The sequence below is a fragment of the Sulfitobacter sp. G5_S2_6_S6 genome, from assembly GCF_054968505.1.
Genome location: NZ_JBQKUI010000011.1, coordinates 1 through 57362 on the forward strand (window position 1 = coordinate 1; position 57362 = coordinate 57362).

Genomic DNA, 57362 nt, shown 5'->3' on the forward strand with positions numbered 1-57362 from the left:
AATAAAACAAAATACGATATAAATAACCCCGCATGCGGCGTATCGCCCAAGCGGGCGCTGGTCCCGGCTGGATGAAAGTTCAGTGGCGGGTCAAGATGTCTTCAATGTGCATCTTTTGTTCCGTCTTGTATGATCTGAACCATGGCCCACTTCGAATCTCACTTTCCGCTCAAGAATACCCGCACCCATGAGGTTTGCGGGGCGTCTGCCTATGCTTTTGCATATGCACTGGCCGGTCAGGTCTGTGGCGCGAATGGCGGGGCCGCGCTTTGGGTGCGTGAGGCATGGCACGGCACGCAGATCAATCCGGTGGGGGGCGCGGCTTATCTTGATCCGTCGCAACTGCTGATCGCGCAGGCACCGCGTCATATCGATGTGCTCGCCTCGACCGAGGAGGCGTTGCGGTCGGGGCATGTGGCAGTGGTGATCGCAGAACTCACACAGCCCATTGGGTTGACGGAAGGGCGGCGTTTGCAACTGGCTGCGCAAGAAGGCAACGCCACAGGGCTTTGCATTTTGCCCGAAGGGATGGGGAACAATGCCGCGCAGACCAGATGGCACTGCACCCCTGTTTTTGATGAGGGCAACACAGCCGAGGACTCGACTCTGCAAAATTGGAAACTTATAAAGAACAAATCAGGAACATTAGCGGCTTGGACTGTGAAGTGGAATGCGCAAACGCGTCGCATCAGTGTGGTTTCCCCGACTGCCCAGCGATAGGGTGCTGCGCGCGCGGACGCTTGAGGCCGCCAATAGCGATCGCCCTTTCGCGCTGGTCCAAAACGCGAAAAATACCGACCGCATCTACTGTTTGAACCAAGCGGCAGAGGCGCAGGGGTTGCATCGTGGCATGGGGTTGTCAGATGCCCGTGCCTATTGCCCCGAGCTTTACAGCGCAGCAGCCAATCCCCAAGAGGACGCGCGGTTTTTGCAATCACTTGCCCGGTGGAGCAAACGATACTGCCCTTGGGTGGGGGTGGATGGGAGGGATGGTTTGGTCCTGAACATCACCGGGTCAGTGCATCTGTTTGGCGGTGAGGCGGAAATGCTGGATGATATGCGTCACCGTCTTGCGCGTGCGGGGCTGAACGGGCGTATCGCGGCGGCCGATACCCGCGGGGCAGCTTGGGCGCGCACGCATTATGCCCGCAAGCCCGATGCGGATATCACTGCATTGCCCGTTGCTGCGCTGCGTCTTGACGAGAAAACTGACACGGCGTTGCAGCGGCTTGGCTTGCGAAAAATCTCGGACCTATTGGCTTTGCCCCGCATGACAATCGCGCGCCGTTTCGGGCCGAATGTCATGTTGCGCCTGGATCAGGCAATGGGCGCCCAGGACGAGACGATCACACCGATTGGCGAGGCACCACACTATGCTGTGCGTATGACATTGCCCGAGCCGATCGGGCTGAGCGCTGATGTGATGGCGGGCACGAAAAGGTTGCTGGATCAGCTTTGCGACAAGTTGAAACGTCAGGCCATGGGGGCACGGCGATTGCAGTTAACGATGCGGCGGGTGGATCAGGGCGCGCAGCAAATCGAACTGCGTCTCGCGGCACCAATGCGTGATGCAATGCGTATTTTGCCCCTATTTGACCGGGGGATCCGGACTGCGGATGCGGGCTTTGGCATCGACCAGTTACGGCTTGAAGCGACGCAGGTCGAAAACCTTGCCGACGCACAAATCACCGCGGCCACGGCTGCGCGCCCTGACGGGCTGGAGGATCTGATCACCCGTCTTGGTAACCGGATCGGGCTTGAAAACATTCAACGTTTTCTACCGGCAGACAGTCATATCCCCGAGCGGAGCTTTCAAATCGTACCAGCGGCCTACAGTACCGCCACGGGATCATGGTCCACTCTGCGGCCGCGCCCTTTGTGCCTGTTCCCGCCGGAACCTATCGCAGCCAGCGGGACACGGCCGCCCGCACAGTTTCGCTGGCGCCGGATGTCGCTGACCACGGGGCGGGCGACAGGGCCTGAACGTATCGCGCCTGAATGGTGGTTGCCAGATGACAACTGGCGGTCAGGTGTGCGGGATTATTGGAAAGTGGACACAACGCAGGGCCGGCGATTGTGGTTGTTTTATACGCCGCAAAACCCGAACTGGTTTGTGCAGGGTGAATTTCCATGAAGGCGCGAAACCCGTCTCTGGATCCCGGCTATGCGGAACTGTGTTGCACGTCTAACTTTACGTTCCTGCGGGGGGCATCCCACCCAGAGGAATTGGTCTCTCGGGCGGCCGAGTTGGGGCTGAACGCCTTGGCCATCACAGACCATAATTCACTGGCCGGGGTCGTTCGGGCCTATTCCGCTCTGAAAGAGCTTCGGCGCGAGTTGGGGGCTGATGCGCCCTTGCCAAGGCTTGTTATCGGGGCGCGGCTGATCTTGCGCGATAGCGATACCCATTGGGTCGCATTGCCCCACGATCGTGAAGCCTATGCGCGGTTGACGCGGTTATTGACCCTTGGCAAACGACGCGCCCCCAAAGGGGCCTGCTATCTGGACTTGCCTGATCTGGTTCAAGGCTGTGCGGGCATGAGCTTGATTGCCGTGCCGCAAGCGTCCCTAAAAGCCAGCCAGCCCGATATCGCGACGCTGAAAAAGCACTTTCCTGCGGATGTCTTTATCGGTGTGGCGCCGCGCTATGATGGCAGTGATCAACGCTATTTTGATGCCTGCGCCACCCTCGCGCATCGCACCGCAGCGCCGATGGTGGCCGTGGGGGATGTGTTGATGCACCACGGTGCGCGACGGCAGTTGGCTGATGTTCTGACCTGCCTGCGCCACAATATTACGATCGATCAAATCGGCACGCGTGCCTTACCCAACGCTGAAAAACGCCTAAAGCCCGAAGCTGACATGAAGCGCCTGTTCGCCCGTCACCCAGCGGCCTTGCGCCGCACGACACAGATCGCGGCCAGGTCCAGCTTTTGCCTGTCCGAACTCAGCTATGATTACCCGGACGAGATCGCAGACAATGAAACGCCCCAGGACCGTTTGGCGCGGTTGGCGTCCGAGGGGCTGAAGGTCCGCTATCCCAAGGGGGCACCTGCGCGGGCCATTGCGCAAATGGAAAAAGAACTGGCGTTGGTCAAGACGCTCGATTTTCCGGCCTATTTCCTCACGGTGCATGACATCGTTCAATTCGCGCGCTCCAAGGGGATCTTGTGCCAAGGGCGGGGGTCCGCGGCCAATTCGATCTTGTGCTATCTGTTGGGCATCACCGACGTCAGCCCCGAAACGATTACCATGGTGGTGGAACGCTTTGTGTCAGAACATCGCGGAGAGCCGCCGGATATCGACGTCGATTTCGAACATGAACGCCGCGAAGAGGTCATCCAGCATATCTACGCCAAATACGGCCGGCACCGCGCCGGGCTTTGCGCCACGGTGATCCATTTCCGCTCGCGCGCGGCGATCTCCGAGGTGGGCAAAGTTATGGGCTTGTCCAAGGATGTCACGGCCAATCTCTCCGGGCAAATCTGGGGCACCAGCAATGGCGGGCCGGACCCCGAGCGCGTTAAACAACTGGGGCTTGATCTATCGGACCCGCGTCTGGCGCTGACCATCAAGCTGATTGGTGAAATCATCGGGTTTCCGCGGCATCTGAGCCAGCATGTCGGCGGGTTTGTCATCACCAAGGGGCGATTGGATGAGCTTTGCCCTATTGAAAACGCCGCGATGGATGACCGCACGATCATCGAATGGGACAAGGATGATATCGACGCTCTGAATATCCTGAAGGTCGATATTCTGTCGCTTGGGATGCTCACCTGTATCCGCAAAAGCTTTGATCTGATTGCACAACATGGGGGCAAAAAATACAGCATCGCCAGCATACCCCAAGATGATGCGCACACCTATGACATGCTGTGCGTTGCGGATGCCATTGGTGTGTTTCAGGTGGAAAGCCGCGCGCAGATGAACTTTCTGCCGCGGATGAAGCCCCGTGAATTATATGATTTGGTGATCGAGGTGGCGATTGTGCGCCCCGGCCCCATCCAGGGCGGCATGGTACACCCCTATATCAATCGCAGGCAGGGGAACGAAGCCGTGGTTTTCCCCTCGAAAGAGCTGGAAGACGTGCTGGGCAAAACGCTTGGCGTGCCATTGTTCCAGGAACAAGCCATGCAGATCGCTGTGGTCGCAGCCGGGTTCCTGCCAAGCGAGGCAGACCAGCTGCGCCGGTCTATGGCGACCTTCAGGCGGATGGGGACGATTGGCCAACTTCGCGATAAATTCATCAATGGCATGTTGGCGCGGGGCTATGAAAAAGCTTTCGCCGAGAATTGCTTTTCCCAGATCGAGGGCTTTGGCGAATACGGTTTCCCTGAAAGCCATGCCGCTGCTTTTGCAATGCTTGCCTATGTATCGGCCTGGCTGAAATGCCACCATCCGGCAGCCTTTGCCTGCGGGTTGCTGAATGCGCAGCCTATGGGGTTTTATGCGCCGGCCCAGATCGTGCGCGATGCCCGCGAGCATCACATCGAAGTGCGCCCCGTCTGCGTCAACACAAGCGAATGGGACAACACGCTTGAAAAGCGCAGCGACGGGGCGCTGGCTTTGCGATTGGGGTTTCGCCAGATCAAAGGCTTTCGTGAAGAGGATGCAGGGTGGATCGTTGCCGCGCGTGGCAATGGCTACCCCGATCCCGAAGCTTTGTGGTTAAGGGCAGGGCTTTCGCCCGCGGTTCTGGAACGTTTGGCCGAAGCCGACGCCTATGCAGGGCTTGGCTTGGGACGACGCGACGCCTTGTGGGCGGTAAAAGCGATCAAAGGCAACGCGCCCTTGCCGTTGTTCAATGATAAGATCGAGGGCGAGGGCATTGCCGAACAGCCCGTCACCTTGCCCGCCATGCATTTAGGGCAGGAAGTGGTCGAGGATTACGTGGCCATGCGCCTGTCGCTGAAAGCCCACCCGATGGAACTGTTGCGCCCGGCCATGACGGGGCTGACAGCTCATGACGCGCTGCCCGAGGTGCCTTTGGGGCCTATGGCACAAAGGCCCATTTCTGTCTGCGGTCTGGTGATCACGCGGCAACGGCCCGGTACGGCGTCGGGTGTCGTTTTCCTGACGCTTGAGGATGAAACAGGTGTGTCAAATGTGGTGGTCTGGAAAAAGGTCTATGCACAATTCCGCCGCGCGGTGATGACGGGGCGCTTGCTGCGCATCACCGGCCATGTACAACGCGAAGGTATCGTGGTGCATGTGATTGCGCATAGCATCGAAGACGTGTCGCACTATCTCAGCCGTCTCGGCCACCCGATGGATGATGCGGTAGGCATCACGCAACCCCAAGCCGACGACGCACCAAGATCCCGCACCCAACCCCGTGCCATGCACCCCCGCGATCAGGCCAAGCGCTTGTTTCCAAGCAGGGATTTCCACTAATCGTACGCTCAGCAGGGCGACCCATGAGCGGGTGCGCATGATGTGTGCAAGCCTTCACGCCGCGCGAAAGTGCAGCCCTGTGGTCAGACCGTTGAGCATTCAAGAAAGCTTTTTCAATTATAGGCCCAGCCTATTTGCGTAGAAACGGCGATCCGTATTTCTTCTGTTCCAAATAATGCACAACAGGAGAGTCCAAAATGAAATCCCCCACCACATTGATCAAAGGCGGCCTGCTGGCGGCCAGCCTTATGGCCTTTGCGCCGCTTGCGGCCCTGGCTGATGACGTGTCGATCCGTCTGGGCCACGTTCTGCCGGAAAGCCACAGCTGGCACGTTGCCGCCACTGGTTTCGCCGAAGAGGTCAACAGCCGCACAGAAGGTCGCGTTTCGATCAAGGTCTTCCCCTCCGGCCAGCTTGGCAGCGAAAAGGAAGTGATCGAGGGGCTGCAATTTGGGTCGGTGCAGGCCGGTCTGATCGGTTCCGGGTCGTTCCAGGGGATTGAGCCGCGCATGGGCATCATCGAGATGCCCTATGCCTGGGGCGCGCGGGATCAGGCCTTTGCCGCGCTTGATGGCGATCTGGGCGTTGCGCTGGCCGATATGCTTGATGGCAAGGGGATCAAGGTTCTGGGCTGGTGGGAAAACGGTTTCCGCAACATCACCAACAACGTCCGCCCCGTTGAAAAGCCCGAAGACCTCGCCGGTCTGAAAATCCGTGTCACGCCCGACAAAGTGCGCTTGGCAACATTCGAAGGTCTGGGGGCAGAACCGGCCCCCCTTTCGTTTGGTGAGCTATACTCCGCGCTGCAACAGGGGCTGTTTGATGCGCAGGAAAACCCACTGGCGATCATCTATTCCGCGTCCTTCTTCGAAGTGCAGAAATACGTCTCGCTGTCTGAACACATCTGGGGCGCTGCCACGCTGACCATGTCGAAATCTGTTTGGGACAAGATCTCTCCCGAGGATCAGACCATCGTCATGGAAGCCGCCACATCCTGGGGCCTGAAACAGCGCGACATGGTTGCCGCCGCCAATGACAAGCTGATCGCCCAACTGGAAGCAGAAGGCATGCAGTTCAACGAGGTCGACAAAGCCGCCTTTATCGAAGCGGTCGAACCGATTTGGGAAAGCCAGAAGGACGTATATGGCGAAGAGCTTCTGACCATCCTGGACCAGTACCGCAAATGACTTTGCGGCCTGAAATGACACAAGTTGCATCGGTCGAGCCGGTGCAACTTTACGACTTCACACAAAAGGTGCTGTTTTCCCCCGCTCAACGCGGCGAGGGCTTTATCAAGCTTTCGGTGACCACCGGTAAGAAAGGCGCGAAGTCTACCGCGCACAGCCATCCCCGCGACGAGGTGACGCTGACGCTGAAGGGCGAGGCGATCCTGCGGGCAGGGGGCGAGGAATACCACATGACCGAAGGCACCGCCATGCGCCTGCCACCGGGGCTTGACCACACGGTCGAGGTAATTTCGGACGAATGGGTCGTCGTCGCGGCCTATTGTGACGAATGCATGCTCTGCCGCGGCCCAGAAGGATTTTTGAAACCATGACTTTCGGTAACGGGTCGCTGCGGGCGGCCATTCTTATCGACCGCGCGGCCCGCTGGGTTGGTGCGGCGCTGGTGGCGGGGTTTGCGGCGATGGTCGTCTATGTCGTGATCTCGCGCTACCTGTTCTCCTCCACCCCTCGCTGGGCCGAGGAATTACCCCGCATGGCGCTGGTCTGGCTGACCTTTGTGGGGGCCATTTCGGGCTTTGTACGTGGCACGCATTTCCGTGCGGGGTTGCTTGACCTGGTGACCATGCCCGCACCGCTGCGCCGGGTTTTTGCCGTTCTGGCATGGCTGGCGAGCTTTGTTTTTCTTGCGGTGTTCATCTGGACCGGCTGGAAACTGACCCAGATCACATGGGCGCATCAGACCACCGCGCTGTCGTTGCCGGTGGGGCTTTTTTACCTTTCACTCCCCGTTTGCTGCGGCGTGGCACTGCTGGGCCTGATCCTGAAAGGGGGCCGCACATGAGCCTCGCGCTTGCTTTGCTTCTTGTCGTCTTCGTCCTCTTGGTGCTGCTGGATGCGCCCATTGCCGTGGCGCTTGGTCTGTCGTCGATGTTCTATTTGCTGATCGCCGACGCCGCGCCCCTGATCGTTGTGGCGCAGCGCGCGGTGGCGGGGATCAACAGTTTCACACTGCTGGCGATTCCGCTGTTCCTGCTGGCGGGTCTGCTGATGGTCCACGGCGGGCTTGCACCGCGGATCATCGCGCTGTGTTCGGCCCTTATCGGGCGGCGCACCGGCGGGTTGGCGATGGTGATGATCATCGCCTGTATGATGTTCGGGTCGCTTTCCGGCTCCGGCGTGGCAGACGTGGTGGCCATTGGCACGATGATGCTGCCCGCGATGAAAGATCAGGGCTATGCCCCCGGATTTTCGGCCTCTGCCTTGGGCTGTGCTGGTTCGCTTGGTACCGTCATCCCGCCCTCGATCGTGCTGATTGTCTACGGCACCGCCACCAACAGTTCGATCGGCCAGCTTTTCGTGGCTGCGATCATCCCCGGCATCCTGCTGGGTCTCGGCCTCATGCTGGTGGCGTGGTGGATTTCGCGCCGCAACGGATGGCAAGGCGGAGAGCCGTTTTCCTGGGGTGAGCTGGGACGTGCCGCCAAGGGCTCGATCCTGGCGATGCTGGCACCGATCATCATTGTGGGTGGTATTCGCCTTGGCATCTTCACCCCGACCGAAGCTGCGGGCATCGGCGTGGCCTACGCGCTTTTCATCGGCATTTTCGTCTATCGCGCGCTGTCACTTTCCACCCTGATGCGACTGTTGCGGGAAACCACCGAGATGACAGGGGTGATCCTGCTGGTGATCGCTTCGGCCTCGGTCTTTGGCTGGATTCTCGCGGCCGAGCAAGTGCCGCAGATGGCGGTCAACGGTATCACGCAGGCCACGCAAAGCGGCACTGTCGCCTTGTTGATGATGATGGCGGTCCTGTTGATCCTTGGCACTTTCATGGAAAGCATCGCGATCATTCTGATCCTTGCGCCGGTGTTCCTGCCGATCCTTGGCCACTACGGCATCGATCCGGTTTACTTCGGCATCCTGTTGACCATCAACCTCGCCATTGGGGCCAATACGCCCCCGTTGGGGATCGACCTCATGGCCGCCTGTCGGGTTGGTGAAATCCCGCTTAGCGCGTCGTTCAAATACTTGATCCCGTTCCTTGGCGTGATGGTCGGCGTGCTGCTGCTTCTCGTCCTCTTCCCCGCACTGATTACCGAACTTCCGGGCATCCTGTTTTGATCCCGGCCCTCGAAAGAAAGAAGGTTTCCATGTCGATTACCCCCGATACCCGTGTCGATCTTGACCGTTTCTGGTCCACCATCGAAGCCTCCGGCGAGATCGGTAAAGGCCGCCCCGGCGGGCTGTCGCGCCTGACGCTTGGCGATGCCGACCGGGACATGCGCGATCTGTTCCGGTACTGGTGTGAAGAGGCCGGTTTGACTGTTGAAGTGGATGCCGCCGGCAATATCTTTGGCCGTCGCGACGGCAGCGACAACGATCTGCCGCCGATCCTGATTGGCAGTCACCTTGACACCCAGATCAATGGCGGGCGGTTCGATGGGATCGCCGGCGTGCTGGCCGGGCTCGAGGTGATCCGCTGCCTGAACGATGCGGGCCATGTCACGAAACGCCCCGTCGTCGTCGTCGACTGGACCAACGAGGAAGGCGCGCGGTTCTCTCCTCCGATGGTCGCCTCGGGCTGTTTCGTTGGGAAATATGACATCGACTGGGTGCATGATCTGATCGGCGATGATGGCGCGCGCTTCGGTGATGAGCTTGAGCGGATCGGCTATAACGGCGAACGCGTTTGCAAGGCCGGCGAGATCGACGCTTATTTCGAGCTGCATATTGAACAAGGGCCGATCCTTGACGCCGAGAAGCGGCAGGTCGGCATTGTCACCGGCGGCTATCCGGTGCGCGGGATGCGGGCGTCGTTCAAGGGGCAGACCTCGCACACCGGACCAACGCCGATGGACCTGCGCAAGAACGCGCTGGCGGCGGGGGCGCGCTGGCTGACCGCGGTGGATGACATCGGCTGGGATTTTGCAGTGCATGACGGCAAGGCCACCGCCGCGCGGTTGACTGCTTGGCCCAACAAGCCGGGGATCCTGTCCGACACAGCCGAAGCCGTTTGTGACGTGCGCCACCCCGATCCCATCACCACCCGCGCCATGGCCGAAAAGATGCGCCGGGCCCTGTTCGAATCCGCCGCACGGTGTGGGTGTGAGGCCGTGATCGAGGATGAATGGGAATGGGGCGGCGACATCTTTGACCACGAGATGATCGACGGCATCCGCGACGAGGCTATCCGCATGGGCTTCAACTGGCGTGATATCGAAAGCCAGGCAGGTCACGACGCCTATTTCCTTGCCACCCATTGCCCGACAGCGATGATCTTTACCCCTTGTGAAAACGGCATCACCCACAACAACGAAGAAAACTGCACACCAGAGGATTTCGTCGCCGGGCTAAATATTCTGCTGCATGCCGTCGTCAAACGGGCGGATCGATGAGCGCATTGATCGGACACGAGGCGCTTGAAACCGCGCTGGATTGGCCCGATCTGATCGGCCAGTTGCGCGAGTGGTATCGCGGCAAGGCGGTGCAGGCACCGGACCGGCAGGTTCTGACGATTGAGCAGCCGGACGGCACCGAGGCATCTTTGCTGATCATGCCCGCCTGGGTTCCCGGTGAAAGCATTGGCGTCAAGGTGGTGACCTTCTTTCCCGAAAACGCTGCCAAGGGCCGCCCGACGATCAATGCAGGCTACCTGCTGTTCGATGGGGAAACCGGGCAAATGCAGGCCGCGCTGGATGGTGATACACTGACCGCGCGGCGCACGGCGGCGGCGTCGGCACTGGCGGCGGATCTACTGGCGCGCAAGGATGCGCGTGATTTATTGATCGTCGGTACGGGGCAGCTTTCCCTCGCCGTCGCAGCGGCACATTGCGCGGTGCGGGGCTACACCTCGGTTTCAATCTGGGGGCGCAGCGGTGACAAGGCTGCGGCGATTGCCACAGCGCTTGCGGAGCAGGGCCTGCCCGCTCGGGCCGTAGACGACCTTGAAACAGCGTGTCGCGCGGCGGATGTGATCAGCACGGTCACGGCCTCGACCAGGCCCATCATTCAGGGGGACTGGCTCAAACACGGCAGCCACCTTGACCTGATTGGCGCATTTAAGGGCGACATGCGAGAAAGCGACGATCAGGCGATCCTGCAGGCCGAGGTTTTTGTCGATCTGCGGGCAGGGGCATCGCTTGCGGGGGATCTGTCGCAGCCATTGGAAGCGGGGCAGATCACGCCAGAGCATATTCGCGCCGACCTAGCGGAATTGTGTCAGGGTGGCCATCCCGGCCGCAGCGATGACGGTGCCCGCACCGTTTTCAAATCCGCGGGCATGGCGCTTCAGGATCTGGCAGCGGCGACGATGGCAAGCGATCACACCATATTGGGGTAAATCGCCAGCAGCTCCTGCGCGATATCCACAAATTTCTGCTCCGAGGGAGATAGCTTTTCTCTCGGGGCGTGCACCAGATAGACGTCGGCCCCAATCGTTTCATCTGTGATCTTGATGGGCCACAGGTCGCCGCGCCTGATGTCGTCCTGCGCGGCCATGAGGGGCAGGATGCCAATGCCCATGCCGGCCACGATCATTCTTCGGACCTCTTCGATGTTGGTGCTTAGCCCGTTGATGCGATTGCCAAGCCGTGTGCCTTCGCGCAGGACCGACATCGGCTCCAGCCCCATGCCTTCGGTGGCGCAGGCAAAGCTGATAAAGGGCTCGCGCTGAAGATCGCGGAGCGCGACGCTTTCCTGCCCGAACAGCGGATGCTCGGCCCCACAGAAGACACAGAACTCTTCGCGAAACAGACGAATCGAGGGCAGGTTGACCAAGGGTGCGGCCAATAGGCAGAACCCGATCGTGCCACGCCCCTGCTGGATCGAGCGCACGATCGCCTGACTGTTCTGGACCTCACTTTGGAAGGCCACGGAAGGGTATCGCTGATGATAAAGCCGCAGCAATTCGTCCATCATCGGTGACATCAGATTGCTGATAATCTGATAGCGGACCTGCCCGCGTTCCTCTTCTTCGGCGTCGCGGACCAAAAGATTGATCCGTTCGGCACTGTGGAAAATTTCGCGGCATTCCTGAAAAATCTTGTCGCCACGCGTTGTCAGTTCGAAGTGGCGGCTGTCGCGAAAGACAAGCTGGCACCCCAGTTGCGCTTCGAGCTTTTGCAACGCATTGCTCACCGAAGGCTGGCTTAGGCCTAGCCGTTTTGCGGCCTTCGTGATGCTTTCCTCCTTCGCAATCATGTAAAACATGCGCAGAAGGTTCCAGTTCAGATCGGATTGCGGCAAAGCGTTCATGCGGATGATTCGTTTCTTGCTTGGGTCTGAGTAGAGTTTCCTATTTTTCATCCCCTATCACATAGTCAACGCGAATGCCTAAAATTGACTGTGACTATGGTGTGCAACTGTGCGCCTGGGGCAGGTTCGGCTAAGCTTGCCACTCATTTCATCAGAAAGCACAAAACATGACCATCACTCGTTTGCACCCCGGCCCCCGCATGAGCCAGGCCGTCGTTCACAACAACACCGTTTACCTTGCCGGTCAGGTCGGCACCGCGGGCGCCGATGTCGCGACCCAGACCCAAGATTGTCTGGACGCGATCGACCGCCTGCTGGCAGAGGCAGGCAGCGATAAATCCAAGCTGCTGCAGGTCACCATCTGGCTTGCTGACATGGCCGATTTCCAGGATATGAACGCCGTCTATGATGCGTGGATTGATCCTGCCAACCCGGCGGCGCGCGCTTGTGGTGAGGCCAAGTTGGCGACACCGGACTACAAGGTAGAATTTATCGTGACCGCCGCGATCTAATCGCCGCTTTCTAGCCGGAGATTATGCGAGCCATAATCTCCGGCTATTTGACCCTGCCGCTCTCCCGTCGCCATCCTTTCTTACACATCAGGCGACAGGACAGGGCATGACATTTCAAATCGACCTTTCGGACATCGAAACAGCGACGCTGGGGCATTTTCTTGAATCCGGTTTCATGTCCCCCGCGCTGCAGGGGCTGTTGCCGCAACGAACTGTTTTTGGCCCCGCGCTGACCGTGCGCATGCTTGGCGATGATGGCGCGATGCTGACCGAGGCGCTGTCCGCTGCACAACCCGGACAGGTCATCGTTATCGACCGTTGTGGTGATCTGCGCCATGCCTGTTGGGGGGCAGTCACGACCGCTGCTGCCAAGGCACGCGGCGTGGTGGGGGCGGTGATCGACGGCTTTGTCACCGACCGCTCCGCCATAGAGCAAGAAGACTTTCCAGTCTGGTGCCGTGGACGGTCCCCCATCACGACCAAGCCGCGTGGGCTTGGCGGCGACTTCAACGTGACCGTGGGGTGCGGCGGCGTCTCAGTCCGGCCCGGCGACATTATTCTGGCCGACGAAAACGGGGTTGCCGTGCTGGACAAAGATCAGGCTGAAACCCACGCCGCGCGCGCCCGAAAAATGCAGGCGGACGAGATTACAATCCTCGAACGGCTACGTGCTGGCGAAACACTGGCTGACATAACGCGGGGCGCAAAGCTGCCCGCATAGAACCGGATAACCGGCGCAAAACACCTTTCCTTCACTCAACCGACAGAGAGATCCATGACACAGACATTCTCCATAAAGGGCCTCACTACATTGGCCGTCCTTGCTGCCAGCACAGCGCTGACACTGGGCACACCCGCAGTCGCCGACAAGGCGTCCAATACGCTCAACGTCGCTTTCGCCGCCGAGCCAGAGCCGCTGGATACCTATAAAATCGCCGGTCGTCAGGGCCTGATCCTCGCGCGGCACATCTATGATGGGTTGCTCTACAAGAACCTCGACACCGGAGAGATCGTCCCCGCGCTGGCGGAATCCTGGGAATTTACCGGCCCGCTGACGATGGAGTTCACCCTGCGCCAAGGGGTCAAATTCCACAACGGCGCCGATTTCACCGCTGATGACGTGGTTGAAACGCTCAACACCGTGATCACCCCGGAATACGGCACCCGCTATTCGATCTCGGTCGACTGGATCGACAGTGTCGAGAAGCTGGATGACTATAAAGTCCGCATTAATATGTCCAAGCCCTTTGCCGGTGCGGTAGAGATGCTGGCGGATGCACTGCCGATCTATCCGCACGCCTTCTTTGCGGAAAACGGCTCTGCGGGTATGGCAGCGACCCCGATCGGCACCGGCCCCTACAAGCTGGTGAGCCAGGAGCCGGGCATCCGCTACGAGATGGAGCGCTTTGAGGATCACTATGAAGGCAGCCCTAAATCCGGTGCCACCATCGACAAGATCTCTGTGCGCACCATACCCGAGATGAACACACAATACGCCGAACTGATGTCGGGGTCGCTGGACTGGATCTGGCGTATTCCGCCGGATCAGGCGTCGCGTCTTGAAGGCCGTGTGCAGATCATCAGCGCGCCGATCATGCGCATCGGCTATGTCGGTTTCGCCCCCGAGGCGATGGATGGCGACACGCCGATTGCAGACAAACGTGTGCGTCAGGCGCTTATCCACGCCACAAACCGCGGCGCGATTGTCGACGCTTTCGCAGGCGGCGCGTCCGAGGTTCTCAACACCCCATGCAACCCGGCGCAATTCGGCTGTGAACAGGATGTCACCGCCTATGAATACGACCCGGAGAAAGCCAAGGCGCTGCTGGCGGAAGCCGGATATGAGGACGGTTTCAAGATGGAGATGGTCTTTGCCGCCATGCCGCGCCCGACTGCCGAAGCCGTGGCCGCCGATCTTGCCAATGTCGGCGTGACGCTTGAACTGAACGAACAACAGTACGCGTCGGGCATCGGCAAGTGGCGCGCCAAGGAGCTGCCGGCGTTCTTCTCGAACTGGGGCAGCTATGGCATCGGCGACACCGCATTCATCCTGTCGAATTTCTTTGGCGGCGGCGCGGATGACCTTGTGCAAGACGCCGAACTGGCAACCTGGCTGACCGAGGCTGATACGTCATCGGACCGCGATGTGCGCGCCAAGAACTACTCTATGGCCGTCAAGAAGATTGCAGAGGAAGCCTATTGGATGCCGATGTATAACTTCAACGTTAACTATGGCCTGTCCAACGACCTGAATTTCACGCCGCACCCGGATGAGTTCGCCCGTTGGTGGGGTGCCAGCTGGAAGTAAGCTGACCCTGTCAACGTCACGGGCCGGACAGTCCTCTCCCCGCTGTCCGGCCCCCATAACGGAAAGACCTATGCTCTCTTTCATCTCTAAACGTCTGCTTGTGGCGCTCTTGGTCTGTCTGACCGTGTCCGCGCTGAGCTTTGGCTTGATGTTCGTGTCGGGCGACCCTGCGATTGCCATCGCGGGCGCGGGTGGCCGTGCCGAGGATGCCGAAGCGATCCGGCAGGCCTATGGCTTTGACCGACCCTTGGTTGTGCAATACCTGGACTGGATCGGCAGCGCCTTGACCGGAAATCTGGGGCAGAGCATCTATTTCAATGTGCCGGTGACAGAGATCATCGGCAACCGTGCCGGCGTCACACTGGCGCTCGGCTTCATCTCGTTCCTCGTCGCTTTGGTGGTCGCCGTGCCTTTGGGAGTCGCCGCGGCGCTCAGACCGAACGGCTGGATCGACCGCCTTGCGCTGGTGATCGCCGTGTCCGGACAGGCAATCCCGAGCTTCTGGTTGGGGTTGATGGCTATCGTGGTCTTTGGGGTCTGGCATGGCTGGGTCCCCATTTCAGGCGCTGACACATGGCAGGGATACATCCTGCCCGTGATCGTGCTGAGCTACTACGCTATCCCCGAACTCATGCGCATCACACGCTCGGGCATGATCGACGTGCTGGCCACGGATTACGTCCGGGCGGCCAAGGCCAAGGGCCTGCCGATGCATCTTGTGATTTCGCGCCATGCCTTGCGCAATGCGGTGCTGCCGCTTGTATCACTGGCAGCGGTTCAACTGGGCCAGCTTCTATCCGGCTCCATCGTGATCGAAAGCGTCTTTGCGCTGAACGGTCTGGGACGGCTGGCGTGGGAATCTCTTCTGCGCAGCGACCTGCCGGTGGTGCAGGCGATCATCCTGATCCTGTCGCTGCTTTACGTGCTGCTGACCATGCTGGCCGATATTCTGAACGCGGTGCTGGATCCGCGCCTAAGGGGGGGCTCCTGATGTCCGACGTCACTATCGAAACGGCCCGCCCGTCTGTCTGGCGAAAGATGCGCGGCAATACCGGTGCGTTGATCGGGGGCACGCTTTTGGCAGTTATCATCCTGATCGCTTTGCTTGCGCCGCTGCTGGCCCCGCATGACCCAATCGCGCAGGATTTGAGCCGCCGACTGCTGCCGCCCTTCTGGCATGATCGCGCGGTGCCGGAACACCTGCTCGGGACCGATCACCTTGGGCGCGATTACCTATCTCGGATGATCTACGGCGCGCGGGTGTCGCTGGGGGTCGGGCTTGGGGTGATCCTTGTGTCCGGTGCCATCGGGATCACGCTTGGCCTGATCGCGGGCTATTTCGGGGGCTGGATCGATATGGTTATCAGCTTCGCCATCACGACACGGCTATCACTGCCCATCGTGCTGGTCGCACTGGCGGCGGTGGCACTGGGCGGCGCGTCGCTGACCACGCTGATCACCGTTCTGGGGCTGCTTCTGTGGGACCGGTTCGCGGTGGTAACGCGCGCCGCCGCTCAAAGCTTGCGACATCAGGAATTCATCATGGGCCTGCGATCCATCGGCGCGAGCCGCATGCGCATCCTGTTTCTCGAAATCTTACCCAATATGCGCGCCACGATCCTTGTCGTCGTCTCGCTTGAGGTCGCAAACGTCATCCTGCTCGAGGCGGCACTGTCCTTCCTTGGGTTGGGGGTGCGCCCGCCGACGCCAAGCTGGGGGCTGATGATCTCGGAAGGACGCGACAATATCCTCTTTGATCCATGGTTGATCGCACTGCCCGGATCGGCGCTCTGCCTGCTGGTGCTGGCGGTGAACCTGTTCGGCGATGGTATGCGCGATATAACAGGGCCTGCACGAAAGTGACTGAAATGATGCTTGATATTCGAAACCTGAAGGTGTCGATCCCCACCGACCGAGGCATGTTGAACGCGGTTCGGGGTGTCGACCTGCAAATCGCTGAAGGAGAGACCCTCTGCCTTGTCGGCGAGTCGGGTTGTGGCAAGTCGCTCACCGCGACGTCTATCATGGGGCTGCTGCCGCGCTACGCTAAGGTCACGAGTGACCGGTTCGACATGGCAGGGCAGGATCTGACGACCAAGACCGATGCCAAGCTGGCGAAGCTGCGCGGCCGCGATGTGGCGATGATCTTTCAAGACCCGACCAGCGCGCTAAATCCGACGCTTACCATCGGACGGCAGTTGACCGAGGGCGTCATGCGCCACGAAAACTTGACCCGAAAAGAGGCTGACGCCCGCGCAATCGAGATGCTTGACCGGGTGGGGATCGCCAATCCGGCGGCACGGCTGACGCAATATCCGCACGGGTTCTCTGGTGGGCAACGCCAGCGCATCATGATCGCCTCGGCGCTGATGGGACGACCCAAGCTTTTGATCGCGGACGAGCCGACGACGGCGCTGGATGTGACCATTCAGGCGCAGATCCTGACGCTTCTGGGGCAATTGCAGGCCGATCTTGGTCTGTCACTCTTGCTGATTACCCATGATCTGGGCGTGGTGGCGGCTATCGCGAACGATGTTGCGGTGATGTATGCAGGGCGCATTGTCGAACGCGCGCCCGCCGCCGATCTTTTTGCTACGCCGCGCCACCCCTATACCAAAGGGCTGCTTGCCGCGATCCCGGTGCCGGGTGTCACCGAACGGGGCAGCGCATTGCCCGCCATTCCGGGGCGCGTCCCGGGGTTGATCGGCACGATGGCGGGCTGCGCCTTTCGCGACCGCTGCGCCATTGCCGGACCTGAATGCGCTGTCGATCCAGTGCCGCGCATAAGCGCCGGGGGGGCGCAGTTCATTGAATGCGCCAAGGCATCACAGGTGGCCGCATGACCGCAGCGACGCCGATGATCCGCATGACCGATATCCGCAAAACCTACCGCCTGCGCCGTGGCATGTTCGCCCCGACCGAAGAATTGGTGGCCGTGAATGACCTGTCGCTCGAGGTCGCCGAAGGCGAAACGCTTGGCCTTGTCGGTGAATCCGGTTGCGGCAAGAGCACAGCGGTCAGCATCATGCTGGGCTTGTTGCAGCCCGATCGCGGTGAGGTCGAGATCGCGGGCCAGAAGATCGACACCATGCCCGTGGCGGACCGTGTGCGGTTGATCCAGCCCGTGTTTCAGAACCCCAATGCCGCGCTTAACCCGGTTAAACGTATCCAGACGCTGGTTGGCCAGCCGCTGCGACTGCATGGCGGCACGCATGTCGATGCAGAGGTCAAGCGGATGCTTGATCTGGTCGGGCTGCCATCACGGCTCGCCGATGCCTATCCCGGGGAGCTTTCTGGCGGGCAAAGGCAGCGGGTCGCCATCGGGCGTGCGCTGATCCTCGCACCGCGTGTCTTGATCTGTGACGAGCCGACCTCGGCGCTTGATGTCTCGGTGCAGGCGCAGATCATTAACCTGTTGCTATCGCTGAAGAAAGAACTGGGCCTTACCATGGTTTTTGTCAGCCACAATCTTGCGGTGGTCGAACATTTGGCCGACCACGTGGCTGTTATGTACCTCGGGCAGAAGATTGAAGAAGCCGCGACAGATGCGCTCTTCGAGGATGCCAGCCACCCCTACACCCGGGCACTGCTTGCCGCGACCCTGCTGCCAGACCCAGAGACGGGACTGCCTGAACAAAAGCTTGGCGCAGCAGCGGCGGACCCCTTTGCAGCGCGTCAGGGCTGTCATTTTGCGCCGCGCTGCCCTGAGATGAGGCAGAGCTGTACCGAGGGCCCGCAAAAGCTACGGAAACTGCGCGAAAGCTTGGTCAGATGCGAAAGAGCGGTGTGACCACCGCCTTTTCTCAAAGCTGCAAGACGCGGTACGTAGCCAAAAGTCGTTGCGCCTTTGCTTCTAAGGGCGCGACGATATTGAATAGCTCCTAGATTTGTAGACGCTTTCTTCCCTAACTTTGAGGCAAGGAGGCCGTTATGGGGAAGCCAAATTTCAGTGAAGATTTCAAGCGCGATGCCGTCCATCAGATACCAGTGCGGGGGTATGCCGTTCGCGAGGTTTCGGAGCGGTTGGGCGTCAGTACATATTCGCTCTACAAATGGATGAAGCTCTACGCAAAAGCTGCGTCACAGACATCATCTGTTGACCATGAAGCTGAGAACCGCAGGCTCAAGCGTGAGTTGGCGCGGATGACGGAGGAGCGTGACATCCTAAAAAACCGTTCAGGGTTGGGGCCCGCCTGCGCGCGGTAGAAACAGCCTGTGCTATCGTTGCTCTATGAAGGGCAGCGGCCGTTCGCTTATTGGTGGTCTGTCTTGGGTCAGAACCCCGTTAAAAAACGTGGTCCATGGGTTGATGCGAACTTGAGAGTGGTGACGCTGTTTTGCAGTGATCCCGGTTAGGAAGATGACAGATCTGCATAGCCCACGCCCTTCTGTAGCCAACAGGAGGATAGATGATGGCAAAGCAAAAGACCTGCAAGGCCCCAGCAATTGAGACTGTGAACGTCGGAGCTGCGGCAGTTGATATCGGTTCGCGTGAACACATGGCGGCCGTCAATCCGGATGTGACAGATACGGCAGTGCGTGCCTTCGGCACCTTCACCCATGACCTGCATGACCTTGCGGATTGGTTTAAGTCGCACGGGGTGACCAGCGTCGCGATGGAATCCACGGGCGTGTATTGGATCCCAGCCTACGAGATACTCGAACAGCATAGCTTCGAGGTTATACTGGTCAACGCCCGCTGCGCCAAGAACGTCCCAGGTCGGAAGACGGACGTCAGCGACGCAAGTTGGCTGCGGCAGTTGCATTCATATGGGCTCCTGCGGGGCAGCTTTCGACCAACGGCTGAGATTGCGACGTTACGCGCGTATCTGCGCCAACGAGAACGGCTGGTGGAATATGCAGCCGCGCACATCCATTGACCGGCAGGGTATCGCATAGCGATGTCCCGAGAGGGGAGCACATGCAGAAGGCTCTGATGGAGATGAACTTGCAGCTGCATCATGTGGTCTCTGATATCGCCGGCGTTACGGGGATGAAGATCATCCGTGCGATTGTTGGGTAATCCCCCATTAAAAATGGGGGGATTACCGTCCGAGGCGTCGCGCAACGTACTGTTCGACCAGATGGCATACTATCTTGCGCAGCACCGGGTCGAGTTCGACAAGGATGTTGAAAAAGCGGTTTCCGCGCCAAAGAAGGCGGCATGAAGATTTTCGAACCTGATCAGGCTCTGACGGAAGCGCTGGCGGAATCTGTGACCGCGGACGAGGCCGTGCTGATCGAGAACGCCAAGAGCCGCGGTATTGAGAACCCCGAAGCGCTGCTGGCAGAATACAAGCGCATCGTTGATCGCTGGGCCGAGCTGCTGGCGGATGTGGACCACGGCGATACCGATGCATTGGCAGCATTGGCCAAAGCAGAGATCTACGACAAGTTGGACCGCGCAAACTACGGTATGAACTAACCCACATATACTATGTACAGTCCCAGGGTGCTGCCAAAGCGCCTCGGGGTTCCTACCGCCCTGCGACCTCATAGCGTTTTGATCAAAACGCTACCAGCAATGTAGACTGTCATTCGACAGCGCGCAAATGATCAGAAGACTGTTTGCAGCACATGATGCAGACGCAGGTGGGGTTACCCGGCAGCGGCTTTGAGCACCTCGGTCATTTCCCCCAACTCACGCGGGCGACCAGAAACGCTCAACTGCAGCAAATATCGAAAAGCGCCGTCGAAACGCAGATATAGAAGTTCCTTGGTTTTGCGCTCAGAGGCTATCGGATTCATCATCTCGATCAGCTGTTCTTCAATCTCGTCAACGACGGGAACGAAAGCTTGGTCAAATAGCGCTTGGTTTCGAATGTCGTACCAAAGCCGATGAAGCTCGGCTTCGGTACTGATCGTTTCTGCCAAAGCAGTACAGAACGCTGTCTTGATGCGATCTGGGTTGGAAATACCACTGACAGATGCAGAAATTGTTCTAGCAAACTCGCTTTTGTACTGTCGCACACAGTAGATCAGAAGCTCGTCCTTATCCTCAAAATAGTAGTGCAGACTGCCAAGCGACATTTCTGATTGCGACGCAATATCACGCAGGGTCGTACGGGCATAACCATAAAGCTTAAGCGCGCTGATCGCACTTTGCGCAATCTCGCGTTTGCGGTTCTCACGCTTGCGGGCCTTATTCGCTTTTCGGTCCGCAAGCCTACCTGTTTGGGTCATGTCGTTCATCGGGCACTCACATTTGTCCCTGCCGACCTAGCCCAAAAGGGCGTGAAAGAAAATACGCGGCAGCTTGAACCAGCTGGGTTTGTGCTGAAACCGGGTCAGCAAACGACCGATATGATGCTGACGCTTGTTTGACACAAACCAGGGCGGACGGGGCAGCAGGCTCATCCCGCCGGATAGCAGATTGCGCGGGAAGGGGCGGAACGGGGCCTCGATCACCGTGCGTTCAACGTTTTCAAGCATGAAGGTATTGTGGACGGTGCCCACACCAGACTGGACGTTTTGCAAGGTTGCGCCAGCAAAGCCGCCCCAGGGACAGGCAGTCACCAGAAAGGCAAGGCCGGACCATGCATTGATCGCAATCGCGCCATAGCGGAATTCGGCGATGATCTCTTCGAACCGTTTACGGCCCATGGCGCGGATCGTGGCAGGGTGGATGATGATATTGCCGCCCAATGTGCCATAGAGCGTGTCATTCGCCCATTTAATCGCTTCGATCAGATAGGTTTCGGCATCTTGTGCCTCGATGTGCATGACACCAAGCGCAGATGTGAAGACTTCGGTCTGGGCCAGCCAATCGCTATCACCCTCGGCCATATCGGCAAGATAAAGCGGAGCCACATCCGCCCCGCGATCCAGCATTTGCGGGTTTTCGGCGTGATCGACAAAAGCCTGTTGGCGATCTTCGGCACCGGGGTAGTAAGCGGCCCGTTTGGTGTATTTGGCCATCACATCGGCGACATTCCCCATCAACTCGGCTGTCTTATCCCAGCCTTTGGGCAAAATAAGGCTCTGCACCGCGACACAGTTAAAGCCACCGTTATGCAGTTTCATGGTGGCGATGTTCTCCGCTTGAAAGCGCAAGTCCGCCTTGGTCCACGGGCCTGGTACGACGATAGTGGGGCAAACGGCACCAAGCTCGGATGTCATGTGTCGGGTGTTTTTCGGCGTGTTGGCGGCCTTGTTCTTCTCGCCTTCCTCGCCTGGCCCCCAGACGATCAGATCATGGGTGGCGCGCGCACCGGTGATGTGGATTTCCTCCACCAGCGGATGCGTCGTAAGATAGGCCCCCGCCAGACCATCGCCACGATGGATACGTAGTGCGTCGCGGTCGATCAGCGGCTTCAGGGCGGCCTGCAAAGGTTCGGTCAGGTAGTCGTTGACGGGGTTCATTTTAAGCAAGACCACCTGGTTTTCCAGAAAGAGCTTCTGGAAAGCATCCAGCGGCGTGATCGCGGCGATATTGCCGGCGCCCAGAACCAGCGCGACCTTGCCAAGGCGTTGGTCTGCCGGAATATCATAGGCTGATGCAGCGTTGTTCTTGAGGTTGGCCGGAGTCACGCCTTTTTGCATCCAGACATCCGCACGCACGCCTGAAATCAGCAGCCGATCCCAGATCGAATGTGGCACAACGCGCACGGCGGTTTGGCCGCTTGGCAGGCTGCGTTTCTTTAGCCCGTCCAGAAAGGTTTTGCCTTCCATCTGCGACAGCGTATCGATCAGACCGTTGCAGCAGGACATGACGGCATAGGGGCCCGATGTCCATTCCTCCCCCAAGAGAGGGGAGCCTTGCGGGATGCCCTTGGCCTTACCCGCCGCATCGACCCATTCGTCGGCGACGCGCATCAGATTGTCTTTGACTGCCTGCAGAACCGCGATGCGGTCGTCCAGCGAGGTGCGCGCCCAACGGTCTTTCGCCGCGTCTAGGGCTTTTAGGTCGGCGTCATAGGCTGCTTGCAGATCGGGGGTGAAGTTACTTTGATGTTTCATGCGGCTCCCTCCAGAAGGACGTTCGCGTAGGTCTCGCGTAGTTTGAGTTTCACCACTTTGCCCGTGGCACCTAGGGGCAGTTCATCGACAAAGATCACCCGATCCGGCACCTGCCAGCTGGCGACTTTGCCGTCGTAGATTTTCAGAAGCTCCGCTTCGGAGACGTCACCGGATTTGACCGCGATCAGGATCGGACGCTCGTCCCATTTAGGGTGATGGGCAGCGATGGCGGCGGCATTTGCGATCGCCGGGTGACCGATTGCGATGTTTTCAAGCTCGACCGTAGAGATCCATTCGCCGCCGGATTTGATGATGTCTTTTGAACGGTCTCGGATCACCATGAAACCATCCGCGTCAATCGTGGCGACATCGCCAGTGTCGAACCACCCATCGGGGGTCAGCGCCGAGTCTTCTTTGTTAAAATAGCTGTGGACTACCCAAGGACCGCGCACCTGCAGGTCGCCCTGTGTTGCCCCGTCTTCGGGCAGTACATTACCGGACTCATCTACCAGCCGGATTTCTATCCCGTAAACAGAGCGGCCCTGGCCCACGCGAATGTTGGTTTGCGCTTCGGTCGACAGACCCTCGTGGCGCTGCAGCAGACGGTTGACCGTCGCGAGGGGGCTGGTCTCTGTCATGCCCCACGCTTGAATCAATTCAACATCATATTTGTCACGGAACGCCGTATACATCGACGGTGGCATCGGTGCGCCACCGACAATGGTGCGGGTCAGGCTTGGCAGTTTAGAGCCGGATTTCTCCAACGCTGCTAATAGCCCCATCCAAATTGTGGGCACGCCAAAGGCAGCAGTCACGTGTTGGGTGTCGATCAGGTTGGTCAGGCTGTCCCCATCCAGCCCCGGACCCGGCAGCACCAGTTTTGCACCAGCCGACGCCGCAGTATAGGGCACGCCCCACGCATTGACGTGGAACATTGGCACAACCGGCATCACCGTATCACAGGCCGAGATCGCAAGCCCGTCGGGCTGGTTGCCCACGAGCGCATGAAGCAAGGTCGACCGATGGGAATAAAGCACGCCTTTCGGGTTTCCCGTGGTTCCGGATGTGTAGCAAAGCGAAGAGGGCTGGCGTTCATCGAGTTCGGGCCAGACAAAATCCGGGTCTCCGTCTGCGATCAATTCATCATAGAATTGCAGCCCGTCAAGCATCTGGGCCGCCTCGTCGTCCCGTGGTCCCAGCAGAACGTAGTGCTCGACCGTATCAAACCGGTCCTTCAAGTTTGCCACAGCGGGCAGGAAGGTTCGGTCAAAGAACATCACCCGATCTTGCGCGTCATTGGCAATATAAACCATCTGGTCGGGATGCAGACGCGGATTGAGGGTATGGCAGACGAAGCCTGCACCCGAACTGCCAAAGTAAATCTCGAGGTGCCGCCGGTTATTCCATGCGATGGTGCCGCACCGGGTTTGCTGCGGCAGGCCCAGTTTGGTCAGTACCGAACCCAAGCGCCGCGCATTATTGCCAACCTCTTGCCAGCTTGTGACGTCTACTGCGCCTGAAGTTTCAACCGAGACAATTTCGGTGCGCCCGTGGCAGCGGGCTGCGTGATCGATAAGGGAAGAGATCAGCAACTGCTGGTCCATCATTTTGCCAAGCATAAAGTGGCTCCGTAATTTTAAGACGATATGGGGGCTCGCGACCTCGGTTGCCCGAGGTCGCGAGGGGTAAGCCAAGTTAGGCCCGGATTAGATCAGAGCACTTTTCGCCAATCATGATGGCGGCGGCGTTCGTGTTGCCATTGACGATCGTCGGCATGATAGACGCATCCGCGACGCGCAGCGCGTCGATCCCATGAACCTTTAGATCGGCACCGACCACAGCCATGTCATCGGACCCCATTTTACAGGTGCCCACAGGGTGATAGATCGTCTGGATATTGGCCCGCAAATAGGCTCGAATTTCGTCATCGGTTTGGACATCCACCCCCGGAAAGCGCTCTTCGCCACGGAAATCATCCAGCGCAGGGGAGCTCATGATCTTACGCGCGATCTTGACCCCCTCGACCAGAATTTCCAGATCTTGAGCTTCGGCAAGCGCATTCGGGTTGATCAGCGGCGCATCCTCTGGGTTGGCTGACGCGAGCGTGATTTCACCCACTGACTTCGTACCAACGAGGCTTGGCATGATGGTAAAGCCTTCGCTGTCCGTTGGATTGCCAGCACCGTCCGAGATGAACCAGGTCGGGGCAAAATGAAACTGTAGATCAGGGGCAGGGGCGTCCGGCATAACCGTCAGATATCCGCCTGCTTCGCCAATATTCGACGTGAGCATTCCCATGCCCTTGGCGAGCAGTTCGGCCTGCTCAGGCTCAGTCGCATGGGCGAGGGTTACGGGTTGCGTGCAGACATGGGCAACCGGTGCCATCAGGTGTTCCTGAAGGTTCTGACCAACACCGGGGAGGTCATGAACCACCTCGATCCCCAGCTCTGTCAGGGCGCTGCGTGATCCAATGCCCGACAGCATCAAAATCTGGGGTGAGCCGATCGATCCTGCCGACAGGATGACTTCAGCCTCCGCCATGACCTCATGCATCTCGTCACCTGCTTTAAAGCGCACACCGACGCAGCGGCCATTTTCGACAAGGAGCTTGTGCACATGGGCTTCGGCCTGAATCGCGAGATTGTCGCGCGTAAGGGCAGGGTGCAAGAAAGCGACGGCCGTCGAATTTCGCATCCCGTCTTTTTGCGTGACCTGATACAGGCCGAACCCTTCCTGCTCTGTGCCCGCATTGAAATCGGGCTGCGCTGGATAGCCCGCCTCTACAGCGGCATCGACCATCGCGAGCGTCACTGGGTTAGGGTCGCGCAGGTCCGCTACGTTCAGCGGGCCACCTGTGCCGTGATGATCATCGGCACCGCGTTCGTTATTTTCCGACCGCTTGAACAGCGGCAAGACATCTGCGTGGCTCCAGCCGGGGTTTTCTGCCCCCCAAGCATCATAGCAGACCGGATTGCCCCGCTTGTAGATCATCGCATTGATCGAGCTTGACCCTCCAAAAACTTTTCCTCGGGGCATATACAGCTGAATATCGGCGGAATGCTTTTGTGGCGTGCTGCGGTAAGCCCAGTCTAGCGGGGTCTGAAATAGATTGGGAAAGGCAGCAGGAATGTGGATAAACTGGTTTTCATCCGCAGGCCCTGCTTCAAGCACGAGCACGTTCTTGTCCGGGTCCTCCGACAGGCGCGCCGCAAGGGCACAACCCGCAGAGCCGGCACCGATAATGATGTAATCATATTTTTCGGCTGCTTGCGCCTTGGCATGGCTGGCCCCTAGTGCAAGAGGTGCCGCAGCGGCCACCCCGAGTGCTGCGCTCTTGCGCATAAAGTCACGCCGCGAAATACGGCCTGCGTCAAATTCCTGTGCAACGGCTGCGTATCTTGTCTGGTTCTTTTCGCTGTTCATGATCGACTCCTCCCAAGTCATTTTTATCAAGGACTGCCCCTCCACTGGCGACCCTTGATGCTATTCGACATCTGAACAGACGAACTGGTCAGTTGTCCAGTATTTTATGATTTGCATCTCTGAGCGGGTAATTAGTTAACATTAACATACAGTTGCGCTATCTAAGGCTGATGAGGTCATACCCCGTCAACTCTGCGATGTCGCGGATCTCTTAGAATTTCACACAACGAAATCCACAATTTCCGGCTTCGCGCATTATGCCGGTACGTTGCAAATCCGGTGTGCAACTTCAGGGGTTAGTGTCCCTAGGCTTGGTGTAGTTCCGAGGGTAGCGCGGGCTGAGTGGAGCCACGCGTAGCTTAGGCGAAGCCCACGCGGTTTGCTGGACGACCGAGGACGTTCTCCGGTAGGGTTTGGGTGGCACACCTAACCTACCAATCAAAAAGAACCCCATGACCAAGGACATGATATCAGAAACAGCAGCGTTGAAAGCGCTTCTTTCGGAGACTGCGGACCACCAAGTTCTGGCCGAGATGCTGGGTTTCGGTGCCGACCGGTTAATGGCCCTCAATGTCGACCCTCTGCGAAAATAACATCATGGACCCGGCAAAAATCGCCGGCCTTTAAACCGGCTCAACATCCAGCCGGAGAACAAATTAGACCACCTGCTGGGACACTATCCGCATATACGCATCAGTTAGCACTTCGTTGCGCCAGGAAGCCCCAGCAGAACGGATTCATTGAAAGCATCAAACTTCAGCACTCGGCGCTAAGGTCGAGGGGACTTGGGGCCTAGGTCAGTTGATGCGTGAGGGCCAAGCCTATCAAGCTAGCGCATTCAACTAAATCCGCTCCGCAGGATCGTCTGGGGTACAGGGCGCGAAAATGGCGTGGCGTGGGCTGCGCCCATGATTATGCGGGCGACAGAATGTGGATTTTACTATCGGCGACCATGTTCTTGGATTGCTTGCTATACTCTTTCATATGTGGTGCTGCAGCATGTGCCCCTAGCGCCTGCATGCTCTCCCATTGTTCAACGACGACAAATGTATCTGGCCCAAATTCCGCCTGCATTGGTCCTGCGCCTTCTACGTCGACTGTGGCCTGGTAGGCGATGCATCCTGCTTCAGCTTTTACGGTAGGGACGTTTTTATTGAATAGATCCAGAAGTGCTTGGCGTTGTCCTGGCCGGGCTGTGATGACGGCGATAACGTGGATATTTGGCATAGGTAACCTTCTTTGGTTGGCGGGCGCTTTGGGTTTAGCTTCGAATTAATCGGGCACTTAGATGTGGCTTTGATGCTGTGAGTTCGAGTGCTGTTTCTTATGAATATTTTGTGTAAAATCCTAAACCTACAGCGGATGATAAAGCAATGCTTGAAATATATTAATTCAGCAGTTAATTAGTGCAAAGTCGGGGCGTTGGAGGAGGATTCTTCACCCGTCGATGTTCTATGATACCGTGCCTTGGGAGGGGATAATGGTTCACTGCAGCAGTCAAAGCGGCGCAAATCGTGAAGATGGCAAGATGCCCGGCGCACCGGAAAACGCTGTGGTTACGTCATGAAGCATCCATCCTACACGGCCAAAACTGATCCTGATAAAATTGCCTATGAAATGGCAGGTAGCGGCGAAACCCTGAGTTTTGGGCAGCTGGACAAGCGATCCAACCGGGCCGCGCATGGCTTTCGGAAACTGCAAGTGGAAGCCGGCGAAAACATTGCACTACTATTTGAAAACTGTCTGGATTTTGTTGTTCTCACATGGGCAGCTCAGCGGTCGGGGGTGTTCTACACCGCCATAAGCTGCCATCTGACTGCGAACGAGATCAGTTATATCGTAGGCGATTGCGCAGCGAAAGTGCTGGTGCTTTCCTCCAAATATGCGGAGCTTTTTCCTGCAATCCAAAGTGCTTGTCCGGATGTTAGAATTTATGTGAGCGGGAAATGCGACGACCCGGAAATGGACTGGAACGCCTTTGTGCGCCATATGCCCAGTGATCCGATCCAAGACGAGACGGTGGGCGCGGACCTGTTGTATTCGTCAGGTACGACGGGGAGGCCCAAGGGCGTGGTGCGCGAATTCACCCGCCAGCCAATCGAAACGGTCATACCGCCGCTGATGACGGTGCTGTGTGAAACGATGGCGAATATGAACGACCAAAGCGTCTATCTGTCTCCTGCCCCTCTGTATCATGCAGCCCCTTTGCGCACATCAATGATGGCGGTCATGCTGGGTGGCAAATCAATTATCATGGAGCGGTTCGACGCCAGCGAAATGCTTCGACTGATCGGTCGACACCGGGTGACACATACTCAGGTTGTGCCAACGATGTTTGTGCGGATGCTCCGTCTACCCCGTGCTGAGCGCGCGGCATATGACCTTTCCTCGCTAAAGGTGATTTTCCACGCGGCAGCACCTTGCCCGCAAGAGATCAAGCGACAGATGCTGGATTGGGTTGGTCCGATCCTGATCGAATATTACGCAGGTTCCGAGGCAAATGGGGTAACCGTATCGACCTCGGATGACTGGCTGAAGTATCCGGGCACAGTGGGGCGTTCCCTGATTGGTGACATACTTGTGGTCGATGAGAACGGCAGGGCGTTGCCTGCCGGAGAGATAGGCGATGTCTATTTCGACAGCGGTATCGAATTTTCCTATCGCGCAGATCCCGATAAGACCGCTAAGGCTTACTTGCGTCCCGGGTGTTCCACGCTGGGGGACGTCGGCCATGTGAACGAGGAAGGGTTTCTTTTTCTCACAGACCGTGCGTCGTACACGATTATTTCCGGTGGCGTGAACATCTATCCGCAAGAAACCGAAGATCTGCTTGCGTGCCATCCTGACGTTGCAGATGTCGCGGTGTTTGGCGTTCCCAACGAGGAAATGGGCGAAGAGGTTAAGGCGGTCGTGCAGCTTGAACATGGTGTCGCCCCGTCGGCGGCAAAGTCAGAGGAACTGATGGAATACTGCCGCTCTCATCTGTCCCGGATCAAAGCGCCGAAAAGCATCGACTTTCGCACCGACCTACCGCGAACACCGACAGGCAAGCTGACCAAACGAAAGCTCAAGGACGAATACTGGAACTGAGCGTTAAAGCTTGCTGGGGCAGCATATAACGCCCAGACTCACCGCTCTGATGACAAGAACTGGATCACCGAAAATGACTTTTACCCTCGATAACAGCCGGATGTCCGAACGGGCGTTGGAAATCGCCGACCGCGTAGAGGCTTTCGTTCGCGACAAGATCGTTCCTTATGAAAAGGACGGCCGCCGCAACAGCCACGGCCCGACAGAAGCGCTTGGCGACGAGATGAAGGAGGCGGCCCGACAGGCGGGGGTGATGACGCCCCATATCCTCGAGGACGGCACGCATCTGACCCACCTTGAAACAGCATGTGTGTTGATCCGGTCGGGCCTGTCGCCGCTCGGTCCGGTCGCTTGCAACGTGGGCGCGCCCGACGAGGGCAACATGTATCTGCTGGGCAAGGTCGGATCGGCCGAGATGAAAGAGCGGTTTTTAGCACCGATGGTCGAAGGCAAGATGCGATCCGCCTTTTTCATGACGGAGCCCGCTGCCGAAGGGGGTGCCGGGTCTGATCCGATGATGATGCAGACGACCTGCAAGATGGACGGGAACCACTGGGTTATCAACGGGCGCAAGACGCTGATCACCGGCGCTGATGGGGCGGGGCTTGGCATTGTCATGGCAAAATCCGAGGACGGGGCCTGCATGTTCCTTGTTGATCTGCCTGATCCCGCGATCCGGATTGAGCGGGTGCTGGACACCATTGACGATTCAATGATCGGCGGACATTCGGTCATCAACATCGACAATCTGCGGGTCCCTGCGAGCCAGATGCTGGGGGAAAGCGGTGAAGGTTTCCGCTATGCTCAGGTGCGTCTGTCGCCTGCGCGTCTGACCCATTGCATGCGCTGGCTTGGTGCGGCGATCCGCGCCAATGAGATCGCGAGCGACTATGCCAACCGGCGTATGGCTTTTGGCAAACCGCTGGTGGATCACGAGGGTGTCGGCTTTATGCTGGCCGAGAATATGATCGACCTAAAGCAGGCCGAGCAGATGGTTTACTGGTGCGCGGACGTGCTGGATACGGGCGAGTTGGGTACGGTCGAAAGTTCCATGACTAAGGTGGCTGTGTCCGAGGCGCTGATGCGGGTCGCGGACCGATGCGTTCAGGTAATGGGCGGGCAGGGCGTGACTGGCGATACGATCGTCGAACAGGTGTTCCGCGAAGTGCGCGCGTTCAGGATCTATGACGGCCCGACCGAAGTGCACAAATGGTCGCTGGCCAAAAAGGTCAAACGGGATTGGAAAAAGGCGCAGGGCGAATGAGCCCTGTCCGTTTCAGTTTGAATTCAACCATTATGAAAGCGGGGGTATTCTGATGGCTCTTCATACGCGGGTCACCGAAATGCTGGGGATTGAAACCCCGATTGTACAGGGTGGCATGATGTGGGTCGGCACCGCCGAGATGGCTGCCGCGGTTTCGAATGCCGGGGGGCTTGGCATATTGACTGCCCTGACCCAGTCGACGCCTGACGCCCTGGCCGCAGAGATCGAGCGCTGCAAAACCATGACGGACAAACCGTTTGGCGTGAACCTGACCGTGCTGCCATCGGTGAACCCGCCGCCTTATAGCGACTACCGCCGTGTAATCATCGAAGCGGGGGTCAAGATCGTGGAAACCGCAGGGGGGCGGCCACAGGAGCATGTGGAGGATTTCAAGGCCCATGGCATTACGATCCTGCATAAATGCACCTCGGTCCGTCACGCGCTTTCGGCGGTCAAGATGGGTGTCGATATCATCTCTATCGACGGGTTCGAATGTGCGGGCCATCCGGGCGAAGATGACGTGCCCGGTCTGGTTTTGATCCCTGCTGCCGCTGACCAGATTGATGTGCCTTTGCTTGCGTCAGGCGGGTTCGGCGATGGCCGCGGGCTTGCCGCTGCTTTGGCCTTGGGGGCCGACGGGATCAATATGGGAACGCGGTTCTGTGCAACGGTAGAAGCGCCGATCCATGAGAAGGTTAAACAGTTTTTGGTGGCGAACGGGGAACGGGACACCAACCTGATTTTCCGGGGGTTCAAGAACACGGGCCGCGTTGCCAAAAACTCGGTCTCTGACATGGTGGTCGAGATCGGCTCGAAACCGGGTGCCGAATTTGGCGATGTCCAACCCTATGTCTCCGGTGTCAAAGGCCGCGAAGCTTTGATGTCTGGCGATCTCGACAGAGGATTGATCTGGGCGGGGCAGGTGCAAGGGCTGATCAACGACGTCCCCACCTGCGAGGCATTGATCGCGCGGATCGTGGCGGACGCAGAATCCATCATCTCTACACGGCTTGCACGACTGGTTGCGTAAGAGTCGACGGTTTGAGAAAGGGAAGAGTACATTGGCTGAATTGGTACTACGCGAGGACAAGGACGGTTGGACGGTTCTGACGCTGAACAGGCCGGAGAAGTTGAACTCTCTGACCGTCTCGCTGTTCAAGGAGCTGCGCCAGCATATTATTGATCTGCGCGATGACGACGCGGTCCGTTGCGTTGTCTTGCGCGGCGCGGGCAAGTGTTTTTCGGCGGGCCATGACCTTGGCGATATTGCCGAGGGGGAGGATGTGCCGTCAGCCGGGTGGCACTCCGAGACCTTGCGGCTGATGGAAAAGCTGCCAAAGCCGGTGATCGCCGCGGTGCATGGGCATTGCTACACCGGCGCGCTCGAAGTGGCGCTGGCCGCCGATTTCATCGTCGCGGCGGATACAGCCCGTTTCGGTGATACCCACGCCAAATGGGCCCTGACCCCTGTCTGGGGGATGAGCCAGCGGCTGCCCCGGCGTGTGGGCATCGCAACAGCCAAGCGGCTGATGTTCACGGCGGACATGATCGACGCAGATGAAGCGGTGCGGATCGGGCTGGCCGAGTATGCGGTTCCGCTTGATCAGTTCGACGCCGAGATCGAAGGTTTGGTTGCCCGCATCATCGCCAATTCTCCGTTTTCCCATGCCGCGAACAAGCAATTGCTTGAAGCGACAGACGTGCGCCCGATGGATGCGGGATTGCAGTGGGAAGTGATGGAGACTGCCGGCATCGGCCCGGACATGGCGGAGCGGATCGCCGCCTTCACCAAAAAGTAAATCCGGCGCGTTTCGGACGAATTTCTTCAGGAGGATTGCAGGATGACGACCCAGACCAAAGAGGAACTGGACGCGTTCCGGGAAGAGGTGGCAGCCTACTTGGACACGGCCCCCACCGACGCGATCCGCGAAGCCGGGCGTAAAACCACCAGCGCCTTTGCACCGTTTGAACAAGGGGCAGCTTGGCAGGCCATTCTGAACGAAAAAGGCTGGGCCGCGCCCGATTGGTCCGAGAAATATGGTGGTACGGGCTGGTCCGCCGAGCAGCGCACCATTTTCGAGGAAGAATACCGCAAGCGGGATCTGCCGCCCTTGCTGCCGAACTCGCTCAAGATGGTGGGGCCGTTGTTGATCGACCTTGGCACCGAAGAGCAAAAGGCCAAATACCTGCCCCGGATCTTGTCGGGCGAGGATTACTGGACGCAAGGGTATTCGGAGCCGAACTCCGGTTCCGATCTGGCATCACTGAAATGCAGCGCGGTTGCGGATGGGGACGATTACATCATCAACGGCAGCAAGATCTGGACAACCTTCGCCCATAAATCGAACCGGATGTTCATGTTGGTGCGCACCAGCAGCGAGGGCAAGAAACAGCAGGGCATCACCTTTCTGCTGCTGGAAAGAACCGACTTTCCCGGAATGGATATTCGCCCGATCAAGGGGCTGGATGGTCATGCGGAATTTTGCGAGGTGTTTTTCGACAATGTTCGTGTGCCGCAATCCGGTCGGGTCGGGGCCGAAAACGAGGGCTGGAGCGTTGCCAAACATCTGCTGAAACATGAACGCAACGGATCGGCCAACAGCCCCGTTCTGGTCCGCTATCTGAAACGGATCACCGAGGCGGCGCAGGATGAAACATCCCCCTTTGGTGGCAAGCTGTCTGACGACCCGGTGTTCCAGTGCGACCTGGGCGCATTGTACGCGGATGTCGCGACGCTGGCCCAGTTCGAGTGGCTGATTATGAGCGGTCAGGAGATGGTCAACGATCCCGCGCTGCCTTCGATTGCCAAGACCATGAACTCGGAACTGATCCAACGTGTGTCGGTGATGATGACGCGGGTGGCCGGGCTTGAGGGTCTGTCCATGCAGCTTGACGCGCTGACCGTGGGGTCGGGTGTGGATCCGATGGGGACCGAGCTGGATCTGATTTCTATGCCGTTTTACCTCAACAGCCGTGCGACCACGATTTACGCGGGCACCAATGAGGTTCAGCGCGACTTGATCGCACGCAGCCTGCCGATCGCTTGAAAGGGTACTCAGATGGATTTCTCTCAGACCGACGAACAGAAGATGCTGCAAGAGAGCGTGAAGCGCCTATTGGAGCGGAGCTATGATTTCGAGACCCGTCAGAAAATGCTGCAATCCGGCCGCCCGTGGTCGCCCGAGATTTGGCAGGCACTGGCCGAGATGGGTATTCTTGGCCTGCCTTTCGCCGAAGAGGTTGGTGGGTTTGGTGGGTCGATGGCGGATGTCGTTGCTGTGGCTGAACCCTTTGGGGCGCATCTGCTGATCGAGCCTTATGTTTCTTCGATCCTGCTGGCGGGGTCTTGTCTGGGGCAATCCGATAGCCCTGCAGCGCAAGCGCAACTTTCCAAAATCATAACGGGTGAGCAAACGGCAGCCTTCGCCCATGAGGAAGGCAAGGGGACCGCGGATCCGGCACTTGTTTCATTGGCCGCAACCGAGGCGACGGAGGGATTCACGCTGAGTGGTGAAAAGCGGATGGTCCTTGGGGGCGCGCAGGCCGACGCGCTTGTCGTATCGGCACGAACGCGCGGCACGGCACCTGACAAGGATGGCCTATCTTTGTTTATGGTCGATCCAAAACAGCAAGGGGTCAGCATTACATCTTTCGTTACCATTGACGGCCGCCACGCCGCGCATATCACCTTCGATGCGGTTCAAATCCCGTCCGAGCGCAGGATCGCCGAAGATGCCCATAGCGTACTGCAAACACTGATCTCTAGGGCAATCGTCGCGCTCTGCGCTGAAGCCGTGGGCGCTATGGGGGCCTTGCTGCGATTGACAAGCGAATATGCATCGACGCGCAAACAGTTCGGCACGCCTATCGCCACGTTTCAGACCATTTCGCACCGCTTGGCGGATATGAAGATCGCCTATGTAAAGGCCCGCTCGTGCCTTTTGTACACGACGGCGCTGATGGATGCCGGACAGGCAGGCGCGCCGGATATTTCGATCCTGAAAGGGCAGATCGGCACATTGGGACGAGAAATTGGCGAAGCAGCGATCCAGACCCATGGCGGCGTCGGTATGACGGACGAGGTCAGCATAGGTCACTTCCACAAGCGGATCCTGACAATCAATGCGCTGTTCGGAGATAGTGAGTATCACTTCCGTGCGGTCGGCAAATCTCTCGCCACTGCCAAAGCGTAGAAATGTGGTGCGGAGGTGTGGCTATCTCACCTCCGCGATATCAGCTACGCGCCATTAGGCCGCCCAAGATGACCGCGATCATCTGCTCCGTATAGGAGCGGCGTATGTCGTCATCAATTCTATCGACGCCGTGCATATAGTTCAGCACTTCTCGGGACGAAAATATCTGGTCACAAGCGCCAATGACGATGAAGTAGAAAAACTTGTAGTCGACAGATTGGAACTCTCCTGCTGCCACACCTTCGGAAATCATCCGCTTGTAGGCGTCATGGATCGGTTCGATGTACGACTTTATCATGGTCCGTCTGACTTCTTCGGTTTCGTCGCGCATCGTCGCGGTCAGCAGGCGCTGTAAGTAAGGGTATTTGAAGTACATGTTGACGAGACCGGAAAGGTGGTACCGCATCTTCGCGGTCGGGCGCATGTCCATCTCGACCAAGGCTTCAAGCTGGGTGACCGCTTCCGCCAGATCTCGGTGAAGAAGGGCCCGCATCAAGCCGCTTTTGTTGCCAAAGTAATACTTCACCAAAGCAGAGTTCACCCCAGCTTTCGCCGCAATATCGATAATGGGCACCAGCAAGGTGTCCCGTTCACACATGAGCTCGCTTGCGGCGGTGAGCAAATCATCTCTTGTTGACGCACGTTCTTCGAGTGGTGCGGTGACTGCGGGTACCTTTGAATTCATTGCTCAACTAACTCCTGTAGGTAGAGCTTTATTACTCAGTACCGATCAGAATGTCACGGACGATTCGGTCGCACTTCACGCCAAGAAGCCATTGAAGCTTGCCAGTCCCGCCTCCTTTGCGACGAGATCGGCTAGGGGATCGCATTAGGGTTTGTGATATTACTGTTCTTTATAGCGGTGGAGCATGGTTTCAAAAACCTCATTAACTACACGATTACCGCTTTACAGGCGCAACTTAACTGCGTAGCTAATATGCCTATGTGATGTGTTTGGTCTGGGAGGTCGCTCATCACGATTGGTAATTAAGCGCGACGTTTTCGCATACCAAGAAGGCAGTGTCGCAGCGCGGTACCGTCCGCCGGGCCATGAGGATGTCGGTAACGTCGGGAGGAGACGAGATGATTGATCCAGAGGCAATGAGCTCGATTAGCGCGGTCGCACGAAGCGCTGCACAGCGCGCACCTGACAAGATCTGCAATCGGTTTGAAGGGCGCGATACGACCTTCAAGGATTTTGATCGTCACGTCGATCAGGTTGCACACGGCTTGGACGCGGGCGACGCCAAAGTCGTCGCTTACCTTGGGAAAAACTGCGACCACGTCTTCGAGATTTTCATCGGCGCGACGCGCGTCGGTGGGATGTTCGCGCCCTTGAACTGGCGGCTTGCACCTGCCGAGATCATCGAGATTTTACGCCAATACCCGCCACAGATGCTTTTCTTCGGGCCTGAGTTCTCGGAAGCGATCAAGGAAATCAGCGCAGCACTTCCGGACATTCAGATCCTCGCTATGGAGGAGGGCGATGGACCTTGGGAAACATACGAGGCATGGCGTGATGCTCAGTCGAGCGAATCTGTTGTTGACCGCGCTTCAACGCATGATCCGGCTATGGTTTTGTTTACATCCGGCACCACAGGTGTGCCGAAAGCCGTGCTACTGAGCCACAGTAACTTGCTACAGCCGAAACTGGACTCCCTGGCCGTCAAACATATCTATGACCACTGGGACGACGAGGATATTGGGTTTGTTGCGATGCCCTTGGCGCATATCGGCGGCATTGGTTTTTGGACAATCGCCTTTGTGAACTGCTGCACCAGCGTCATTCTCCGAGAGTTTGACCCTGTAGCGGCCCTTGGTGCAATCCACACAGAGCGCGTTTCAAAGCTGTTCGTAGTGCCTGCTGCCTTGCAGATCGTCATCCAGCACCCAGAAGCAAAGCGCGTCGATTTTTCTTGCGTCAAAACCGTGATGTACGGTGCTGCGCCCATGCCCCTGCCGCTACTGAAAGAGGCAATCGAAGTCGTTGGTTGCCAGTTTATCCAATGTTACGGCATGACGGAGACGACGGGCACGATTGCGATACTTCCGCCAGAGGACCACGTGCCCGAGGGATCCGAGCGGATGCGTAGCGCCGGGCGGCCCGCGATGGGGTGTGAAATCGCTATTTTCGACCCAGACGGGGAACCCGTCAAAGCTGGCGAGATCGGCGAAGTGGCCGTCCGGGCACCGGCAAATATGCTGGGATACTGGAAGAACCCGGAGGCGACGACCAAGACGCTGCGCGACGACGGTTGGCTGCTGTCGGGCGATGCGGGCTATCTTGACGAGGACGGCTACCTGTTCATCCACGACCGCATCAAGGACATGATCATTTCCGGCGGCGAAAATGTATACCCGGCCGAGGTGGAGAGCGCCCTATATGCGCATCCCTCCATCAGTGAGGCAGCTGTGATTGGCGTGCCTGACCCCAAGTGGGGCGAGGCCGTTCGGGCGGTTGTGACGCTCAAGCCCAATGCAACCCTTGACGAGAAAGAAGTGCTGGCTTGGATGCGCGGTAAGCTCGCTGCATTCAAATGTCCCAAGGCGATTGACGTCATTGATGTGATGCCGCGCAATGCGTCCGGCAAGCTGCTTAAGCGCGACCTGCGCGCGCCCTATTGGGAGGGCCGCGAGCGGCAGGTGAATTGAACGCAGCACAAGACATCTTGCATCCTCAGACGGTCCTCGAGAACGGATTGGCGCGGCTGGTGCCCACCCTCGATCCTGCGGCGCAGGGTACCAAGGGGCTGCGGCGGCTATCGGGCGGGGCCAGCCAGGAAACCTGGTCTTTTCAGATGGATGGTGGGCAGGGGTACCACTTGATCTTGCGCCGCGAACCTGCCGCGGCGCGGTCGGGCGGCACCGGCATCGGCATGGCGGCCGAAGCCCGAGTGATCAAACGCGTGGCTGCAGCAGGCGTGCCCGCACCACAGATCGAACATGAGCTGACGCCAGATGACGGCATCGGTGCAGGCTTTGTCATGCTGCGCATCGACGGGGAGGCGCTGCCCCATCGCATCCTGCGCGACGACAGCTATACCCCGGCGCGGGCGAAGTTCGCCCGTCAGGCCGGTAAAATTCTGGCGAGAATTCACCAGAGCGACCCGACTGGCCTGCCCATTCCCGTGCTGTCTCCGCGCGAGGTGTTGGATGATCTTGGCCATCGACACCGCGCATTTGGTGCCGCGCGCCCTGTCTTTTCGCTTGCGCTGCGCTGGCTGGCCGAAAATGCGCCAGAGCCGCGCGCGCCAAAGTTGGTGCATGGGGATTTCCGCATGGGCAATCTGATGTTTGGCCCTGAAGGGATGCGCGGTGTTCTGGATTGGGAACTGGCGCATATCGGTGATCCGATGGCCGACATGGGTTGGCTCTGCATGGAAAGCTGGCGCTTTGGTAATGCCGATCCCGTTGGCGGTTTGGGCCGTCGCGAGGATTTGTTTGCAGGGTATGAAGCGGCAGGGGGTGATCCTGTCGATCCGGCTACGGTGCGGTGGTGGGAAATTCTGTCGGCGTTGCGGTGGGGTGTCATCATCGAAGAGATGGCCGCGTGGGTGCGCGAAGGTACTGACACCAGCGTGGAACGTCATGTGATCGCGCGGCGCGCCTCGGAAACAGAAGCGATATTGTTGCTTCATCTGCTGGAAGGGGCCGCATGATGCAGGACCAGCCAAGCCCCAACGCGATTTTGGCGGCCGTTGCTGCATGGCTGCGTGACACCGCTGCGGATGCACTGCCTGCGCATGCCCGGTTCGAGGCCAAGGTCGCGGCAGGCGCGGTTGAACTGGTCCGGCGCCAGATCGGGGCGGAACCGTCCGAAAGCGAGGAAGCCCGGATGCTGTCGGCGCTGGTGGGTGCCACGGGCGGGCTGGACGCGTTGACCGCGCGTCTTTGCGCACAGATCGAAAATGGCGAAACGGATCTATCGACGCCGGGGCTGTCGGACCTGTTGATCGCAACCACGCTGAACAAGATCGACATCGATCAACCGGAGTTTTCCGCGGCAGCCCGCTTGCGGGCATTGGCGCAGCGCAGGCGAGGGTTGCCGTAGCAGAGCCACCCGAGCCGCCGCCAATCGACACAAGGAACACCCGCAGATGAACTTTGATCTACCTTCTGAAATTACCGATCTTGTGACCCGCCTTGATACGTTTATCGAAGCAGAAATCGTACCGTTGCAGGCCGAGGACGATAACGAACGGTTTTTCGACCATCGCCGGGAATATGCGCGCACCGATTTTGACAACGGCGGGTTGCCACGGCCCGAGTGGGAAGCCTTGATGGCCGAAGCCGTCCACCGCGCCGACAAGGCCGGGCTGTACCGCTTTTCCCTGCCTGCGGAATTCGGCGGGCAGGACGGCGGCAATCTGGCCATGGCCGTCGTGCGCGAGCATATGGCCGCCAAGGGGCTGGGTCTGTTCAACGACCTGCAGTCAGAGCATTCGGTAATCGGCAATTTTCCGGTCATCGTCATGCTGCGCGATTTCGGAACAGAGGCGCAAAAGCAGACATTTATCTCGGGCGCGCTGAGCGGCGACATCCGCATGGCCTTCGGGTTGACCGAGGAAGCGCATGGGTCGGATGCCACGCATATGGAAACCCGTGCCATTCGCGAAACCCGCGATGGCAAATCCGGCTGGCGCATTGATGGTGAAAAAATGTGGACCACGGGGATGCACACCGCGACCCATTGCGTCACCTTCGCGCGCACCTCTGGCGAGGATGGCGCGGCGGATGGGATCACCGCTTTCCTGGTTCCTGCCCAGACACCGGGGCTGAAGATCGAGGAATATCTCTGGACCTTCAACATGCCCACCGATCATCCGCGGATCAGTTTCAACGACGTCTGGGTGCCGGATGATCTGATGTTCGGACCAGAGGGCGGCGGCTTGGCGCTGGCGCAGGCGTTTGTGCATGAAAACCGCATCCGGCAGGCGGCGAGTTCGCTGGGGGCTGCGGTATATTGTATCGAGGAATCCGTGCGCTATGCCCGCACCCGCAAACCATTCGGCAAAGAACTGGCCGCAAATCAAGCGATCCAGTTCCCCTTGGTCGAATTGGCCACGCAGGCAGAAATGCTGCGCCAGCTCATCCGCAAGACAGCCTGGGAGATGGACCGCATGCCACACCCCGAGGTCGCCAAGAAACTGTCTGACAAGGTGAGCATGTGCAATTATCAGGCCAACCGTCTGTGTTGCGAGGCCGCAGACCGCGCCATGCAAATTCATGGCGGCATCGGATATTCTCGGCACAAACCGTTCGAACATATCTATCGCCATCATCGCCGCTACCGCATCACTGAAGGCGCAGAAGAGATCCAGATGCGAAAAGTCGGCGCATGGCTGTTCGGTTACCTTGGCCCCCGACGCGGCAACATTCCCGATCCGACGCCGCGCAGCGTTGCGGCCCCGCTAAAGGGAGAGAACTGATGGCTGTTGTACGCACTGATCTGACGGGCGGGGTCATGACGCTCACCCTTGATCGGCCGGAAAAGTTGAACGCCTTCACGATTGAGATGATGCAAGAGCTTATCGACGCCTTTGATGTGGCCGATGCAGATGACGCTGTGCGCGCTGTTGTGGTGACCGGGGCGGGCCGGGCATTTTGCGCCGGTGCGGATATTTCTGGCGGGACCAAAGGCTTTGTGGATGTGGAAAAGCGCAAGGTAGGCGACGGCACCGTGCGCGATGGCGGCGGTCTGTTGACCTTGCGCATCTTTGACAGCCTCAAACCCGTGATCGCCGCCGTCAACGGCGCGGCTGTTGGCGTTGGTGCCACGATGCAGTTGCCGATGGATATGCGGCTTGCCTCCGAGGATGCCAAATTCGGGTTCGTCTTTGGCCGCCGTGGCATTGTGCCGGAGGCCTGTTCATCATGGTTTCTGCCGCGTGTGGTCGGTATCTCCAAGGCGATGGAATGGAGCACGACGGGTCGCATCTTTGATGCGCAGGAAGCACTTTCCGCCGGATTGGTACGCTCGGTCCACAAACCCGCCGATCTGCTTGGGGCCGCGCAGGAACTAGCCGAGGAAATAGGCGCAAACAACGCCCCGGTTTCTGTCGCGCTGACACGGCAGATGATGTGGCGGATGTTGGGTGCCGATCACCCAATGCAGGCGCACCGCGTCGACAGCCTTGCGATTGAACTGCGAAGCGCCTCCGCCGATGCCGCAGAGGGTGTGCGCAGTTTCACGGAAAAGCGTCCGGCGGTTTTTCCCGACAAGGTCAGTACAGATTTGCCCGACATCTTTCCCGATTGGTCGGCGCCGAAATGGCAATAGCCAACCCGATCCCCGAAATTAAAGGAGCCCTGCCGATGACAACTTCTACACTTGATGACCGTCTCGCAGTCACCCGCGAGGGGCGTGTCAGCACGGTGCGCCTGAATGACCCCAAGACGTTGAATTCCATGGATACGCCGATGGCACTGTCCCTGCGCGAAGTGTTGCGTGCCGAGGCCAAGGTTTCCGGTTGCATCATTCTGGCGGGCGGAGAGCGCGGATTTTGCTCTGGGGCCAACCTGTCCGGCGATCTTGCCCCCGGTGAAGGGGAACTGGATGCAGGTCAAACACTAGAGGACGCCTTCAACCCCTTGGTTGAAACGATCCGGACCTTGCCAGTGCCTTTCATCACAGCGGTGCGCGGTGCAGCGGCGGGGGTAGGTGCGTCTCTGGCGATGTCGGGTGACATCATCACCTGCGGTCGATCGGCCTATTTTCTTGAGGCCTTTGCGCGGATCGGGCTGGTTCCCGATGGCGGCGCAGCGTGGTTTTTGACGCGCTCGGTCGGACGGGTGCGGGCAATGGAATTGATGATGCTTGCAGAAAAACTACCGGCAGAAAAAGCGTTTGAGTGGGGCCTGATCACCAGGTTGTTCGAGGATGACGTTGTCGAGGCGGAAGCGATGAAGATTGCGCAAAAACTGGCGGACGGGCCAACCCGTGCACTGGCGCTGACCCGGCAATCTGCATGGGCAGCGGCGGATTCCAGTTTCACCGAAACCCTGCAATTGGAACGTGTTCTACAACGCGACGCGGGCAATCACCGCGATTTTGCCGAAGGTGTCGCGGCATTCATGGAAAAGCGTGCCGCGCGTTTCGGCGGCTAAGCAGGCGTTCTGCGCTCTACGTAAAGGAAGGTAATAAAATGACCGAAGCTTATATCTGTTCTGCATTGCGCACCCCTGGTGGCCGTCGTGGCGGCAAGGTGTCCGGGTGGCACCCCGTCGATCTGGCCGCGCGCGTTTTGGACGCCACGGTGCAGAATACCGGCATCGATCCCGCTGCCATTGAGGATGTTATCATGGGCTGCGTCGGTCAAAGCGGCGAACAAGGTCTGCACATCGGTCGCAACGCGGTGCTGGCCTCGTCCCTGCCCGAAAGCGTACCGGCGGTGTCTATTGACCGCCAATGCGGCTCTTCCCAGCAGTCGATCCAGTTTGCGGCGCAGGCCGTCATGTCCGGCACTCAGGACCTGGTGATTGCTGCGGGCGTTGAATCCATGTCGCGGGTACCGATGGGGACCACAGGCGTCTTCACGCGAAACTTCGAGCCCGGTTCGGCCAAGTCGCCGGGGCTGGACGCCAAATATCCCGGCGTGGCCTTTAGCCAGTTTTCCGGTGCCGAAGCGATTGCACGCAAGCATAACTTCAGCCGCGAGGATCTTGATGCCTTTGCTTTGCTGAGCCATCAGCGCGCGGCGAAGGCGACCGAAGCAGGTGCATTCGACCAAGAGATCGTGCCCCTTGAGCTCGAGAATGGCGAAATGCACCGGACGGACGAAGGCATCCGTGCCGACGCCTCGATGGAGGCGCTGGCCGGCGTGAAGACGCTGAAAGAGGGCGGCGTGATCACCGCCGGCAACGCCAGCCAGATTTGCGACGGTGCCTCGGCGGTTTTGATTGCCAGTGCCGCGGCGGTCAAGGCCCACGGGCTGACCCCCCTCGCACGGATCAGGTCCATGACGGTAACGGGTGGCGATCCGGTAATCATGCTCGAAGAGCCGCTTTTCGCCACCGATCGCGCCTTGGCCCGCGCAGGCATGACGATCGACGAGATTGATCTTTACGAGGTCAACGAAGCCTTCGCCTCGATCCCTCTTGCTTGGCTCAAGCACACAGGTGCCGACCCTGATCGTTTGAACGTCAACGGCGGGGCCATTTCGCTGGGTCACCCATTGGGCGCTTCGGGTGCCAAGCTGATGGCGACATTGGTGCATGGATTGCGCGCCCGCGCAAAACGCTACGGGTTGCAGACCATGTGCGAGGGCGGCGGGCTGGCGAATGTCACCATCGTCGAAGCGCTTTAACCGAAATTCTGGCTGCGGTTCGTGGAGTATCTCAGCCGAATGACCGCTCCGCTGCATGGCTTCGGAGCACAGACAGTCACCAACAAGTCGGGGAAAACCGACGACTTACTGAAAATCAAAGGGAGAAGTTAAATGAAGTTTTCTAAATTGTTCAAAAGCAGCGGGTCTGCTTTGGTTCTTGCAGCGGCATCAGTGGGCACATTCTCGACATCGGCCGAGGCACGCGATTTACGCTATGCGATCGGCTGGCCCCCAGGCGCGCTGCCGACAGAGGCGATCGAGACCTATGCTGATGCGGTAGAAGAGGCATCTGGCGGCGACGTCACGGTAAAGGTTTTCCCACTGTCTTTGCTTAACTTTCTGGAGTCGACATCGGGTGTACGTGACGGGATTGCCGACATAACAACTGTTTTGACACCGTATTTCCTATCCGAATTCCCCAATACAAACTTCGTGACCGAGCTGGCTAGCTTTAGTGAAGTGGTGGAAGGCGACCCTGATCGGATGGCCTTTGCTTTCACTGGCGCGATCATGGAATACGTCATGTTCAACTGTGGCGACTGCTTGAGCGAGTTTGCGGCCCAGAACCACGTTTACACAGCGGGTGCGGGGACACCCCCCTACATGCTGCAGTGCACAAAACCGGTCGTTTCGGCCGAGGATCTGAAGGGTGCTCGTATCCGCACGCCTGGTGCCTTCTGGAGCCGCTGGATCGAGGCGATGGGGGCCACGCCCGTCTCCATTTCGATCAACGAGACTTTCGAGGCGCTGAACCAGGGCGTCATTGACTGTACTGCATCATCAGCTTCGGAGCTGACGAACTTCAGCTTTATTGATGTGGCGACAGACATCACGACAAACCTGCCGGGGTCTTCCTTTGTATCAGGTCTTACCAATGTGAATGCCGATACATGGGCTGGCCTTGATGACACAGGCAGAACCGCGATGTTGAAAGGGTCTGCCGTCGTGGCGGCGGAAATGAACTGGGCCTATTATGGTGAGGCACGAGACAACATTGCCAAGGCCAAGGAACAGGGGATCACTTTCCACGAGGCAGAAGCAAGTTTGCGCACGCAAAGCGTCGTGTGGATCAACGAAGACATCTCGAACGTCGTTGACATCTACGCCGAGCGTGGCGTTACGGGCGGTGAAGAAAGTGTCTCGAAGGTGCGTGAGCTCATGACCAAATGGGTTGGTTTGGTGAAAGACGTACAGGATGCTGATGCGCTGTCCGATCTTTACTGGACCGAAGTTCTGTCGAAGGTCGATGTATCGACCTACGGGCAGTAAGCGATCTGCTGCACCGACGGTACGTCGTTTTCCGACGGTGCAGCAATCTTCATCCCACAGATAAGTGAGGCTCGAATGAAGCTTTTTCAACGCGTGCTCGAACCGTTGGTCTCGGTAATGGGACTGGTCGGCATCATCTGCGTAACGCTCATGATGTTGCACATTACGACCGATGTAATTTTACGGTTTGTTTTCAATTCGCCGATCAGAGGTACGATCACCATCGTTTCCCATTATTACATGGTGATACTTGGCTTTTGTTCGCTGGCGGTGGCTGAATCGCGCGATGCCCATGTTTCTGTCGAAGTCTTCACCGAGCTGATGCCGCGCAATGTTCAAAGCGGGCTGGCTGCGATGGCCGCGTTTCTGGCTGCGATTGTATTCGGGTTCGTCACGGTTCGTACCTGGATAGAAGCTATTCACAAAATGGAAATTAGCGCGGCAATCCAGCAAGGGTCGCTGACCATCCCTGTGTGGCCAAGTTATTTCGCGCTGCCTTTGGGCTGCGGATTGATGGCTGTAACCGCGCTTTGGCGTGCGCAAGCAATTGCCAGAGGCGCACAATCTACTTTTGGCCCTGACATGAATGGCGAATTGCCAGCGGAGGAGCTTGCAAATGGATGATATCGGTATTGGTCTCAGCGGTCTGGGGCTTTTGTTTGTCCTGATTGCCTTGCGCGTTCCTATCGGCGTTGCTTTGATCGGGGTAAGCTTTGGCGGGCTTTATGTTCTTTTGGGCTGGAGGGTTGCCTGGGGCGCGCTTGCGGTCATGCCCTATCAGTTTTCCGCAAACTGGGTGCTTAGCTCGGTCCCCATGTTCTTGCTCCTTGGGTTTATTTGTTATCATGCTGAGCTGACCCAAGGGATGTTCAGGGCCGCAAGGGTATGGACGTCTGCGCTCCCCGGTGGGCTTGCCATCGCGGCGGTCTTTGGTTCCGCAGGTTTTGCGGCAGTATGCGGGTCGTCGGTTGCTTGCGCCGCGGCAATGGGGCGTATTGCCGTGCCCGAGATGATGCGCGCGCGCTACAATGCCGAACTTGCGACAGGCACAGTTGCCGTCGCGGGCACCATCGGAGCCTTGATCCCGCCTTCGATCATTTTGATTTTGTATGGGGTCATCGCACAGGTATCAGTGCCGCAGTTGTTTCTGGGCGGCATCACAGCGGGGGTGATCTCGGCGATTGGTTACTGCGTGGTAATTCTGGTTCGTGTCAAAATTAATCCGGCTATGGCACCCGTAGGGGTTCGCGCCTCATGGGCAGAGCGCCTTTCGGCGCTCAAAGATACCTGGCCGATTGTCGTGGTCATGATCGGGATTTTTGGTGGGCTTTTCTCTGGTGCTTTCACCCCGACAGAGGCTGGCGCGATTGGCGCGTTCCTTTCATGCCTGGTGGGGCTGGCCCGCAGAACACTGAATTGGCGTCGCTTCCGGCTTGCCGTTGAGGAAACGATGATCACGACTGCTGCCTTGATCGTCATCGGCGTTGGCGCGACATTGCTGACAAGATTTCTGACCCTATCAGGTGCCGGAGATTACCTGTCAGACTCCATCATCGGATTGTCCGCCAATCCGGCCATGATCCTCTTTGGCATCATACTGGTCTATCTCATTCTTGGTATGTTTCTCGAGCCGATTGGCGCGATGCTGCTGACGATGCCGATTGTTCTGCCGATCGTGCAGGACGCCGATTGGTCACTGCTTTGGTTCGGGATCGTGCTCACCAAACTCCTGGAAATCGGGATGGTGACGCCGCCCATCGGGATGAACATTTTTGTCATCAAGGGTGTCGTCGGGAACATCGCCACAACAACCCAAATTTTCCGTGGCGTGATGTGGTTTATCCTCATGGACCTGGTGGTGCTGGCGGTGCTGGCAATCTGGCCTGAGATCACATTGTTCTTGCCCGAAATCATGAAGTGAGACGCACCGAGTTTCCTCGCAACACTTATTGTGTCGCCTCACTTTGTGAACGAGGCGGCGTTATAACTAACAGACTATTCGCGCAGTTAACTTAATTAACTACTTGACTAATTAATGTTGTGATGAGATGCCTGCAGTGAATGAATTTAACTGTCGGTTTAGGCGGCGGTGAACTGGGCGCGAAGCAAACGGCAGGCGGCGAGCCAGCTGAACTTTAGAGAAGGAAACCCTCAATGGCTGAAGCATATATCATTGACGCTTGCCGCACCCCTCGCGGTGTTGGGAAGGTCGGGAAGGGCGCGCTCGCGCACCTGCATCCTCAACACTTGGGGGCCACTGTCCTAGCCGCGCTGCGGGATCGCAACGATCTGAACACAGCTGATGTGGATGACATTATTTGGGGTACGAGTACGCAAAAAGACAAGCAGGGCGGCGACCTTGGTCGCATGGCGGCGCTGGATGCGGGCTATGACGTCAAAGCGTCAGGCGTCACGCTTGACCGTTTCTGCGGCTCCGGGATCACCACGGTTTCGCTGGCTGCAGCCCAGATCATGTCAGGGATGGAGGATGTCGTCATCGCGGGCGGCACCGAAATGATGAGCTATACCGGGCAGATCGCTGACCCGAAGAAACCCTTTATGATGGACGCGGGCAACCTGAGCCTGCGCGCAAAGCACCCGCAGACCCAGCAGGGTTGCAGTGCAGACGCCATCGCGACGATTGAAGGCATTGATCGCGCTGCAGCAGATCAGCTGGCCGTGACGAGCCAAGAACGCGCTGCCAAAGCCATCGCCGAAGGGCGTTTCGACGGTTCTATCGTACCAGTGCGCGACCCCGAGACCGGCGAACTGGTTTTGGACAAGGAAGAATTCCCGCGCCCCGGCACCACGCTTGACTCTCTCTCAACCCTCAACACGGTTTTCGACAAGTTCATGGAGTTCCCGATTGACGACAAGGGGACGACCTACGGCGACATGATTTATGCGCGCTATCCTGAGTTGAAGGGCAAAATGCAGCACATTCACCATGCGGGGAATTCCTCTGGCGTTGTGGATGGCGCGGCGGCCCTTTTGCTGGCGTCCGAAGGCTATGTGAAAAAGACAGGCATGAAGCCGCGCGCGCGCATCGTGGCGACGGCGAACATTGGCGACGATCCGACGTTGATGTTGAACGCTCCTGTTCCGGCAGCGCGCAAGGTTCTGGAGAAAGCGGGTCTGACTACTGACGATATCGACGTTTATGAAATCAACGAAGCCTTTGCCGTGGTTGCGGAAAAGTTCATTCGGGATCTCAAGCTCGACCGTTCCAAGGTGAACATCAACGGCGGCGCGATGGCGCTCGGTCATCCTATCGGTGCGACCGGTTCCATTCTGATCGGTACTGCCTTGGATGAACTAGAGCGTTCTGGTGGTCGGTATGGCCTGATCACGATGTGTGCGGCCGGTGGCATGGCCCCCGCAATCATCATCGAGCGGGTGTAAGCCTTTATGCATGCAGAGGGCTGGTCATGATCGCCCTCTGCAAATTTTTGCTCCCTCGAAACGAGACGACCCCAAGAAGAAACCTAGAATGACCCCACCCTTAAGTATCGACTTGAGCCAAAACAGAGCGCTCGTCACAGGAGCATCGAGCGGCCTGGGCGCCCATTTCGCCTCTGTCCTTGCGGTGCAAGGGGCTGACCTGGTTCTCGCAGCACGACGCACAGACAAGCTGGAGGAGGTCGCAGCGCCATTGCGTGCGATGGGGCGCGATGTCCACGTTGTTCAAATGGATGTGGGCTCTCCCGAAGTGGTTCTGGCGGCGTTTGCGGATATGCCACCCTGTGACATCGTTATTAACAATTCGGGTATCGGTCAGAATTCTTGGCTTGCCGATATGGATGAAGACGAGTGGCAGCAGTTGATAGATGTCAACCTGAGCGGGGTCTGGCGTGTGTCCAAACAGGCTGTCGCAATGTTTCGCAAAGAGAAGACAGCCGGGGCCATTGTTAACATTGCGTCAATTACAGCATCGCGAACTGCGCTCAAATCAGGGGCGTATGCGGTAACCAAGGCCGGCGTTATTCATATGACCAAATCGCTTGCGATTGAGGTCGCGCGTGACGGCATTCGAGTCAATGCATTGGCACCGGGCTATTTCCAGACAGAGTTGAATGCGGATTTTCTGGGATCCGAAGCGGGGAACCGCATGGCTGCGCGCATTCCGCAACGCAGGTTTGGGGCCATGGAAGAATTGAATCTTCCATTGCTCATGCTGGCGGCCAAACAGAACAGCTACATGACCGGCGCGACCATAACCGTGGATGGCGGTCATAGCATCAACGCCCTTTGAGATAAATTACGGAGAACGCGAATGAAACTTGATAACTCAATCTCGGCAGTCATCACTGGGGGTGCCTCCGGACTGGGGCTTGCCACAGCGCGTGCGTTGGCTTCACATGGCGTCAAGGTGGCCTTGTTTGACCTGAACGAGGAAGCCGGCGAAGCAATTGCATCTGAATTGGGCGGCGTGTTTTGCAAGGTGAACGTGGCGGACGAAGCCAGCGTCGACGCTGGCTTTGAAAAGGCGCGGGCGGCAAACGGGCAGGAACGTATTCTCGTTAATTGCGCGGGCATCGGCAACGCGATCAAGACCGCTGGGCGGGATCGCAAAACTGGTGGTATTTCCCAGTTCCCGATCTCCGAATATCGCAAGATTATTGAGGTCAACCAGATCGGCACCTTCATCTGCACCGTGAAGGCCGCCGCGGGTATGATGACCCTCGACCCGGAGGACGGAGAGCGTGGCGCGATCATCTCGACCGCTTCCGTTGCGGCAGAGGACGGTCAGGTCGGCCAAGTCGCATATTCGGCGTCGAAAGCCGCGATTGTTGGTATGACTTTGCCAATCGCCCGTGACCTTTCGGCGGAGCATATTCGCGTCAATACAATCCTGCCCGGTCTCTTCGAGACGCCGCTTTTGATGAGCCTGCCCGAAAACGTTCGGCAATCCTTGGGGGCGATGGTGCCCAACCCTGCTCGCCTTGGTAAGCCAGAAGAATATGCCTCTCTGGCTCTCGAAATGGTGCGCAATCCCTACCTGAACGGCGAAGACATTCGCTTGGACGGTGCTATCAGGATGGCACCGCGCTGATTGGCCGCTGTGACGTTGGGGGAGGGGGCGATCCCTCCTGCCACATCACGGCACTGCAAAAGTCGACGTGGGAACCTGACTGCGCCGCGGGAAAATGGAGAATGGAATGACTGACGTAAAAACCAAGGATGCCAAGGATATCTGGGCGCGCGATTTCAACTATATCTCGGTCAAACGTGACGGCCATGTCCTTGAAATTACGATTGATCGCGCGGATCGCTATAACGCCCTCCACGGCGGGGCGCATCAGGAATTGCACGATATATTTGATGGATACGAGCAGGACCCGGATCTGTGGGTCGCCATCATCACCGGGGCCGGGGACAAAGCTTTTTGCTCGGGCAACGATCTGAAAGCCACAAGCGAAGGGCAGAATATTGAACCCGCCAGCAGCGGCTTTGGCGGTCTCACTGATCGCTGGGGCCGGGAAAAGCCGGTTATCGCGGCGGTGAATGGCGTGGCAATGGGCGGTGGATGCGAGATCGTTCTGGCATCCGATATTGCCGTGGCGGATGCCCATGCGAAATTCGCGCTGCCCGAGGTGAAGGTTGGCCTGTTCGCAGCTGCGGGTGGCGTGCAACGTCTCACGCGCCAGATTGGTCGTAAAGCCGCGATGGAGCTGATCCTGACAGGCCGTGCGATTACAGCCGACCGTGCCTGTGAACTAGGCATCATTAACCGCGTTGCAGGTGAGGGTGAAACGGCGATGGATATCGCACGTGAAATCGCCAAGGAAATCACGCTGGTATCGCCGACTGCCGTCAGGGCGTCAAAGCGGGTGCTCAACGCCCTTGAAGAAGACATCGAGCGTCTGCCCGAAGCCTTCGCAGGCAACACGGTTGAATTTGACGTCGTGCTGAAATCCAATGACGGTAAAGAGGGCGTCAAAGCCTTTGTCGAAAAACGCGCGCCGAACTGGACGAATAGCTAAGCCGTTTGTGCCACCGATGCCCAGACCCATCAAAGCAACGAGGGATGTCCCATGATCAAAAGACGTATTTTTGAAGAAGAGCACGATATGTTTCGCGACAGTGTTCGCAAATGGATCGCGGCCGAAGTTGCCCCCCATGCCGAAAGCTGGCGTCAGAACAAACACGTTAGCAAGGAAGCTTGGAAATCCGCTGGGGACAACGGCTTTCTGGCGATGTTTGCCGATGAAAAATACGGTGGCATGGGCCTTGATGATTTCCGCTTTGACATGGTTCTCAACGAAGAACTGGGCAAGGTGGAAAGCTCTTTCTTCATCACGCTGCACAACCGTATCGTGGCACCCTATCTGCAAAAGTTCGGCACTGACGATCAGCGCGACCGGTACATGCCGGGGATCGTTTCGGGGGACACCATTCTTGCGATCGGCATGACCGAACCGGGATGCGGCTCGGATCTTGCGGCGATCAAAACCCGCGCCGAAAGGCAGGGGAACCATTGGGTCATCAACGGATCAAAAACCTACATCTCAAACGGTCAGATTGCTGGCCTCTACCTGATCGCCGCGAAAACGGACCCCGATAACCCGCGCTCTATCGGGCTGTTCTGGGTTCAAGAAGGGGCAGAAGGCTTCTCCAAGGGTCAGAACCTCAAGAAGATGGGGCTGCAAGCGCAGGATACGTCCGAGCTGTTCTTTGATAACGTCAAGGTGCCGGCATCGGATCTGGTTGGCGATGGGACAGATGGCTTCAAATTGATGATGACCAATCTGGCCGAAGAACGGCTGGTGGGGGCGGACGGCTATCTCGCCCGTGCGGAACGCGCTTTCGAGATCACGATGGAGTTCATCAAAGAGCGCAAGGCCTTCGGAAAACCGGTCGGCACCTTCCAGAACAGCCGCTTTGTCATGGCTGATGCGCGCACCAAACTCGATGTCGGCTGGGCCTACCTCGATCACTGTGCGATGGCCCATATAGATGGGGAATGCACTGCGGAAATGGCGGCGCAGGCCAAGTTGTTCACATCGGAGATCGAAGGTGAAATCATTGATGCCTGCCTGCAGTTGCATGGCGGTGCTGGATATATGGAAGAGTATGAAATCTCTCGGCTTTATGTCGATGCGCGGATCAGCCGTATCTACGCTGGTACCTCCGAGATCATGCGTGAAATCATCGGTCGCGGCCTTGGGCTGGATGATCGTCAAAAGGGCTGAGGGTTAGTTATGTCGGGACCGCTGAAAGGCCTGGAAGTCATCGAAATGGCCGGGATCGGTCCCGGCCCTTTGGCGGGGCAGTTGCTGGCCGATCTGGGTGCGGATGTGATCGTCATCGACCGCGCCGAAGCGCCAGCTGACAAAACCGATGTCAACCGGCGCGGCAAGCGGTCCGTCTTTTTGGATCTGAAATCTGAAGAGGGGCGCAGTACCGCGCAGGCGCTGATCAATCGGGCTGGTATCGTCATCGAAGGTTTCCGGCCCGGCGTGATGGAACGGCTGGGGCTTGGGCCAGATGACCTTGACGAGACGGTGATTTTTGGCCGGATCACGGGCTGGGGGCAGGATGGCCCGCTTAGCCAATCGGCGGGTCATGATATTAATTACCTTGGCCTGACGGGTGCCCTGGCTGCTATGGGGACGGTTGATAACCCGCCGCCGCCGCCGTTGAATCTGGTCGCGGACTATGGCGGGGGCACCATGTTCTTGCTGCTTGGCATCCTTGCCGCCGTGTTCGAGCGGCAGACATCGGGCAAAGGTCAGGTGGTCGATGCGGCAATGGTTGATGGCGTAAGCGCGATGATGGGTCTTTTCCACACCTTCAAAGCGCGTGGCGCGTGGAGCGAAAACCGCGCGTCCAACCTGCTGGACGGGGGTGCGCCTTTCTATCGCTGCTACCGGACCAAGGACGATCTGTTCATGTCCGTCGGCCCGCTAGAGCCTCAGTTTTTTGCCCTGCTGCTGGAGAAGGCCGGGCTGCCCGCCGAGCATAGCGTGGATCAAAACGACCCTGCCACCTGGGCCGAGCGTGCCGAGCTTTACGCACAGGCTTTCGCAAGCAAGACACAGGCGGAGTGGTCCGGCATCTTTAGTGGCACCGATGCCTGCGTGGCCCCCGTGCTGAGCATGGATGATGCGGTAAACCATCCTCATATGGCCGCGCGTCAAACGCTGGTCGAGGTGGATGGCGTTTTGCAGGCCGCTCCTGCGCCGCGTTTTTCGCGCAGCAAACCGACAGGGATCAATACGCCGAAGGCAATGGGCGGGGACACTGCGGCGATCCGCCGAGCGCTGCATGAGGCTCCGAAGTCCGAATGAACATCGCGGCGGGAAACTCTTGCCGCATGGAGGCTGCACATGTTTGATCTGACAGGAAAAACCGCCTTGATCACCGGCGGCAACAGCGGAATTGGTCTGGGCATGGCCGAGGGGCTTGCCAAATGCGGCTGCGGTGTCGCCATTTGGGGCAGGAACGCCGAAAAGAACGCTCAAGCGTTAGAAAACCTGTCGACCCATGGCACAAAGGTCAGCGCATACATCTGCGATGTGACCAGTTCAGAAGCCGTGAATCACGCATTTGCCGCCACTCTGAACGACCATGGTCGCGTCGATGGCTGCTTTGCCAATGCCGGATTTTCCACGCCCAGTTCGGGCTTTGACCAATCCGAGGATGCGCATTGGCAGAAAATGATTGATATCAACCTTAATGGTGCCTATTACGTCCTCCGCGCGGCGGCAGCTCATATGCGGGAGCGGGCCGAAGGCGGTGACAGGTTCGGGCGTTTGGTCGGCACCTCCAGTATCGGTGCCTTGAACGGCATGCCCCGCAATCAGCATTATGCGGCTGCCAAGGGCGCGCTGATCTCGATGATCCGATCGCTGGCGGTGGAGTACGCCCGATACGGTGTGACCGCCCACAGCATTCTGCCGGGGTTTGTCGAAACACCGCTGACGGACGAAAGCTTTGCCTCGCAGGCGTTCGTCGACAAGGTGCTGCCCAGAATTCCTGCAAGACGTCTTGGGCAGGGGTCGGACTTCAGCGCGATTGCGGCTTATATCATGAGCGATGCCAGCGCATGGCATACCGGTCAGGATTTCATCATAGACGGCGGGTATATGGTGTTTTGAACTGGCGTCATGGGCGTAAAGAACAACGAATAGAATTCCATCTACATCAAAAGCCCAAACCGGTGCCGTGATGGCATATCTGTGGATTGGCCAATTCGACCGCATTGCCGGTAGCATAAAGACAGAACGACGGGATTTTGAGATATGGGGGCGCGTATGGACACGGTAACAAAGGGTGCAATGGATTTCGAGCCGGAAGCGCTTGCCGATTTCCTTGCTGAAACTTTCGGAGGCAAGGCTCCGGTCACGATCGAGCGGATTGCGGGCGGGCAATCGAACCCGACGTATTTTGTCACCCGCGGGGACGTACGGCTGGTCTTGCGCAAACAACCGGGCGGCCCGATTTTGCGCGGGGCCCACGCCATTGATCGCGAGTACCGCGTGCTCGAGGCGCTGCACCCCCAAGGCGTCCCGGTGCCGCGCCCGATCCTGTATCATGCGGACCCTGATCTTTTGGGCACCCCGTTTTATCTGATGGAGCGGATCGAAGGGCGGGTTTTTGCGGATGGTGCCTTGGCGGCGGCAGACAAAGCGGAGCGCCATGCCTTGTGGATGGGTTTGGCCGACGCGATGGCCGCCATGCACAACGTCCGCCCCGAAGCGGTAGGGCTGGAGGATTATGGCAAACCTGGAAATTACTTTGCCCGGCAGATCGCGCGCTGGTCACGACAGTGGGAAGAAAGCCAGAGCGACCCGATCCCGGAGCTGGATGAATTGTCGGCCTGGCTTGTCGAGCATCAACCGCAGGATGACGGACGGGTGAGCCTCGCCCACGGGGACTACCGGATGGGGAACGTCATTTTTCATCCGACCGAACCGCGTGTGGCCGCCATTCTGGATTGGGAGCTTTCTACGCTGGGGCATCCGCTTGCCGATCTTGGCTATTGCTGCATGCCCTGGCACACGGCGCCCGAAGAATACGGCGGAATCCTAGGGCTGGACCTCGCGGCAGAAAACCTGCCGACCGAAGAGGCATTCGTGGAGCGCTACATGTCACACTGCCCCGACCTGCCACCGCTGACCTCGTTTCACAAGGCTTTCGCGTTGTTCCGGTTTTCGGTCATCTGGGTGGGCATCGCCGACCGCGTGCGTGCGGGCAATGCGGCGGGCGCGGACGGTGCGGACCCCGTACATCTTGCCAGATGTTTCGCGAGACGTGGTTTGGAAGTGATCGAGCGCGGCTGACGAGAACTCCATTAGGGGGCTGATGGCTAGCCCCCAATCTTAACGAGACATCTCGAACCTGACCGCAATTTGACTGCGGCGCTTTCGGTGGCGGGGACTTCGTGCGCTTTGACATCTTTGACACGTATCAACGCACTCGGGTCGGAAAACCCGTGTTATGCTATCTACATTGCTTGCAAGGATCACTCCATCTCAAGCATCCATGTGACTGTGGCTGCGAAATGCGCCAGCGTTGATGCGTCGCTCCAAGTGGCGTGGGCGCGGCTCGTGTCACCCAGCCTTGTCTCACGCGCGCTGAGCACTCCGCCCAAATAGGATTCCAGAAATATAAATCGTTGATTTTGTATGGTCCGGCTTTGCGACGGCATCAGCATACGCAGATGTTCCAGGCAACGCTGATAGCCTGAGTTCCAGCGGCCCTCTAGGGCGTCATCGAAGAGGGCCCTGTGGGACATGGTGAGCATGTGGAGAAAGCGGTTGTATGTGTCCGTTTCACCATCTGCTGCTAAATTGACAGAAGGATAGATAAGAATATCCACGATCTGCGAAATCCGCGTGGGGCCGCCGTCAGCTTCCAGAGCATCAAGCTGGGCGTTTCGGCGTGCGTCGATGATCTTGGCACCGTCCACGATAAGCTCGCGGATCAGCGCCTCTTTCGAGCCGAAGTGATACCCCACAGCGGCGGGGTTCTTTTGGCCAGCAGCTTTGGCGATGTCACGCACTGTAACGCCATCAATGCCCCGATTGGCAAAGAGGCGCTGTGCCTCGCCCTTGAGCCGTTCAACCGATGGGCTGGGCACCTTTGAAGACAGTCTGGTCATATCACGATCCTCTAGAGCACAGAAAATTATGGGTTGCAATAATTCAAATGATTAATACAAATGAATTATGATGAATCAAGCAAACACGGAAACGATCCCGGTCGACCTGCAAGCGCTCACAGCGTGGATGGACGATATCGGGTTGGCACGCGGCCCGCTGAGCAATCTGCAGCTTCTTGCAGGCGGGACGCAGAACATCTTGCTGCGCTTTGACCGGGGCGGCAGAGAGTTCGTGCTGCGCAGGCCGCCGCTGCATCTGCGCAAGAATTCCAATGAGACGATGAAGCGCGAGGCGCGTATTCTGGAGGCGCTCAGCGCGACTGACGTGCCGCACCCCAGGTTCATCGCAGGTTGTGACGATGAAGCCGTGCTTGGTGCCTGCTTTTATCTTATGGCTCCGGTTGAGGGCTTTAATCCTGCAAACGGATTGCCGCAGCTTCACGCCAGCGACCCGGCGATCCGCGCGCGCATGGGGTATTCCTATATCGAAGGGATGGCCGCACTCGGGGCGGTTGACTACAAGGCGGTAGGCTTGGAAGGATTTGGCAAGCCCGACGGGTTTCTGCAACGGCAGACAGGCCGGTGGATGAGCCAGCTGGAAGGCTACGCCGCTTTCGACGAATGGACTGGCTTCCAAGAACTGCCCGATGTCGAAAGGATTGTCTCTTGGCTTGAGGATAATCTCCCGCAAGATTTTACGAGCGGAATTTTTCATGGTGACTGCCATTTGGCAAACACGATGTTTGCCCCTGACAGTCCCGAGCTCGTCGCCTTTGTCGATTGGGAGCTGGCCAAGATTGGCGATCCCTTGATCGACCTTGGCTGGGTCATGGCCACTTGGGCTGATGAACATACGCCCGTGGTGGGCGATATCGAACCCTGGGATGGATTCCCGAGCCTCAATGAACTCATCGCACATTACGACAGGCATTCGACACGCAGTCTGGATGCGGTCGCCTGGTATGGGGTGCTCGCCTGTTTCAAGCTGGGGACACTCCTGGAGGGGACCCATGCACGCGCCAGTGCGGCAAGGCACCAAAGGAAACCGGCGATCACCTGCATGCGATGACGATTTCATTGTTCAATCGCGCCCACCGATTGATCACGAAGAACTGAGAAGGAAACTGTTATGAATGATTTGGACTTTTCGGGAAAGCGGGTGCTGGTCGTCGGCGGTTCTAGCGGGATCGGGAATGGCATTGCCCGCGGCTTTCGCGCGCGCGGGGCAGAGGTGCATGTCTGGGGCACACGCGCCTCGGCAGCGGATTACGCGGGCCAAGAAGGCTCTGATCTGGAAGGGCTGCATTACGCGCAGGTCAATGTGGCGGACTTCGACGAGTTTAACGCTTATGCGCCGCCCTTCGACAGTCTGGATGTGCTCGTCCAGTCTCAGGGCTTTGTCCGGTACAAGCAGGCGGAATATGCCAAGAAGGGCTGGGACGAGGTGATGGATATCAACATCAACTCGGTCATGCATACGGCGACCAAGTTCAAGCAAATGCTCAGCGCGGCCAAAGGCTCCATCGTGATTGTCAGTTCGGTCTCTGGCTTGCAGGCGAATATCGGCAACCCCGCCTATGCCGCCTCCAAGGCTGCGGCAATCAGCCTTACCAAAACGCTCGGCCAGTCCTGGGCGCGTGACGGGATCAGGGTGAACGGACTGGCCCCCGGACTGGTACCAACCAAGCTGACTGCCGTCACCACACAGAACAAGGATCGCGCGGAGGCATCTTTGCGCGCAATCCCGGTGCGCCGCTTGGGCACGCCGGAAGAAATGGCCGGTGCCGCCATGTTCCTTGCCTCGCCGCTCGCGTCCTATGTGCAGGGCCACACTCTCATCGCTGATGGCGGTCTCACGCTGTAACGCGCAGCCCATAACAATTTAGGACACCCAAATCATGTTCTTTGATTACACCGAAAAAACACAAAACCTGATCGACAAGCTGCAAGCCTTTGTCGATGCCAACATCCTTCCTGTGGATCGCGAGGTCCACGCATGGAACGCCGATCCGGCCAACCGCTGGAAGCCTTGGCCCGGCTTGGAACCTCTTAAGGAAAAGGCTAAGGCGGCTGGCC

The 57362-nt window shown here is 58.4% G+C and carries 53 protein-coding genes and 2 pseudogenes (1 of these 55 running past the window's edge); 47 read left to right on the forward strand and 8 right to left on the reverse strand.

Annotated elements, in window-relative coordinates:
* Window positions 1-141: 141 nt before the first annotated feature.
* From ACTRWK_RS15125 to lhpI, 9 genes are all read left to right on the forward strand, one after another.
* A complete protein-coding gene (locus ACTRWK_RS15125) occupies window positions 142-720 on the forward strand; it encodes an ImuA family protein (RefSeq protein WP_288960561.1) in 579 nt (192 codons plus the stop codon).
* The gene (locus ACTRWK_RS15130; RefSeq protein WP_462844033.1) at window positions 671-2134 is read left to right on the forward strand and encodes a Y-family DNA polymerase; all 1464 of its coding nucleotides are present in this window, start codon (window positions 671-673) and stop codon (window positions 2132-2134) included. The genes ACTRWK_RS15125 and ACTRWK_RS15130 overlap by 50 nt, the downstream gene beginning before the upstream one ends.
* A complete protein-coding gene (locus ACTRWK_RS15135) occupies window positions 2131-5394 on the forward strand; it encodes an error-prone DNA polymerase (RefSeq protein ID WP_289081873.1) in 3264 nt (1087 codons plus the stop codon). Before ACTRWK_RS15130 ends, ACTRWK_RS15135 begins: the two co-directional genes overlap by 4 nt.
* 197 nt (window positions 5395-5591) lie before the next feature.
* Window positions 5592-6581, forward strand: coding sequence for a TRAP transporter substrate-binding protein (locus ACTRWK_RS15140; RefSeq protein WP_289081872.1), 990 nt, complete (start codon window positions 5592-5594; stop codon window positions 6579-6581).
* A gap of 14 nt (window positions 6582-6595) precedes the next feature.
* A complete protein-coding gene (locus ACTRWK_RS15145; RefSeq protein WP_005848253.1) occupies window positions 6596-6952 on the forward strand; it encodes a cupin domain-containing protein in 357 nt (118 codons plus the stop codon).
* Window positions 6949-7422, forward strand: a complete 474-nt coding sequence (locus ACTRWK_RS15150) for a TRAP transporter small permease (protein ID WP_009824081.1) — start codon at window positions 6949-6951, stop codon at window positions 7420-7422. The genes ACTRWK_RS15145 and ACTRWK_RS15150 overlap by 4 nt, the downstream gene beginning before the upstream one ends.
* Window positions 7419-8702 (forward strand): TRAP transporter large permease, encoded by a 1284-nt coding sequence (locus ACTRWK_RS15155; protein ID WP_132998404.1) that lies wholly within the window; start codon window positions 7419-7421, stop codon window positions 8700-8702. The genes ACTRWK_RS15150 and ACTRWK_RS15155 overlap by 4 nt, the downstream gene beginning before the upstream one ends.
* 29 nt (window positions 8703-8731) lie before the next feature.
* Complete coding sequence (locus ACTRWK_RS15160; RefSeq protein ID WP_462844034.1) at window positions 8732-9976, forward strand: Zn-dependent hydrolase; 1245 nt, start codon at window positions 8732-8734, stop codon at window positions 9974-9976.
* Window positions 9973-10920, forward strand: coding sequence for a bifunctional Delta(1)-pyrroline-2-carboxylate/Delta(1)-piperideine-2-carboxylate reductase (gene lhpI, locus ACTRWK_RS15165; RefSeq protein WP_037942233.1), 948 nt, complete (start codon window positions 9973-9975; stop codon window positions 10918-10920). The genes ACTRWK_RS15160 and lhpI overlap by 4 nt, the downstream gene beginning before the upstream one ends.
* Here lhpI and ACTRWK_RS15170 read toward each other — a convergent pair.
* Window positions 10902-11834 carry a LysR family transcriptional regulator gene (locus ACTRWK_RS15170; protein ID WP_037953368.1) on the reverse strand — a complete coding sequence of 311 codons (933 nt, stop codon included), beginning with the start codon at window positions 11832-11834 and terminating at the stop codon, window positions 10902-10904. The two genes, lhpI and ACTRWK_RS15170, sit on opposite strands and share 19 nt — an antisense overlap.
* A 167-nt stretch (window positions 11835-12001) precedes the next feature.
* On the opposite strand from ACTRWK_RS15170, the gene ACTRWK_RS15175 reads away from it, so the two are divergent.
* The 10 genes and pseudogenes from ACTRWK_RS15175 (at window position 12002) to ACTRWK_RS15220 (ending at window position 20079) form a co-directional block, all read left to right on the forward strand.
* Window positions 12002-12346, forward strand: a complete 345-nt coding sequence (locus tag ACTRWK_RS15175; RefSeq protein WP_289080862.1) for a RidA family protein — start codon at window positions 12002-12004, stop codon at window positions 12344-12346.
* A gap of 106 nt (window positions 12347-12452) precedes the next feature.
* The gene (locus ACTRWK_RS15180; RefSeq protein WP_289081871.1) at window positions 12453-13067 is read left to right on the forward strand and encodes an RraA family protein; all 615 of its coding nucleotides are present in this window, start codon (window positions 12453-12455) and stop codon (window positions 13065-13067) included.
* Between the two features lie 54 nt (window positions 13068-13121).
* A complete protein-coding gene (locus tag ACTRWK_RS15185) occupies window positions 13122-14654 on the forward strand; it encodes an ABC transporter substrate-binding protein (protein WP_132998408.1) in 1533 nt (510 codons plus the stop codon).
* A gap of 70 nt (window positions 14655-14724) precedes the next feature.
* On the forward strand, window positions 14725-15645 hold the full coding sequence (locus tag ACTRWK_RS15190) for an ABC transporter permease (protein WP_037942226.1): 921 nt from the start codon (window positions 14725-14727) through the stop codon (window positions 15643-15645).
* A complete protein-coding gene (locus ACTRWK_RS15195; RefSeq protein WP_037942224.1) occupies window positions 15645-16517 on the forward strand; it encodes an ABC transporter permease in 873 nt (290 codons plus the stop codon). Before ACTRWK_RS15190 ends, ACTRWK_RS15195 begins: the two co-directional genes overlap by 1 nt.
* A gap of 5 nt (window positions 16518-16522) precedes the next feature.
* Entirely contained in the window at window positions 16523-17497 is a 975-nt protein-coding gene (locus ACTRWK_RS15200; RefSeq protein WP_037942222.1) for an ABC transporter ATP-binding protein, read from the forward strand.
* Complete coding sequence (locus ACTRWK_RS15205; protein ID WP_462844035.1) at window positions 17494-18444, forward strand: oligopeptide/dipeptide ABC transporter ATP-binding protein; 951 nt, start codon at window positions 17494-17496, stop codon at window positions 18442-18444. Before ACTRWK_RS15200 ends, ACTRWK_RS15205 begins: the two co-directional genes overlap by 4 nt.
* A 140-nt stretch (window positions 18445-18584) precedes the next feature.
* Window positions 18585-18824: pseudogene (locus tag ACTRWK_RS15210) on the forward strand (transposase); the annotation flags it as partial.
* 239 nt (window positions 18825-19063) lie between these two features.
* Complete coding sequence (locus ACTRWK_RS15215; RefSeq protein WP_308811047.1) at window positions 19064-19534, forward strand: IS110 family transposase; 471 nt, start codon at window positions 19064-19066, stop codon at window positions 19532-19534.
* A gap of 284 nt (window positions 19535-19818) precedes the next feature.
* Window positions 19819-20079 (forward strand): hypothetical protein, encoded by a 261-nt coding sequence (locus ACTRWK_RS15220; RefSeq protein ID WP_235183713.1) that lies wholly within the window; start codon window positions 19819-19821, stop codon window positions 20077-20079.
* Between the two features lie 173 nt (window positions 20080-20252).
* Here the strand turns inward: ACTRWK_RS15220 and ACTRWK_RS15225 are convergent, their stop codons facing one another.
* From ACTRWK_RS15225 to ACTRWK_RS15240, 4 genes are all read right to left on the reverse strand, one after another.
* Window positions 20253-20846: a TetR/AcrR family transcriptional regulator gene (locus ACTRWK_RS15225; RefSeq protein WP_051843862.1), complete on the reverse strand. Its 594-nt coding sequence runs from the start codon at window positions 20844-20846 to the stop codon at window positions 20253-20255.
* Window positions 20847-20873: 27 nt separating this feature from the next.
* Complete coding sequence (locus tag ACTRWK_RS15230; protein WP_037942216.1) at window positions 20874-22613, reverse strand: aldehyde dehydrogenase family protein; 1740 nt, start codon at window positions 22611-22613, stop codon at window positions 20874-20876.
* Window positions 22610-24232 (reverse strand): long-chain fatty acid--CoA ligase, encoded by a 1623-nt coding sequence (locus ACTRWK_RS15235; RefSeq protein ID WP_037942214.1) that lies wholly within the window; start codon window positions 24230-24232, stop codon window positions 22610-22612. The genes ACTRWK_RS15230 and ACTRWK_RS15235 overlap by 4 nt, the downstream gene beginning before the upstream one ends.
* A gap of 76 nt (window positions 24233-24308) precedes the next feature.
* On the reverse strand, window positions 24309-26036 hold the full coding sequence (locus tag ACTRWK_RS15240; protein ID WP_462844036.1) for a GMC family oxidoreductase: 1728 nt from the start codon (window positions 26034-26036) through the stop codon (window positions 24309-24311).
* Between the two features lie 452 nt (window positions 26037-26488).
* Between ACTRWK_RS15240 and ACTRWK_RS15245 the strand changes: the two are divergent.
* Window positions 26489-26620 (forward strand): annotated as a pseudogene (locus ACTRWK_RS15245) (IS256 family transposase); the annotation flags it as partial.
* Window positions 26621-26948: 328 nt separating this feature from the next.
* On the opposite strand, the gene ACTRWK_RS15250 reads toward ACTRWK_RS15245, so the two are convergent.
* A complete protein-coding gene (locus tag ACTRWK_RS15250; RefSeq protein ID WP_260005915.1) occupies window positions 26949-27263 on the reverse strand; it encodes a putative quinol monooxygenase in 315 nt (104 codons plus the stop codon).
* A 336-nt stretch (window positions 27264-27599) separates the two neighbouring features.
* Here ACTRWK_RS15250 and ACTRWK_RS15255 point away from each other — a divergent pair, with 336 nt between their 5' ends.
* From ACTRWK_RS15255 to ACTRWK_RS15280, 6 genes are all read left to right on the forward strand, one after another.
* Window positions 27600-29126: an acyl-CoA synthetase gene (locus tag ACTRWK_RS15255; protein ID WP_462844037.1), complete on the forward strand. Its 1527-nt coding sequence runs from the start codon at window positions 27600-27602 to the stop codon at window positions 29124-29126.
* A gap of 73 nt (window positions 29127-29199) precedes the next feature.
* The gene (locus tag ACTRWK_RS15260) at window positions 29200-30390 is read left to right on the forward strand and encodes an acyl-CoA dehydrogenase family protein (protein WP_289081864.1); all 1191 of its coding nucleotides are present in this window, start codon (window positions 29200-29202) and stop codon (window positions 30388-30390) included.
* Between the two features lie 52 nt (window positions 30391-30442).
* Entirely contained in the window at window positions 30443-31420 is a 978-nt protein-coding gene (locus ACTRWK_RS15265) for an NAD(P)H-dependent flavin oxidoreductase (RefSeq protein WP_037942205.1), read from the forward strand.
* A gap of 31 nt (window positions 31421-31451) precedes the next feature.
* Window positions 31452-32189, forward strand: coding sequence for an enoyl-CoA hydratase/isomerase family protein (locus ACTRWK_RS15270; protein WP_289081863.1), 738 nt, complete (start codon window positions 31452-31454; stop codon window positions 32187-32189).
* Between the two features lie 42 nt (window positions 32190-32231).
* Window positions 32232-33437, forward strand: a complete 1206-nt coding sequence (locus ACTRWK_RS15275) for an acyl-CoA dehydrogenase family protein (protein ID WP_289081862.1) — start codon at window positions 32232-32234, stop codon at window positions 33435-33437.
* Between the two features lie 12 nt (window positions 33438-33449).
* The gene (locus ACTRWK_RS15280; RefSeq protein ID WP_289081861.1) at window positions 33450-34583 is read left to right on the forward strand and encodes an acyl-CoA dehydrogenase family protein; all 1134 of its coding nucleotides are present in this window, start codon (window positions 33450-33452) and stop codon (window positions 34581-34583) included.
* A 40-nt stretch (window positions 34584-34623) separates the two neighbouring features.
* On the opposite strand, the gene ACTRWK_RS15285 is transcribed toward ACTRWK_RS15280, so the two are convergent.
* Window positions 34624-35268, reverse strand: coding sequence for a TetR family transcriptional regulator (locus ACTRWK_RS15285; RefSeq protein ID WP_289081860.1), 645 nt, complete (start codon window positions 35266-35268; stop codon window positions 34624-34626).
* 335 nt (window positions 35269-35603) lie between these two features.
* On the opposite strand from ACTRWK_RS15285, the gene ACTRWK_RS15290 reads away from it, so the two are divergent.
* From ACTRWK_RS15290 to ACTRWK_RS15375, 18 genes are all read left to right on the forward strand, one after another.
* Window positions 35604-37235: a long-chain-fatty-acid--CoA ligase gene (locus tag ACTRWK_RS15290; protein WP_289081859.1), complete on the forward strand. Its 1632-nt coding sequence runs from the start codon at window positions 35604-35606 to the stop codon at window positions 37233-37235.
* Window positions 37232-38242, forward strand: coding sequence for a phosphotransferase family protein (locus tag ACTRWK_RS15295; protein ID WP_289081858.1), 1011 nt, complete (start codon window positions 37232-37234; stop codon window positions 38240-38242). Before ACTRWK_RS15290 ends, ACTRWK_RS15295 begins: the two co-directional genes overlap by 4 nt.
* Window positions 38242-38634: a DUF6285 domain-containing protein gene (locus tag ACTRWK_RS15300; protein WP_037942193.1), complete on the forward strand. Its 393-nt coding sequence runs from the start codon at window positions 38242-38244 to the stop codon at window positions 38632-38634. Before ACTRWK_RS15295 ends, ACTRWK_RS15300 begins: the two co-directional genes overlap by 1 nt.
* Before the next feature lie 46 nt (window positions 38635-38680).
* The gene (locus ACTRWK_RS15305) at window positions 38681-40012 is read left to right on the forward strand and encodes an acyl-CoA dehydrogenase family protein (protein ID WP_462844038.1); all 1332 of its coding nucleotides are present in this window, start codon (window positions 38681-38683) and stop codon (window positions 40010-40012) included.
* On the forward strand, window positions 40012-40863 hold the full coding sequence (locus tag ACTRWK_RS15310) for a crotonase/enoyl-CoA hydratase family protein (RefSeq protein WP_306285915.1): 852 nt from the start codon (window positions 40012-40014) through the stop codon (window positions 40861-40863). Before ACTRWK_RS15305 ends, ACTRWK_RS15310 begins: the two co-directional genes overlap by 1 nt.
* Window positions 40864-40898: 35 nt before the next feature.
* Entirely contained in the window at window positions 40899-41690 is a 792-nt protein-coding gene (locus ACTRWK_RS15315) for an enoyl-CoA hydratase-related protein (protein ID WP_462844039.1), read from the forward strand.
* Window positions 41691-41728: 38 nt separating this feature from the next.
* A complete protein-coding gene (locus ACTRWK_RS15320) occupies window positions 41729-42889 on the forward strand; it encodes an acetyl-CoA C-acetyltransferase (RefSeq protein ID WP_462844040.1) in 1161 nt (386 codons plus the stop codon).
* Between the two features lie 132 nt (window positions 42890-43021).
* Window positions 43022-44179, forward strand: a complete 1158-nt coding sequence (locus ACTRWK_RS15325; protein WP_289081853.1) for a C4-dicarboxylate TRAP transporter substrate-binding protein — start codon at window positions 43022-43024, stop codon at window positions 44177-44179.
* Window positions 44180-44254: 75 nt separating this feature from the next.
* A complete protein-coding gene (locus ACTRWK_RS15330) occupies window positions 44255-44803 on the forward strand; it encodes a TRAP transporter small permease (RefSeq protein WP_005848320.1) in 549 nt (182 codons plus the stop codon).
* Complete coding sequence (locus ACTRWK_RS15335) at window positions 44796-46100, forward strand: TRAP transporter large permease (RefSeq protein ID WP_005848322.1); 1305 nt, start codon at window positions 44796-44798, stop codon at window positions 46098-46100. Before ACTRWK_RS15330 ends, ACTRWK_RS15335 begins: the two co-directional genes overlap by 8 nt.
* Before the next feature lie 233 nt (window positions 46101-46333).
* Window positions 46334-47581 (forward strand): acetyl-CoA C-acetyltransferase, encoded by a 1248-nt coding sequence (locus ACTRWK_RS15340; protein WP_037942181.1) that lies wholly within the window; start codon window positions 46334-46336, stop codon window positions 47579-47581.
* A gap of 88 nt (window positions 47582-47669) precedes the next feature.
* A complete protein-coding gene (locus ACTRWK_RS15345; protein WP_289081852.1) occupies window positions 47670-48431 on the forward strand; it encodes an SDR family NAD(P)-dependent oxidoreductase in 762 nt (253 codons plus the stop codon).
* Between the two features lie 21 nt (window positions 48432-48452).
* Window positions 48453-49232, forward strand: coding sequence for an SDR family NAD(P)-dependent oxidoreductase (locus ACTRWK_RS15350; RefSeq protein WP_037942179.1), 780 nt, complete (start codon window positions 48453-48455; stop codon window positions 49230-49232).
* A gap of 106 nt (window positions 49233-49338) precedes the next feature.
* On the forward strand, window positions 49339-50163 hold the full coding sequence (locus ACTRWK_RS15355; protein WP_289081851.1) for an enoyl-CoA hydratase-related protein: 825 nt from the start codon (window positions 49339-49341) through the stop codon (window positions 50161-50163).
* A 51-nt stretch (window positions 50164-50214) separates the two neighbouring features.
* Window positions 50215-51372, forward strand: coding sequence for an acyl-CoA dehydrogenase family protein (locus tag ACTRWK_RS15360; protein ID WP_005848330.1), 1158 nt, complete (start codon window positions 50215-50217; stop codon window positions 51370-51372).
* Window positions 51373-51381: 9 nt separating this feature from the next.
* Window positions 51382-52470, forward strand: a complete 1089-nt coding sequence (locus ACTRWK_RS15365; RefSeq protein WP_289081850.1) for a CaiB/BaiF CoA transferase family protein — start codon at window positions 51382-51384, stop codon at window positions 52468-52470.
* Between the two features lie 39 nt (window positions 52471-52509).
* Window positions 52510-53280: an SDR family NAD(P)-dependent oxidoreductase gene (locus tag ACTRWK_RS15370; protein WP_289081849.1), complete on the forward strand. Its 771-nt coding sequence runs from the start codon at window positions 52510-52512 to the stop codon at window positions 53278-53280.
* 156 nt (window positions 53281-53436) lie between these two features.
* Entirely contained in the window at window positions 53437-54465 is a 1029-nt protein-coding gene (locus tag ACTRWK_RS15375) for a phosphotransferase family protein (protein ID WP_289081848.1), read from the forward strand.
* Window positions 54466-54647: 182 nt separating this feature from the next.
* Here the strand turns inward: ACTRWK_RS15375 and ACTRWK_RS15380 are convergent, their stop codons facing one another.
* Complete coding sequence (locus ACTRWK_RS15380; protein WP_037942176.1) at window positions 54648-55286, reverse strand: TetR/AcrR family transcriptional regulator; 639 nt, start codon at window positions 55284-55286, stop codon at window positions 54648-54650.
* 127 nt (window positions 55287-55413) lie between these two features.
* On the opposite strand from ACTRWK_RS15380, the gene ACTRWK_RS15385 reads away from it, so the two are divergent.
* The 3 genes in view from ACTRWK_RS15385 to ACTRWK_RS15395 are tightly spaced (at most 60 nt apart) and all read left to right on the forward strand, a layout consistent with a single transcriptional unit that may run on beyond the window.
* Window positions 55414-56355, forward strand: a complete 942-nt coding sequence (locus ACTRWK_RS15385) for a phosphotransferase family protein (protein ID WP_462844041.1) — start codon at window positions 55414-55416, stop codon at window positions 56353-56355.
* Between the two features lie 60 nt (window positions 56356-56415).
* Complete coding sequence (locus ACTRWK_RS15390) at window positions 56416-57150, forward strand: SDR family NAD(P)-dependent oxidoreductase (protein WP_037942173.1); 735 nt, start codon at window positions 56416-56418, stop codon at window positions 57148-57150.
* A 34-nt stretch (window positions 57151-57184) separates the two neighbouring features.
* Window positions 57185-57362, forward strand: partial view of an acyl-CoA dehydrogenase family protein gene (locus ACTRWK_RS15395; protein WP_289081847.1) — the beginning only. 1070 nt of this gene lie beyond the right edge of the window; 178 of the gene's 1248 nt are visible here — the first part of the coding sequence; it begins with the start codon at window positions 57185-57187; the stop codon falls past the right edge of the window.

Bases quoted from the DNA above. Each gene is read 5' to 3' on its own strand.
- ACTRWK_RS15205 (WP_462844035.1), top strand. From the start codon at position 17,494: ATGACCGCAGCGACGCCGATGATCCGCATGACCGATATCCGCAAAACC.
- ACTRWK_RS15220 (WP_235183713.1), top strand. From the start codon at position 19,819: ATGAAGATTTTCGAACCTGATCAGGCTCTGACGGAAGCGCTGGCGGAA.
- ACTRWK_RS15260 (WP_289081864.1), top strand. From the start codon at position 29,200: ATGACTTTTACCCTCGATAACAGCCGGATGTCCGAACGGGCGTTGGAA.
- ACTRWK_RS15275 (WP_289081862.1), top strand. From the start codon at position 32,232: ATGACGACCCAGACCAAAGAGGAACTGGACGCGTTCCGGGAAGAGGTG.
- ACTRWK_RS15365 (WP_289081850.1), top strand. From the start codon at position 51,382: ATGTCGGGACCGCTGAAAGGCCTGGAAGTCATCGAAATGGCCGGGATC.
- ACTRWK_RS15380 (WP_037942176.1), bottom strand. From the start codon at position 55,286: ATGACCAGACTGTCTTCAAAGGTGCCCAGCCCATCGGTTGAACGGCTC.
- ACTRWK_RS15360 (WP_005848330.1), top strand. From the start codon at position 50,215: ATGATCAAAAGACGTATTTTTGAAGAAGAGCACGATATGTTTCGCGAC.
- ACTRWK_RS15185 (WP_132998408.1), top strand. From the start codon at position 13,122: ATGACACAGACATTCTCCATAAAGGGCCTCACTACATTGGCCGTCCTT.
- ACTRWK_RS15235 (WP_037942214.1), bottom strand. From the start codon at position 24,232: ATGCTTGGCAAAATGATGGACCAGCAGTTGCTGATCTCTTCCCTTATC.
- ACTRWK_RS15195 (WP_037942224.1), top strand. From the start codon at position 15,645: ATGTCCGACGTCACTATCGAAACGGCCCGCCCGTCTGTCTGGCGAAAG.
- ACTRWK_RS15305 (WP_462844038.1), top strand. From the start codon at position 38,681: ATGAACTTTGATCTACCTTCTGAAATTACCGATCTTGTGACCCGCCTT.
- ACTRWK_RS15135 (WP_289081873.1), top strand. From the start codon at position 2,131: ATGAAGGCGCGAAACCCGTCTCTGGATCCCGGCTATGCGGAACTGTGT.
- ACTRWK_RS15125 (WP_288960561.1), top strand. From the start codon at position 142: ATGGCCCACTTCGAATCTCACTTTCCGCTCAAGAATACCCGCACCCAT.
- ACTRWK_RS15300 (WP_037942193.1), top strand. From the start codon at position 38,242: ATGCAGGACCAGCCAAGCCCCAACGCGATTTTGGCGGCCGTTGCTGCA.
- ACTRWK_RS15240 (WP_462844036.1), bottom strand. From the start codon at position 26,036: ATGAACAGCGAAAAGAACCAGACAAGATACGCAGCCGTTGCACAGGAA.
- ACTRWK_RS15155 (WP_132998404.1), top strand. From the start codon at position 7,419: ATGAGCCTCGCGCTTGCTTTGCTTCTTGTCGTCTTCGTCCTCTTGGTG.
- ACTRWK_RS15170 (WP_037953368.1), bottom strand. From the start codon at position 11,834: ATGAACGCTTTGCCGCAATCCGATCTGAACTGGAACCTTCTGCGCATG.
- ACTRWK_RS15340 (WP_037942181.1), top strand. From the start codon at position 46,334: ATGGCTGAAGCATATATCATTGACGCTTGCCGCACCCCTCGCGGTGTT.
- ACTRWK_RS15325 (WP_289081853.1), top strand. From the start codon at position 43,022: ATGAAGTTTTCTAAATTGTTCAAAAGCAGCGGGTCTGCTTTGGTTCTT.
- ACTRWK_RS15370 (WP_289081849.1), top strand. From the start codon at position 52,510: ATGTTTGATCTGACAGGAAAAACCGCCTTGATCACCGGCGGCAACAGC.
- ACTRWK_RS15320 (WP_462844040.1), top strand. From the start codon at position 41,729: ATGACCGAAGCTTATATCTGTTCTGCATTGCGCACCCCTGGTGGCCGT.
- ACTRWK_RS15225 (WP_051843862.1), bottom strand. From the start codon at position 20,846: ATGAACGACATGACCCAAACAGGTAGGCTTGCGGACCGAAAAGCGAAT.
- ACTRWK_RS15255 (WP_462844037.1), top strand. From the start codon at position 27,600: ATGAAGCATCCATCCTACACGGCCAAAACTGATCCTGATAAAATTGCC.
- ACTRWK_RS15335 (WP_005848322.1), top strand. From the start codon at position 44,796: ATGGATGATATCGGTATTGGTCTCAGCGGTCTGGGGCTTTTGTTTGTC.
- ACTRWK_RS15375 (WP_289081848.1), top strand. From the start codon at position 53,437: ATGGACACGGTAACAAAGGGTGCAATGGATTTCGAGCCGGAAGCGCTT.
- lhpI (WP_037942233.1), top strand. From the start codon at position 9,973: ATGAGCGCATTGATCGGACACGAGGCGCTTGAAACCGCGCTGGATTGG.
- ACTRWK_RS15250 (WP_260005915.1), bottom strand. From the start codon at position 27,263: ATGCCAAATATCCACGTTATCGCCGTCATCACAGCCCGGCCAGGACAA.
- ACTRWK_RS15385 (WP_462844041.1), top strand. From the start codon at position 55,414: ATGGACGATATCGGGTTGGCACGCGGCCCGCTGAGCAATCTGCAGCTT.
- ACTRWK_RS15350 (WP_037942179.1), top strand. From the start codon at position 48,453: ATGAAACTTGATAACTCAATCTCGGCAGTCATCACTGGGGGTGCCTCC.
- ACTRWK_RS15330 (WP_005848320.1), top strand. From the start codon at position 44,255: ATGAAGCTTTTTCAACGCGTGCTCGAACCGTTGGTCTCGGTAATGGGA.
- ACTRWK_RS15280 (WP_289081861.1), top strand. From the start codon at position 33,450: ATGGATTTCTCTCAGACCGACGAACAGAAGATGCTGCAAGAGAGCGTG.
- ACTRWK_RS15285 (WP_289081860.1), bottom strand. From the start codon at position 35,268: ATGAATTCAAAGGTACCCGCAGTCACCGCACCACTCGAAGAACGTGCG.
- ACTRWK_RS15390 (WP_037942173.1), top strand. From the start codon at position 56,416: ATGAATGATTTGGACTTTTCGGGAAAGCGGGTGCTGGTCGTCGGCGGT.
- ACTRWK_RS15345 (WP_289081852.1), top strand. From the start codon at position 47,670: ATGACCCCACCCTTAAGTATCGACTTGAGCCAAAACAGAGCGCTCGTC.
- ACTRWK_RS15215 (WP_308811047.1), top strand. From the start codon at position 19,064: ATGATGGCAAAGCAAAAGACCTGCAAGGCCCCAGCAATTGAGACTGTG.
- ACTRWK_RS15160 (WP_462844034.1), top strand. From the start codon at position 8,732: ATGTCGATTACCCCCGATACCCGTGTCGATCTTGACCGTTTCTGGTCC.
- ACTRWK_RS15150 (WP_009824081.1), top strand. From the start codon at position 6,949: ATGACTTTCGGTAACGGGTCGCTGCGGGCGGCCATTCTTATCGACCGC.
- ACTRWK_RS15310 (WP_306285915.1), top strand. From the start codon at position 40,012: ATGGCTGTTGTACGCACTGATCTGACGGGCGGGGTCATGACGCTCACC.
- ACTRWK_RS15145 (WP_005848253.1), top strand. From the start codon at position 6,596: ATGACACAAGTTGCATCGGTCGAGCCGGTGCAACTTTACGACTTCACA.
- ACTRWK_RS15355 (WP_289081851.1), top strand. From the start codon at position 49,339: ATGACTGACGTAAAAACCAAGGATGCCAAGGATATCTGGGCGCGCGAT.
- ACTRWK_RS15180 (WP_289081871.1), top strand. From the start codon at position 12,453: ATGACATTTCAAATCGACCTTTCGGACATCGAAACAGCGACGCTGGGG.
- ACTRWK_RS15175 (WP_289080862.1), top strand. From the start codon at position 12,002: ATGACCATCACTCGTTTGCACCCCGGCCCCCGCATGAGCCAGGCCGTC.
- ACTRWK_RS15200 (WP_037942222.1), top strand. From the start codon at position 16,523: ATGATGCTTGATATTCGAAACCTGAAGGTGTCGATCCCCACCGACCGA.
- ACTRWK_RS15190 (WP_037942226.1), top strand. From the start codon at position 14,725: ATGCTCTCTTTCATCTCTAAACGTCTGCTTGTGGCGCTCTTGGTCTGT.
- ACTRWK_RS15140 (WP_289081872.1), top strand. From the start codon at position 5,592: ATGAAATCCCCCACCACATTGATCAAAGGCGGCCTGCTGGCGGCCAGC.
- ACTRWK_RS15130 (WP_462844033.1), top strand. From the start codon at position 671: ATGCGCAAACGCGTCGCATCAGTGTGGTTTCCCCGACTGCCCAGCGAT.
- ACTRWK_RS15315 (WP_462844039.1), top strand. From the start codon at position 40,899: ATGACAACTTCTACACTTGATGACCGTCTCGCAGTCACCCGCGAGGGG.
- ACTRWK_RS15265 (WP_037942205.1), top strand. From the start codon at position 30,443: ATGGCTCTTCATACGCGGGTCACCGAAATGCTGGGGATTGAAACCCCG.
- ACTRWK_RS15230 (WP_037942216.1), bottom strand. From the start codon at position 22,613: ATGAAACATCAAAGTAACTTCACCCCCGATCTGCAAGCAGCCTATGAC.